Source organism: Chroococcidiopsis sp. [FACHB-1243] (assembly GCF_014696895.1).
Classification (GTDB): Bacteria; Cyanobacteriota; Cyanobacteriia; order Cyanobacteriales; family Chroococcidiopsidaceae; genus Chroococcidiopsis.
This window is the reverse complement of sequence record NZ_JACJQX010000016.1, coordinates 1-57,671: the sequence shown is the minus strand read 5'-3', so window position 1 is coordinate 57,671 and position 57,671 is coordinate 1. Positions and strand designations below refer to the sequence as shown.

Here is a 57,671-nt window from a genome sequence, read left to right as displayed (position 1 = left end):
TCCCGTGTTTGTCGTTGCAACTGCCAACGATATTCATGCTTTACCACCGGAAATGTTGCGTAAAGGCAGATTTGACGAAATCTTTTTTGTTGGTTTACCGATTCAGGAAGAACGCAAAGCAATTTTCACCGTCCATTTATCTCGCCTGCGATCGCATAATCTCAAAAGTTACGATCTCGATCGCCTTGCCTACGAAACTCCTGATTTTTCTGGGGCAGAAATCGAGCAAACAATCGTGGAAGCCATGCACATCGGCTTCAGTCAAAATCGAGACTTTACTACTGACGACATTTTAGAGGCGGCGAGTCAAATCATTCCCCTTGCCCGTACTGCCCAAGAACAAATTCAGTTTTTGCAAGATTGGGCAGCGGCTGGAAAAGCCCGTCTCGCCTCTAAACACAGCAGCCTGAGCAACCGAATTCAGCGGCAATTGCAGTAGAACAGTTATCAGTTATCAGGGAGCAGAGGGGCTTCAGGTGCAGAGGGGCAACTACCAATTACCCATTACCAATTACCAATAATTAAAAAATCTACTACATTCAGACGATTATGCTAGGATTCGTGCTGTAGTAATTATGGGACAATAGTAGGGTATCGCCATGACTTTGGCAGGAGCAGCTAAATTTGTCCTGGGTGTTAGCTTAGCGCTGGCGATCTTGGCTGGTGGTAGCGCCGCAGTTGCTTTATATTTTATGTATAGAGTCACAACTCATCCGCCTAAGCCGACTTTTGCTAACGAACTCAACCAAAAACCAAAAGCTGTGCCTGCTCCGAAACAGCAAGCACAGCCTGAAATATCTAATCCCGATAATACTAATAACGCTGAATCTACGACCGAGAAAGCGAATTCTGACACTAATTCTACTGAGCCTCTAGCGCCAGGAACCTATAGAGCTAGGGTGTCTTGGGAAAAAGGCTTAAGTCTCCGTGCCGAGCCTGGAGCGGGTGCTGAACGCATCGGCGGGTTGGAATACAATCAACAAATCGTAGTTTTAGAAGCAAGTCCAGATAAAAATTGGCAAAGAGTTCGCTTATCGGATAGCGATCGCGAAGGCTGGATCAAAGCAGGTAACATTGAGAAAATCCAGTGAAGAGCAATCTGCGCTCGACAACCGACAACCAATAACACCAAGATTCTAGATCGGCAACAACGCTCTTTGACAAGAAGGACAAACAGCATGAATTGTTAGTTGGCAATCGAGCAAATGATACCCTTCCTTTTCAGCTGTTTTTGAGCCAATTTTTAAGATGGAATCGTTTTTAAACTCGATTGTTTTATTGCACCTAACACAAATTAAATGGTGGTGGTGGTGAGGGTAAGGCTGATTGATCTCGTAATGTTTATGTCCCTCTCCTAACTCCAGCTCACGCAGAATTCCCATCCGCGCCATTAACTTTAGAGTGCGATAAATCGTTGACAGACTGATTCCTGCTGTTTGAGTTTCTAATTGTTGGTAAAGCTCTTCCGCACTTAGATGTTTTCCTCTAGGCAGTTCTTGAAAAACCTGTAGGATCGTTTCGCGCTGCGGTGTGAGTCGCCAACCCCGCTCGTTGAGTTCTGCCTTAAGTGAGGTAGCTGAGTATGCAGTCATAACCACCTTTTTAAGCAAGCTTAATAATTGATAAGTATAGTCAATTATTGGTTGAAGTGTCAACAAGCTATAACTATTGAGAATGATTTTTAAGAAAAGAGAGTCGTAGTTTGCAGATAATAAAAATCTTCTGGCTAAAAAATAGGCAGAAGAGGTGAAGAACGAAGAATGAAAGTGAATCTAACTAGGTTGTAAAAAACACGGTCACGATCCTTCACCCGATCGATGTTGTTAGCTCAAATTGTTAGCTCAAGGACTCTAAGTAATCCCGCACGCGATTGCGTCGTTTGGGTTGTCGTAGCTTTTGTAGTGCTTTAGATTCAATTTGACGCACTCTTTCCCGTGATAAGTCTAAAGCACGTCCAATTTCGGCTAGAGAGTAACAGTGTCCGTCTCCCAGACCAAAGCGCATCAAAATAACATCCCGTTCGCGATCGGTTAAATCTGCTAAAAGTTGCTGTAAATCTCGATGGAGAGCTTCACGCATGAGCAACTCTTCAGGGGAAATACTGTCGTTTTCGAGTAAATCTCCTAACTCAGTATCTTTTTCCTTCCCAACTTTTGTTTCCAAAGATACGGAACGAGGAACTCTCAGTAGCACTTCCCGTACTTGAGGCGCAGTCATCTCCAATTCGAGCGCAATATCTTCGATTGTAGGGGTACGACCTTTTTCTTGCGCCAGTTTTCGCTGAGCTTTCTTAATTTTATTCAGTTTTTCTGTAATGTGAACTGGAAGACGGATGGTACGGCTTTGGGTGGCGATCGCGCGGGTAATACCTTGACGAATCCACCAATAAGCGTAGGTGCTGAAGCGATAACCTTTGGTAGGATCGAACTTTTCTACCGCTCTTTCTAACCCCAGAGTACCTTCTTGAACCAGATCTAGCAGTTCCAAACCGCGATTTTGATACTTTTTCGCAACTGAAACAACTAGGCGTAAATTCGCCTTGATCATGTGTTCTTTGGCATGAATCCCGTCGTTTTGAATTTGCTCTAATTCTTCGACGGTAATTTTGGCAATTTCAGCCCAACGGCGCTTCCCAACTGCCAAAGCGGGTTTGAGTTCCATCACGGATATACCAGCGCTAGCAGCCCATCGTTCTAAAGAGGGGCGGTGTCCTAGCTCGGAGGTCAGGCGCTCTTGGGCTTCAATTAGGGTGATGTATGTTTTGATAATCGAGTCGTCCTTTGCTGCATGACTGACGCACAGCGCTCGCATTCGTAAATAACGCTGCACTTTTTGAGCTTCGGAAACTTCTTCATCTCTTTCTAGCAGGTGGACGCGACCGATCTCTTGCAGGTATAAACGAACTAGGTCTGTAGTCCGACGGGTAACACCAGGTTGTAGGCTCTCCCGCTCGTTAGAGTCAATATCCAAAGTCAGCAGGTCATCCACGCCCAGATCGGTATCATCTTCTGGATAATCTGACCGAAAGCGCTGGGGTGCTGATTGGGGTTCGTAGGCTGCGTCCGCGTAAAAAGATAGTGCTTGCATAGGGGTTATCTCAACTGCTCCAGGTGACAATAGACTTCACTCGGTTGCTTCTTGTTGCTGATGCTATTGTTCCCAGCGATCTTGGCGAACTAACATCTTGCTGCTAGATTTACGAGGAAACTTGACGATCGCGCCCACTAACTTCAGGAATAACTCCAAATTTTCTAGTGAATTCAAGTACGAACTGATACTGCTACGGATGTTAGGATTGCGGATACTTAAAGCAGCAATTTGGTTTCAATATCTTGTTGAAAGGCTGAAAAGTATCGCAAAATTAGCGTTTCAAGAATAAACGCGATTTAAGATAAATGTGTGAGATCGCACCCTAGTGTAAACTACAATTTTTGTCTGAGAAATTTCGGAGAATCAGTTGCGATCGCGTAAAGTTTTATGAAATTTGTGTGGATTTACGTAGGAGCGATTCGGTCGAACCATCGCCTCTACAATAATTCCGATTTGAGGTCGCGCAGCATCAGTGCTTCCAGCGCTTGCTTGGGTGTAATTTCCGCTTGCAGGAGACGATAAACTTCAGCCGTAATCGGCATATAGATGTCTTGCTGGCGAGCGCGTTGCATGAGTACCTGAGTCGTATTCACGCCTTCAGCCGTTCCTTCTAGGTGAGCGAGAATTGCGGACAGGGTTTTACCTTGGGCGAGTTGATATCCAACTTGATAATTACGACTGAGGGGACTGTTACAAGTTGCCAGCAGATCGCCCAAACCAGATAGACCGTAAAAAGTTTCTGTTTTTGCTCCCCAGCTGTTGCCGATGCGGATAATTTCCGTCAGTCCACGGGTAACGAGTGCAGCTTTAGCATTTGTACCCAACTGCAAACCATCGCAAACACCCGCCGCGATCGCCATCACATTTTTCAGCGTCCCGCCCAACTCTACGCCCAAAGGGTCGGAATTGGTATAAACGCGGAACTGCGGCGAGGAAAATACTGCTTGCACTGCTACTGCGGCGTTGTCGTCAGTACTACCAGCAACAGTTGCCGCGGGTAATCCTTGTTGAATTTCCTTGGCTAAATTAGGACCGCACAGTACAACTACCGAGCGATCGGGAAAAGCCGCCTGCCAAATCTGGGCTGGGGTGAGAGTTGTGACAGGATCGAGTCCTTTGGTTGCCGTGACAAAAATTGTTGCGGGTAAAAGAGGTAAAGTCTGAATTTCTCGAACGACTGTTGCTACACCCTGCATTGAGACAGCAGAAACAACTACATCCGCACGTTCGATCTCGCTAGGCGAAATTGCCCCATCGCGCCGCGATCGCACTTGCACGCGATGACCATTAGCTGCTGCGAGAGATGCTAACGTCGTTCCCCAAGCCCCAGCACCTAGAACCACCACCGATCTTGGATTTTGAGTTGAGTGTTGGCGATCGCTAGCGAGAGACTGGGATTTTGGATGAATCACAAACCTAAAATCTCAATTATGACTCAATTTTTAGAGCGGATTTTACCTGAGAGCCTCGCTCTCTAGTCTAGGTTAACTCGATCGATCCGCCCCAGTCTATTGAGGGTAACGAAAGAAAACTGGTAGAGCGACACAATGTCAGTGTCAGTAGCATAGAGACACCATACTCGGTCGAACTCCACAATGGGACGTTCCATGTCGAAAGTTTGGGAGTTGAGTGAGGAGCAACCGCGATCGGCTGGCTATTTTCGCTGAAGTCGCAATAAGTTTTGTATTAAGAATTTTAAACTACCAAGATAAACTTTAAAATTTATTAATGAAGCCCCCCGAACTCGATCGAGATTTTGAAGCGTTATTAGACTACCTCAAACGCAACCAGAGTTGTGACTTTACAGGCTACAAACGCCCTACCTTAATGCGGCGTTTCTCTTGCCGAATGCAGCAGCTCCACATTGAGCGCTATCAGGACTATTTACAGTATTTGCAAAGCCATGCTCAAGAGTGGATTGAGCTTTTAGACTCCATACTGATTAACGTTTCTAGTTTCTTTCGCGATCGCGAAGCTTGGGATTATCTAGCCAGCGAGAGCGTGCCTAAAATTATTGCTAGCAAACAGCCTGACGAACCGATTCGCGTTTGGAGTGCGGGCTGTGCTTCTGGGCAGGAAGTTTACAGTTTACTCATTTTGTTTGCAGAAGCTTTGGGAATTGAGTCGTGTTTGCAGCGAGTTCAACTCTATGCTACCGATGTGGATAAAGTTGCCCTTCAACAAGCACGACAAGCGGTATATCGCGCGAATGAAGTGAAAGGACTTGCTCCAGATTTACTCAAGAAATACTTTGAGCCAACCGAGCAAGGCTATGCTTTCGATCGCAGACTTCGCCGTAGGGTCATCTGTGGTTGTAATAACCTAGCTGAAGATGCACCGATGTCCAAAATCGATTTGCTGGCGTGCCGTAATACCCTGATGTATTTCAATCCAGATATCCAAGCAAGAATTCTGGTTCGCTTTCATTTTGCGCTGAAAAACAACGGCTTTCTCTTTCTAGGTAAGCATGAAACACTGACTGCTCAAAGACCGATTTTCATGCTAGACAATATCAAGCATCGAATTTATATCAAAGGACTACATTTGGAGTTAGGCGATCGCCTCTCAATCACTCCTAAATTTCGCCTAAAGGAAGCTAGCGATTCACTAGTCTCCCAACTATGCTTTTGGCAAGCTGCATTTGAGACAAGTCCTTTTGCTCAGCTATCGGTCGATCTGAATAATCGTTTAGTTGCTGCTAACGAACAGGCAAACTTTTTATTTAGATTAACGCTCTCCGATTGGAGCCTTCCGTTTTCAGAACTTTTACCCGGAAAGTTAGTGAGTTCCCATGTTGCGATCGGCAAATTTTACTGCGATCGTCGTCCAGTCAATTTGAAAAATATTAAGTGGATAACTTCAGAAGGAACAAAGTATCTCGATATTTTTATCGCACCTGTTTTCAGCACAAATAATGATTTGCTGGGAGTTAACTTGACGTTCATCGATGTCAGCGATCGCCAACAAATCATAGAAAAACTAGAATACAAATATTCGGAATTAGCCAGAGTTTCGGAAACATGTCAGGAAACAAAAATGGTACTTGATACAACTCGCATCGAGCTTGAAGAGACTCAAAAAGAATTAGAAGCCTTAGATCAAGAACTACAATTTATCGAAAGAGATATGCAATTTAGAAATTGATGGCAATTGCGATCGCTCTGCCTGACTTCATATCTTAAATTACGGGACTGGTACGTCTCGAACGCGCGACATAGCGCTTTAGGAGGCACTATTTATATAATAAATTCACAGGCATTCTAGCCTAGAAAAACTTACATCTGGTGGCTGCGCCGTACTTCTGTAATCTGATCTGCCACATCGAGTACGGGTTGAGGCATATTCGAGCCAGTCAGAATCACATCGACGTGCTTGGGGCGATTTTGAATAAAATCTAAGACTTCTGCTAGAGGGATTAAGCCAAATTCGACAGCCACGCTTAATTCATCCAATACTAGCAATGAGTACTGCCCTTGGGAAACAACTTGGCGCGTATGCTGCCACAGTTCTTGTAAAGAACGGTTTTCGGCTTCGTCTAATTGTGGCGTGTCAATGCAACGGGGAAGATTGCAGCGAATCCAATCCAAGTTTTGCCCTAACTTAACTGGATGACAATGACCCTGATTTATCCCACCTTTAAGAAATTGGACAATGAGCGCTGGAGTCCCTTGACCGGAAACCCTTAAAGCCTGTGCCATCACGCTTGTCAAAAAGGTACGACGAGAGCAAGTAAAGACTTGTACTAATCCTTCAACTGTGTATGGTGGTTGACAAGGAGAATGAACGGTTGGGGTCTCTAGCTGAGCAATCATAAAGTCACTTTTATCCAGATGCTTGAGTTAAAGCTGAGTTCGGAGAAACTGCAATATGCGATATATAGTGTAGTCTTTCAGAATACTCCTTAGTGAAACACTACATCTATGTTTTAGTCAATAGGAAACTATCCTCTGGGTCGCAATATCGCTACTATAAGTCCCAGTTGGCGGAGATTCTGTTGCAGGATTTTGACTTTTGACTTCCCAGCATAGCGATCGCCCTCCACATATTCCACACCAAAAGTTTACAAAAAATTAAGCCTAGCGAAAGTGTTAACTGTATGCTCGACCCTGTATTCTGATTTAGGTCACTACAGCTAAGAACCATGACCTGGGAGCGTTCGGATAATCGGTTAGCAAATCAACTGCGTCCTATCAGTTTTACACGGGATTTTACTCGTTTTGCCACTGGCTCTGTTTTAGCCCAGTGCGGCAATACTCAGGTGTTGTGTAACGTATCAATTCAGCCTGGAGTTCCTAGATTTTTGGAAGGTTCGGGCAAGGGTTGGCTGACGGCTGAATACAGAATGCTTCCCACTGCTACCCACCAACGCCAAGAACGAGAAACCTACAGGCTGTCTGGACGGACGCAGGAGATTCAAAGGTTAATCGGACGCAGCTTGAGAGCCGGACTCGATTTAGAAGCATTGGGAGAGCTTACAGTCACCGTAGATGCTGACGTATTGCAGGCGGATGCAGGTACGAGAACCACAGCAATTACAGGTGGGTTTGTGGCGCTTGCCGATGCGATCGGCAAGCTTTTAGAACGGGGAGATCTGACGCGATCGCCCATCCGTCACCAAATCGCCGCCGTTTCTGTGGGTTTGCTTGAAGGCGTGCCATTGTTAGATCTCAACTACCAAGAAGATGTCGCCGCCGATATTGATTTCAACGTCGTCATGAATGACCAATTAGAAATTATCGAACTTCAGGGAACCGCCGAAGCAGGTAGTTTCAGCCGCGCTCAATTGGATCGAATTATCGATTTGGCAGAACTGGGAATTAAAGATTTACTAGCAGCACAACGTCAAGCCTTGGGCGATTTCAATCTTTAGGTGCAAGCTATTGTTGATAGGTTAAAAACATAAGGGGGTGGGGTAGAATATGCTTCGCGATTGTGGTATTATCTATTTTATAATGGAAATATTTTTGACTTTTTTAACAAAGCTTGGATTTTCATTATGAAGTAAACCATCTAGGTAATTGATAATATAATATCACGAGCGATCGCATTACTAATTACATATTTGTACAGGAATATTTATCATAAAAATCCAAGCGTAAGGTGGGCAATGCCCACCTTACTAGACAATTATTTCACACCGTCTAAATCGGTAGAAAGCGTCTTCAAGCTAGTTAAAACAGTATCTCGTGGAGGCTGTGCTTCGCTCAGTCCAGAGTTAACATCTTTCACCCCTGCTTCTAGCTTTTGGTAAGTATCGGGAGAATTTTGTTTCACGCTACCACCAAACTTATACCAGGTTTGGCGAGCAGCACCAAAAGCAGTTTTTGCAGTAGCAAAATCTTTTGATTCTACAGCAGTGCTTGCCTTAGCTAGTTCGTCTTTCATGGCTAATAAGTTGCTTTGAATAGCCGTAACATTGCTATTCGCTGTCTCCGTGGTGGTAGTGTTAGTAGCAACTCCAGAAGTGCTATTAGTTACAAAACCATTGAATGCAGTTGAAAGTCCCTACAATTCTGTTGTGAGTTTTGCCACATTTGGCGAACTCGATTTCAAATCTGTGGCAATAGTTGTAATTTTCTCGCCAATCATTTTGGTAGCATCGGGGGATACAGTCTTCAGAGTACTTTCTAATCCTTTCCAGCCATCTTGCAGCTTAGTAAATTCCGTTTGTGCTGCTGTAAAGTTACCAGCTTTTACAGCAGACAAAGTTTGCGCTACGCCGTCAGTCAAAGGACTAATGGTTTCTTTGAGATTCCCCAAATTACCAAGCGCGCTAGTTGTTTTGCTAGCCACATCTTGTGCTTGCTGAGCCATGTTTTGAGCTTGGTTGGCTTTATCTTTAAGTTGTGAAGCTTGTTCTTGTACTCCGGTACAAGATGCGAGGAATAGCGAAATAGCTAGAGTTAAACCTAAATTTGGGCAAATTTTCTTCATAATTCAAGATTTTGTCAGAATTTTCACTCTGAACGAGCATCTTACAAAATGAATTATTTTTTGCACATAGTTGATTGATTAGCTTGATTTATCAGTCATTATTTCATTTAAAAATAAAAATTGCTCAGGCTTAAAATGTCGTAATTTGCAGTACATGTATGACTATTTTGCTAGGATTTGAGCATTATGACTAAGCAATCGATTGGAATTTCTTATAGAATGCTTTTCAGAGAAAGCTGATAAGAAAATCTTCAAGTTTTTTAATTAAAATTTACCCGAACTTTTGAGTCTAAAAACTCGAATCAGAATCTCCCTTTATTTTCCTGGATGCGATCGCCTAGATGCAATAATTTATACATTAACTTTGGGCGATCGCATCTAGACTTAAATCAATAAAAAGTCTTTTAGTCTGACAGCGCCGACTTAGCCGCAGTAAGTTAAATCCCATCAGGCTGCAACTTCAATATAAACAGATGACGTAGATGGCTGAAGAATTTCATAACCTTCCAACTCAAGTTTTTTTATGTGAAACTGAATTGCTTCGCGCATATTTTGCTCCAACTCTTCACGAGTTTCACCAGTGGAGACACACCCAGGTAAATCGGGTGAATATGCTGAATAACCAGTTGTTGTTTCCTCAATAATAATTAGATACCGCATTACTTTAAACCTGCTTGCTTTAAAATACTATCTAATGTTCCTGGTGCAAGCTCGTCACTTAGCTTTTCTGGAACAGTAACTAAGCCAGGTTTTACAGGATGTTTGTATTGACGATGGCTACCTCTAGTTCAAGCTAGATACCAACCATTTTCCTCGATAAGTCTAATTACTTCTCTAACTTTCATTCGCTAAGCGTAGAAATGGATATGAGATCGGACAATAATTTCATATAAATGTTTATCAGACTGGTTTTATCCTACAAATTGTACATATCTAAAAAACGCTCTGCTCTCTTACATAAATTTATAACAACAACTAGCAGAAAACTACAGACTCCAGGCACTGCAAGTTGAAGCGGAGTATTATTGTCAATAAGTAACTCTAATTTTGAGAAATTTGGAGTAGCTATTATTAACAAATTTATATAGTGTAGAGAAACATAACAATAGAATACTAAAAAGTGACAAAGCATTCTATCTAAAAGATAGGATAAAACAAATTTCAGCAATCGCTCGGCAATTATCAAAATCAAAAGCAAACCTAATATCTCAGCTCCCAAAGTAAAAATCCTGTCCAACTCAAGAAAAAAGCTAGCCAATTTTCTTCGAGATAATTTTTAAAAGCTTGAAGATAGCTATGAAATGGAAACACTTTCATGTTGGCTAATACTGTAGCAAGCGTAGAATCAGCAAATATCCAGTCTGGTATTGCGGGTATCTTCTGAACAACATTTATTGTGAATTCCCACGATACGGAAAAAATACTAGACTCGATTTTGATTAAATTAAAGTCACCCATTAGTTTACTCCTCGATCGCTCAAGCCAAAAACATAAATACAATCTTAGATAAAGACCTTCAAAGCAGCATTTTGGATACTACAGAATATAACTAAACATCAAGAATCATTGCAGAAATTAGGCGATCGCTTACCTCCTTAATCCCTCATTGCGTTATGTAATAAGGATTTCAGCCATTCTTTCCCGCGTACAGTTATTCATAAACCCGTGTTTAGTGCGATCGCAATGTTTGCGACAATCGGAAAAAACAGACGTTAAATTCAACGATTCGCGATTCACACGGGGAGAACTGTAGATATGAAATTGGCTTACTGGATGTATGCTGGACCCGCACATATAGGAACCTTGCGTGTCGCTAGCTCGTTCAAAAACGTCCACGCAATTATGCACGCGCCTTTAGGCGACGACTACTTCAACGTCATGCGATCGATGTTGGAGCGTGAAAGAAATTTTACCCCAGTTACAGCCAGCATTGTAGACAGACACGTCCTTGCCCGTGGTTCTCAGGAGAAGGTAGTCGATAATATTACCCGTAAAGATGCGGAAGAACATCCAGACCTGATCGTATTAACTCCTACCTGTACCTCCAGCATTTTACAAGAAGACCTGCAAAACTTCGTCGAAAGAGCATCGTTGGAGGCAAAAGCTGACGTACTACTGGCAGATGTCAACCACTATCGCGTCAACGAACTACAAGCAGCCGATCGCACTTTAGATCAAATTGTCCGCTACTACATCGAGAAAGCACGCAAGAAAGGCGAACTACCTACAGCTAAAACCGAAAAGCCTTCAGTCAATATCATCGGTGTGTCTACTCTAGGTTTCCACAACCAACACGACTGCACCGAGTTGAAGCGGTTAATGGCTGACTTGGGAATCGAGGTAAATGCTGTCATTCCCGAAGGTGCTTCCGTTCACGAGTTAAAAAACTTACCCCGTGCGTGGTTTAATCTTGTCCCATATCGAGAACTCGGCTTGCTGACAGCTAATTACTTAGAGCAAGAATTTGGCATACCCTATGTCAATATTACTCCGATGGGCGTAGTCGAGACTGCTCGTTGCCTACGTAAAATCCAGCAGATTATTAACGCTCAAGGTGCTAATGTTGACTACGAAGAGTATATTAACAACCAAACTCTCTACGTATCTCAAGCTGCTTGGTTCTCCCGTTCAATTGACTGCCAAAACTTGACGGGTAAAAAAGCTGTCGTGTTTGGCGACAACACCCACGCCGCCGCCATAACTAAAATTCTCGCACGGGAAATGGGAATTCACGTTGTTTGGGCTGGAACTTACTGCAAATACGATGCTGACTGGTTCCGCGAACAGGTCAGCGAATATTGCGATGAGGTGATTATTACAGACGATCATGGCGCAATTGGAGACGCGATCGCCCGTGTCGAACCTTCTGCTATATTTGGTACGCAGATGGAACGCCATGTAGGTAAGCGGTTAGATATCCCTTGTGGCGTAATTGCTGCACCAATCCACATTCAAAACTTCCCCATCGGTTACAAGCCTTTTATGGGTTACGAAGGCACGAATCAAATTGCCGATTTGGTGTACAATTCCTTTACTCTGGGCATGGAAGACCACCTGTTAGAAATCTTTGGCGGACACGACACCAAGGAAGTAATCACCAAGGGAATATCTGCCGATACTGACTTGGCTTGGACGAGAGAAGCGCAAGCAGAATTAAATAAAATTCCTGGTTTCGTGCGCGGAAAAGTCAAGCGGAATACAGAAAAATTTGCCCGCGATCGCAATTTTACCGAAATCACTGTCGAAGTGATGTACGCCGCTAAAGAATCTGTAGGTGCGTAAGATGAGTAGGATGCGTTACATAACGCACCCTACTCCGATTATACCCATGACAATTCAAGGCACGGTAAACTGTTGAAACTAGGTCTTTTATAATCAAGCCTCGTTCAGTACAGGGTGCTATGCCTAATTTCCTATTAGAAGTCGGAACCGAAGAACTCCCCGCCAGTTTTGTCGATAGCGCAATCGCGCAATGGCGATCGCGTATTCCCCAAAGTCTTACCAATCATAATCTTACGGCAGAAGCAATCGAAGTTTACGGTACTCCCCGCCGCCTCACTGTACTCATCAAAGGTCTACCATCGCAACAACCAGACCGAGACGAGGAAATTAAAGGACCACCCGCGCAAGCTGCATTTAAAGACGGAAAACCCACCAAAGCCGCTGAAGGCTTTGCCAAAAAGCAAGGGGTAGAATTAGATGCTTTAGCAATTCGTCCTACGGATAAAGGCGAGTTTGTGTTTGTCCGCGTCTCTTATCCAGGTCGTCCTGTCGCAGAAATCTTGACTCAACTCGTCCCTGAGTGGATTTTCGGGTTAGAAGGGAAGCGGTTTATGCGTTGGGGAGACGGCGATTTAAAGTTTTCTCGTCCGATTGTGTGGTTGGTCACTTTATTAGATACAGAAGTCTTACCAATTCAAATTGAAAATAGTTCCGAGATAATTAAAAGCGATCGCATTTCGTGGGGACACCGCGTTTTACATCCAGAATCAATATCCATTCCCCAAGCCACTGATTATGTCTCTTGCTTGCGTTCTGCTTTTGTCGATGTCGAGGTCGAACAACGCAAAGCAAAAATCGAAGCACAAATCAATGCGATCGCGCAGCAACTTAATGGTAGCGTTACGATCTATCCCGAATTATTAGCAGAAGTCACGAATTTAGTCGAATGGTCTACTGCTGTAGTCGGAAAATTCGACTCAGAATTTTTGAACTTACCTCCAGAAGTGATTACTACGGTAATGGTAAGCCACCAACGATATTTTCCCATATTTCAGGTAGGGGCACACGGCTGTGCGCCCCTACTACCCAATTTCATTACTATATCTAATGGCGATCCTGCTAAATCAGATATTATTGCCGCAGGTAACGAACGAGTGATTCGCGCTAGGTTGGCTGACGGACAATTTTTCTATAAAACTGACTTAGCAAAACCGTTAGAAAGCTATTTACTGCAACTAGAAAAAGTTACATTTCAAGAAGACTTAGGCTCAGTTGGTGACAAAGTTGGACGCATTATTAGTATCGCGCAGCAAATTAACAAACAGTTGCAATTAAGCCAGCAAGAACGCCACCAAATCGAACGCGCTGCTAGCTTGTGTAAAGCAGATTTAGTCACCCAAATGGTGTTTGAATTTCCAGAATTGCAAGGCGTGATGGGTCAAAAATATGCTGTAGAAAGTGGTGAATCGGAAACCGTAGCTACAGCTATCTTTGAACATTATCTACCACGTAATGCAGGCGATCGCCTACCTGAAACTTTAGCAGGTCAAGTTGTCGGAGTTGCCGATCGCCTCGATACCATAGTCAGCATTTTCGGTTTGGGAATGTTGCCTACAGGTTCCTCCGATCCTTTTGCGCTGCGCCGTGCGGCAAATGCGATCGTTTCTATTACATGGGCGGCTAATTTATCAATTAATCTTTACCAATTATTAGAGCAAACGGCAAGAGATTTTATTAAAACTTATGCCAAAACCAGTATAGAGACGTTAAACGCATCTCTACAGGAATTTCTCATTCAAAGAATTCGGACATTGCTACAAGAAGAAAGACAAATAGACTACGACTTAGTAAATGCCGTACTGGGAGAAAGCGATGCTGAATACAGACTACGGGCATTACAAGACCTATTAGATGTACGCGATCGCGCTCTTTTCTTACAATCTATTCGTAATAACGGCAGGCTCGATAAAATTTACGAAACCGTCAACCGCTCCACCCGTCTTGCGGCTCAAGGAGATTTAGATTTCACGCAGTTGCAGCCAGAAAACTTAGTCAAACCACAACTTTTTCAAAAATCTTCCGAGCAAGCTTTCTACGATGCTTTATTGCAACTCGTTCCCCAAACTCAAGCCGCTAGAGAATCGCGGAACTATCAACAATTAGTAGATGCTTTGATTCAAATTGCTCCTACTGTGAGCGATTTCTTTGATGGAGAACAAAGCGTTTTAGTTATGGATGCCGATCCAGAAATTAGACGCAATCGCTTGAATCTACTCGGTTTACTTCGCAATCATGCTCGCGTGTTGGCAAATTTTGGCGAAATTGTCAAAAGCTAAAAAAAATCAAGCGATCGCTTCATTCAGTTAGTAGCGATCGCAAATTTAAGAGATTTTACTAAGATTTTTACAGATATAAAACTGAGATTTTCTTATTTTAATAAAGTCAAATATTGTCTTTTATAATTTTAAGATTTCAAGATAGCTATAACTATATTTCCAGCGAGATTGCTCAATAATATGCTCTGCATCCATTGATTTAACGGTATTTCCACTAGTAGTATTTTTACGATAATAGTTAAAGAAAACAAGGCGATCGGGGAAATCTCGGCTAGTAGGTAGATCAGTAAAATTCCTCTTGAATCCACATCTGAGCAAGCCTACTTTAGTTGTAGATTGGTCATGTAAAGCTCTTGTAAAGCATTCTGCTTTTTTCAGAAACTTCATTACCAAGTTCAAGTGTAATGACTTAAAGTCTTTCCATTTCACTACACTGCTCTATTGCATAACCATACTGAAATAGTTCTTTCTTTAACTACTGGAAAAGCTATTTGCATAAAGCGCTGCTTCACTTTCCTTAGCCAGCTAATCCTTCCCTCTAGCTTGCCAATATTGCAGCGCGATCGCCAGCAATAAAGCAGCTTTCTGCACGATTGACTTCTCGTCTACTCAAACCGCATTGAGTAGCAGATGAAGTGCAATCGTCAACTTGTGCTGCATTAATTCTGCATTAATTCCATTTAGAGGTAAACAATGAAATTCTACCAGAAACTACAAAACATAGCTCCAAAAAAGTTATCAGAACGGCAAGCTAAATCGTCTAAGTCAATTGTTTCAGTATTAATTGCTTCAGCTCTCCTCTACACGTTGCCAGCAACAGCCTTGACGAGTTTTTTAGGCATGAATAATGGCACTGGCTACAACATTGACCCAGGATACGTCGATCGCTCCATCCAACACACCAAAAACCTGGGATTAGAAGTCGTCCGTATGGGTATGGATAGCGTTTGGGGTAATACGGAGGGTGCAGGGTTTCATTGGTCGGGCAGGGATATGGTTGTCGATAAATATCGCAATGCTGGACTCAAAATTCACGCCGTGTTATCAGCACGGATGCACGTCAATCGAGACGGTAACTACGAGAAATGGAAAGCAAACTTCCGCTATTTTACTCGTAACGTCATGATGCGCTACAAAGGCAAAATCTTTTACTACATTATTGATAACGAACCCGATCTCGACTACGGCAACGGTAAAATGTCAGCCCAAGAATGCGTTGACATGACTCGGATTGCCTACGAAATAGCCAAATCCATCGATCCCAATATTAAAATTGAGTCGCCACCCGTGATGGGAATTGAATCCGGTCTGCTCAACGAGATGTTAGATCGCGGCATCGATAAGGTCAGCGACTATATCGGCTTGCACGCCTATGGCGGACAGATTTCCGAGAATCGTCTCGGTCATCCTTGGAGAGTTATGGAAGCACGCGGCATCAGAAAGCCCCTTGCGATTAGCGAATCGGGATCGATTAACGAGTATTGCAACGGTTCCCAATTTGAAACAGAAGACTGTCGCCGCCGCTGGTTCCTCATGTTCGGGCTACAACTCAAAAGATTTGGTTACGACCACGCCATCCTATTCGATCTTGACGGTCACGATAGCTGGGCAGTTGCTCCAAACTTTAACCCCACGAAAGCTTATTACCAAATTAAAGATTTACGTCTAAATAAGACTTTCTCGAATGGCGGCTTTGAGTCGGCGAATAACGTTGAAAATGAGTGGACTCCTGCCGATAACAACGATGAATGGATTTATAAAGGGACTTCGCCTCATATCAACTTCGTCCAGAATGATAGCAATCAAGGAGGGCGTAACGGCAGTAAAGGCTACGTCAAGTTAGAGAGCGGTCGGGCTGGATCTGGTACGCCAATTAGAATCCGGCGAATTCTGGGAGATATGCCAAAAAACAGAAAGGTAGCAATTGGTGCTTGGGTCTATGTCAGTGGCGGAGCCTCAGCAACGCTGAAAGCTTTGGGATATGACTTCAGGAATGGTGATGCCGAGATCTCGAAGACTTCAACACAGAAAAACGGTTGGGAGTATTTAGAAATTACCGTTCCTATCTCCAGATATTGGGCAGTAGTCGAACTGGGAACGACGGGAACTGGCAGAGCGGGCGACTCTGTGAAGTGGGATGACGTGAGCGTCCGCGTACTCTAAGTGCGGACGTGCCATAGCTTAACTTAGATTTTCTCAGCTTACCCGTGAAAAGGCGATCGCCTTTTCACGGGTAAGTTATTATTTATGAGGTTATCGTGACAGCAAAAAAACTCTCAAATCGATTACATAATAGCTCGACACTAATTGAAATGTTGAAGAGATCTAAAAAAAATTCGACTAAGTTTAAACAACCTGCTCGTCATCGCTGGGGATTTAAGCTTTTATTGAGTGTCATTGCTGGGTTAATTATTTTTAGTTTAATTTCTATTTATCTCATTCCAAATTTATTCTCTGTCACATCTAATAAACCTCCAGCGCGATCGCCCAGCGCTAGTGTTAGACCTACTCCTAGCGGTGCATATCTGGGAATTAATAACGGTACTGGCTATAACACCGATCCAGCATATGTGGCGCGATCGATTAAACATACGAAGGATCTAGGCTTAGGCTTAGTTCGTATGGGGATGGATGGTGTTGGCGGTAAGACAGAAGGCTCATCCTTTGATTGGTTTGCTAGAGATATCGCCGTGCGGCAGTATCTCGATGCAGGTCTGAAAATTCATACAGTTGTATCTCCTCGATTGGGAGTCGATCGAGATAGCAACTACGAGCAATGGCAAGCGAACTTCAATTATTTCGTTCGCAATGTCATGGCACATTACAAAGGTAAAATTTTCTATTATATTATTGACAACGAACCAGAATTAGACTATGGCAATGGCAAGATGTCAGCTCAAGAGTGCGTAGACATGACTCAGATTGCCTTTAAAGCTGCTAGAGCCATTGACCCGAGAATTAAGATCGAATCACCCCCAATTTCAGGAATTGAATCCCATATCCTAGATGAAATGCTCGATCGCGGCATCGATAAGGTGAGCGATTACATCGGCTTACATGCCTATGGCGGACAAATTGCCGACAATCGTTTCGGGCATCCTTGGCGATCGCTAGAAGCACGCGGCATCAGAAAACCGCTTGCCATCAGCGAAGCCGGAGTTATTTCAAGCTGGTGTCCTGGTTCGGTGGCTGAGAAAGAAAACTGTCGTCGTCGGTGGTTTGCGATCTTCGGGCAACAGCTCAAAAGATTCGGTTATGACAACGCCATACTATTCGATCTTGACGGTCATGATGAGTGGGCGATCGCCCCAAACTTTAAGCCCACCAAGACTTATCAAAAAATCAAAAGTATGCGCCTGAACCAACCGCTTGCTAATAAAGGTTTTGAGTCTGCCAACAATCCTGAGACTGAGTGGGTACATTTTGGTGCTGGCGACATCGGCGATATGGGACCTTTACCTTACGTAACTTTCGTGCGTAACGATGCTCGTGGAGCGCACAAAGGTAGGGGTTACGTCAAATTAGATGGCACCGCAGCGGGTATGCCAGTTCGAGTCCGACGAATTGCTGGTCAGCTGCCACTAGGCAAAAAAGTGGCGATCGGTGCTTGGGCATATGTCAACGGTAATGCTAAGGCAACGCTAAAAATTCTCGGCTATGACGATCGCGACGGAGATGCAGAGATGTCAAAAACTGCCACTAAGAAAAATGGTTGGGAATATTTAGAAATCACCTTACCCATCTCCCGAGACTGGGCAGTCGTAGAGTTAGGAACTACGGGAACTGGAAAAAAAGGAGACTACGTGAAGTGGGATGATGTGACTCTCCGCACGTCCTAAGCTTGCCTATAAAACGCTCAAAAAAATAGACAAATCGCAGCTACTATGGTGAAGGATTTATTTGCTTCTAGTTTATGCATAAATAACCTTCACTATTTCAAGCTTGTTCGTGCATATGGCACGCATTCATAACTTATCTGACATTGTAGGAATTGTAGGGATATAAATGCACGTACTGCATATTTTGAATCACGTGCTAGAAGCTGGTAACGGCATAGTTAACGTAGCGGTAGATTTAGCGTGTCTGCAAGCACAGGCAGGTTGCAAAGTGGGTGTAGCTTCTGCTGGGGGAGGCTATGAAAAGTTACTCATGCAACATGGTGTCAAGCACTTCAAACTAGACCAGACGCGAAAACCAATCGAGTTGATCGAAGCTGCTAGAGGTTATCGAGCCATTGTCAAAGAGTTTGACCCCAACATCGTTCATGCCCATATGATGACGGGAGTTGTCTTAGCAAGTACTTTGAGATTTCAGTCGCAATACGCTCTCGTATCGACGGTGCATAACGAATTTCAGCGTAGTGCTGTTCTGATGGGTTTGGCAGATCGCGTCATTGCGGTCAGCAAGGCTGTGGCAGACTCTATGGTACGGCGTGGTATTCCAGAGCAAAAACTGCGGGTGATATCCAACGGGACGTTAGGTAGCCCTCGTACTTGCCAACTCAAAGAGTGCGTCCCCGTAACTTTAAAACACCCAGCAATCGTGACCGTGGCGGGAATGTATAAACGCAAGGGGATTGCTGAGTTAGTTGCTGCCTTTGCCCAAATTGCTGCTGATTTTCCTACAGCTCATCTTTACTTAGTTGGGGATGGTCCCGATCGCGAACTATTTGAAGCTCAAGCACGGAACACGCCTGTTAGCGATCGCATTCACTTTGAGCGGTTTCAACCACAACCGCAACGCTATTTAATGGCTGCTGACATCTTCGTACTAGCGTCCCACCGCGATCCCTCTCCTTTGGTGATTCCGGAAGCGCGGGAAGCAGGATGTGCTATTATTGCCACTCACGTCGATGGCATTCCTGAAGCTTTGGACGGTGGGAAGGCAGGCATCTTAGTCCCAGCAGCAGACAGTCATGCTTTAGCAGCTGCTCTGACTGAATTACTGAACGAGCCGCCAATTCTCCACGCTTGGAAAGACAAAGCACGACAGAATATAGAACGTCTGACGGCGACTAGAGTTCATAAAGAAACCCTAGCAGTCTATGACGAACTTGCCATGCGTGAAGACAGTTGACAGTTATCAGTTCTCAGCGATCGGTGACCAGTGAAGAAAGGGGTGTGGGGTGTGGTGAGTCAATTCTCTCCCGATCGCTCCCTCAGCTCTCTTTCCCCTGCTCCCTACTCCCTACTCCCTGCTCCCTACCATATTCGTTGACTGCGATCGCTTCTGCTGCTGGTAGTAGTTACGTGCTGCCAAACACATAGCCACAAAGCACCAAAACACCATACCAGCAAGCGAAACTATGGTATTTCCCAGTGGCATCTGAACGAGAACGCCAATACTAATGGCACGGGCAGCACTAGCAAAAGAGTCCAGCCGCAGTTCGGAATTTTGCAGCAGCGTATAGATAATAAGAACAATGCCTCCCAAGTAGGGAATCGCACCAAACCAGCCCAGGGTGAAGAACAAATCGAGAACGCCACTATCGAGAATAACTTGTTCTAACTGACCTTCACTGTTAGTAGCGTACATCCCTCCCAACCCTTTACCCAGAAAATCAGATAGGGCAAGATTGAGTTGTTGCTCGTAGGTGGCAGCGCGATCGTTAGCACTGGTATCTTTTTGAATCTCTGAAAAAGACTGTAAGCGAGTATGAATGACTTCCGAGAAAGGCTCGATCGTTGCCAACGGGATCACACACACAGACATCACTAAGATAGAAATAATTAATCGTCGCTGTAGGCGTGCTTTCATGGAAGTCAGCAAGGTGATAAGTGCCACCAGCCACCCGCCCCATGCCGCTCTTACTGCCGATAGCAGAAAAGCCAAATACCCCCCTACAGAAGCAGGGATACGCAAAGTTCCTTTCGTGTTAAATAACAATACCAGACCCGCCATCATTGCCACGGCAAAAGGAAAGGGCGAATGCATGGTACTAAACACGCGAATGCCAAGTGGTTCTGGTCTGCCATTTGTCACCAATTCTGTTTCAATAATCCAGAACCGATCCCACATTGGTGCAACTAAGTATTGCACGACACCATAGACACCGGAAACTAGCACGCCCCAAAGGAAAGTCTGCTGAATTGTCTTACTAAGTTTGGGATAATCGCGCCAGTTGATAAATAGATGGAAGCCAAACAGGATTGGCGTGAACCAATCCAGACTCGCTCGCGTTGCTGCCATAGGCGAATTCTTCACCAATCCGATTAGAAAACCGTAGAGTACAGCAACAAAAGCCAAGATCAAGGGTAAGCCGCCTTGACGATATGCTTTAGGTAAATAGCGGATGAGAGTAATCCCGCTTAGCAACGAGACAAGAAAAGGCGTGACCAGCATTAAACGCTGTGCATCCCAGCCGCTCTTAAAATCGATGATGCGGGCAAGCAACGGCGTGAGAAACCAAATCCACCAAGTAAAGCTGACGTAAAAGACAGGATAGCGAAAATAAAGGAACGCACCCACAACAAAAGCACTTAGGGGAAAAGCATAGCGTGCGATCCCGCTAGCAGCAACCAGGCATAGTGCTGTAATCAGTGAAAATCCGATAATTGCCATCCAAGCAGGCGCTGGTTGCAATCCGAAAGCAGGAGTTGAAAGTGTTTGCTTAGAGTTCACCTAATAGCATCTCCATGATGACAGCATTTAAACCAAGGCAGATTTCTCAATCGATAATTACGAATTACGAATTACAAATGCTGCGCCCATACCTCTGAGGAGCGATCGCGATTGCTCCAAGTTACCCACGCTTGCCAGCGCCCATGCATGGAGGCAAGCCACTTTTGCCACGCCAATTTTCCTTGGCTCGGTAAGAACCGCAATAACTGTACTAAACCCCAAGCATCTCGCGTTCCTACCAAAACCGCCCAGATCGCGAAGGCTGTTCGCCGTATAGGGCTTAAATGTTCCAGCAAAGACAAGGTTTCATTATATGTCATGTTGCTAAAAGCAATTGCATTAAACTGGTTGCGCCGATCTTCATCAAACCGCTGCCCGAGGTAGTGATCGACGACGATCGCGGGATCGTAAATCAGCTTCCAACCAGCCCGTTTTAGAGTTAGGCACAACATCAATTCATGATGTACCTGCGCTCCCGTACCCCGCATCCGCTCATCAAAGCGAATATGAGCGATCGCCGAACGCCGATAACTGGAGTTTACCCCTTTCAGTATGTCAACTTCACGGGCATTTCCTACGCCCAGATGGTGGTTGCCAATCGCCCGTCCAAACCACTGCAATCGACCGACTACGTGGGATTGACCTTCGACGAGCTGCGTTCCGTAGTGCATTCGATCGCGTCCGCCAACACCACCCACTTTCTCATCTGCTAAATAGTGAGCTTCTATCCGCTCCAGCCAATCGGCGTGAGGTGCGGCATCGTCATCGGTGATGGCAATAATCTCTCCTTTTGCCACATCAACGCCTGCATTCATGGCTGCTACTACCCCCGGGACGCTTACTTTGACAGTGCGTATCGGTAAAGCATGAGGGTCTAATTCTGCTAGTAGTTGCCAAGTTTCCGTATCGCTATCGCGGACGACCACCAGCACCTCATCCGCCGGTCGAGCTTGCTGTTGTAAAGCTACTAAACAGCGTGCCAAGTCTTGCGAACGGCGATAAGTAGGTATCAAAACAGAAATCATCATGACTTGCTAACTCCACGACTCACCCGATTAGACTTTTAATAGCTTGACGATTGACCCAGGCGTAAAGCTCAGGGTTAGTGCAGCTACACTACGCAAGTTTAATTGGTATTGGATTGCTTTCCAGAAATGGGGGCGTGCTGCCGCAATTTGTCCAGACCGCATCAGACCAATTCCCAAAGTCGTGTGAGATTGTGCTAGTTTGGCTCTAAAATACGGGCGAAATTGTTGTAAACGCTTGTCTGATATGAATTGCTCGTAACAAAAGATTCCTGCTTTACCCGTGCGAATCTTCGCCTGTACGTTTTTTTTGCCGCTGATTTGCGTTTCTGATTGGGGGTGAATGCGGTAGCGCGTCAATCTTTCGGGATAGTAGTAAGCACCCTTACCAGATCGGCAAGCAAGATATGCCAAGTAGAGATCCCAAAACAATCCTACTTCCAGCGGGATGCTATCCCAATCGATCGCATCTCGACGGATGACAGTTGCCAAGGCGATGAATACGGACTGATCGACCACACTCAACTCGTAAAAAGGTTGATAAATTCCTTCTTTAAGCCGCGATCGCTGCCAATAGCGCGTATTTTCCTCAGTTCTTAGATAATCGATTTTATCCTCTGAGTCAATCACGTAATGATCGCAAAAAGCGACAACCAAATCTGGATTAGCATCGAGATACGGTACGAGTTTTGCTAAATAATCTTCATTCCACAGATCGTCATCATTTAAACTCGCAACATACTTGCCTTTTGCTTCTCTAAATGCACTCGTGACATTTAATGCAATGCCTAAGTTCTGTGGATTGCGGCGTAACCGAATTCGAGGGTCTTGAAACTCGTCAATAATTGCTTGAGGATTGTCAGGACTGCAATCGTCAGATACGATGATTTCGATATTACGATATGTTTGGCGTACCGCACTCGCGATCGCTTTTTTCAAGTATTCTGGGCGATTGTAGGTAAGAATAATAACACTAACTAACGATTCTGGCGCTGTTATATTGGTAGTTATATTCGTAGACATAGGTGGTTATTTATTATAATTTTTCGCTGACTGTATTCAGAAAGCGTAACGTTGTAGGTACGGGGCTGTAATTTTCTAGCGCCCACTGTCTACCTTCAATAGATATCTTTTCTAAAATTTCTGGTTCGCTGGCTATTCTATCCACGGCTAGTTTGATATTGCTCAGATCGATCCCGATGTAGTGTCGCCAGTTTTCTGGCATGACCGGAATCATAAAACCGTACTTGTCAAAATCCTCGCGCACGCTAACGCATCCTGCTGCAAGAGACTCCCAGTAACGCCAGTTATCCCAATCTGTAATTCGATTTGATTTCCACTCCAATTTGCTGAGAATTTTTTTGAGCAAACGACTTGTTGCCGTAGCAGGATCGCGAGGTACAGGAGTGACAAAAAAGCCACCAAAACAGGCGCAAGCGGCGTAATCTTTTAAACTTTGGAAATAACCTGGCGAATGTCTTCTCCCTGTTTGCGACCAATTCATGTAGTGATAAGGCTCTGTAGAAAAGTTATCTAGACCTTCAACGACATTATTAACTGGTAGAGCTGCATCGATTTGAGGCAGCAGTTCTTTACGAACTATTCGCCTGACAGAGTGCTTAATTTTGTGCGGCTCTCTAAAGTTCACTAATAATTGTCTTTTTCTTGCCTGGATCGGTAGAATGTTTTCTAATTCTCGCAACATCCGGCTAGATATTCCCTGCGCCCAAGGGTGAATATTGTCGGGATATTTAAAGTAGCGGTTACAACTAACTTTAAAAATAAAATCGAACTGACGAAATTCGGGTTTGTAAGCGTGCGTTTTACTACCATCATCGCTGTCTAGATAGACAGTAATATATTTTCGATTGGGATGAAATAAATGTTGTGGAAAAGGCTTATTTGCCACTTGAAACCAATCTTGATTGAGGATAACAATCGAGCAGTCATTTGGTGTAATTTCAGCGTCGTGGCGAAACAAGTACTCTTCCGTGTCTGGAGCTAGCCGCCAATAGTTGATATTGGCATAAGCATCTATTCCTAAAGCTTTTAATCCATCGCCTAAGCAAATCATCGTGTGGGGATAGCCTGTTTTTTCAGGAATATCCGGTGGAATGCAATAAAAATAGACTTTGCCACTAAAATTAGTCGATTGCATTCAGATGCCTCCAGTTATACAACTTATCGCTTGTTGAGGGTTTTTTATTAAGCATAATTTATACCTTATAATAGGTCGCGATCGCGGGAACGATTTGAGCCATCCTCACTGATGGAAAAATACCTGTCGTAAAAAATCTATATCCTTTCTAGTCGCAATCAAACCAGGAGGAGGCACTTTCAAAAGCAGCGGATATCCTACAAGTAAGCAGACTAGGCGAAAGATTGTCGAAATGAATAGCGACCAGCCCGCACCTTCTAATCCGTAGATGGGAATGAGTATGAGCAGAAGGGGTACAGTCACCAATACGCTGATTGCTTCTACAACCGTCAGCGCTCCCGGTCTACCTACAGCCATAAAAGTTTGAGCCAAAACCCAGGCTGCACCTCCAATCGTAATTTCTGCGCTGAGAATGCGAAAAACACCAACAGCCTCAACAAATTTGTCGCCGTAAAGCAATTGAATCAAAAACGGAATTGGGATTGCAACCGCCAGAGCAACGACTGTAGTGACAGCCGTACTGACACGAACTGCTCGTCCGGTTAAAGCCACCACCTCTTCAATCGGACGTGCGGCAATTTTGGGTAGCAAGACGGTAATCGTCGAGCTGTGAAATAAACCCAGCATTCGAGAGACACTCAGAGCTAGCGTATACAAACCCATCGAAGCAGGAGATAGCATAGTCACTACTAATGCTTGATCGATCTTCTCGGCTAGAGTTCCTAGTAAGTTCATGCCATAAGCACGAATGCCGTAACTAACTAACAATTGATAGGCACTGCCTAACCCTTTCCAACGGGGGCGAAAGCGCTGCCATAAATATCTCCACATCCAGAGAAATAAAGGCAACCCAGGTACGCTGTAGGCTAGAGCGGCAGTCAAAGGAGTTAGCTGCTCGGTCAATGCCAACACGCCCAAAATAGCTAGAGTAAATAATGGTTGTAGGGAACGAAGTTGGTTGACAAAGGTAAATTCTTGGTTTGCTTCTAGGATTGAGAAAAAAATTTCTGTCAAAAGGACGATCGGAGCTAAGATCATGTACCATTGGGCAAAGCGAATCACATCTGCCGAGTACTGTGGTAAGAACCGTGGCATGAATGCGACACCGATCGTCATAGCAAATAAACCCAGTACCACGCTCAATCCGAGAGCTGCTGAAAAAAGTTCCGATTTTTTCTCTGGATGACGTTTGAAGTTGTATTGTATGGCAGCTGGTAAACCCAACATTAAGAGGTAAGCTAAAAACTGGGGCCAAAGGGCGATCGCATTATATTCACCTCTTCCTTGCGGCTCCAAAGCTCTAGATGTAATAATTCCAGTCCCCATGTTGGCGGCTAGTATGAGTATCCTTGCCATTACTGTCTGCAAAGTTGCAGCAGTAGAGCTACGTCCGTTCAAAACCCACTGAACTCGACTTCTGATTGCTTTCATTCACCAAACTCCCAACCCATCAGTACTCGATACTCGATCTGGGTTTATGGCTTGCTGTTGAAGCGATCTATATTGCTGCTCAGAATAGGATTTTCCCATCCTAGCTGGTTCAATCCATCCGAATGTATCTATTCTCATATTGCTATTAGAGCTTGGTCGATCGCTGTGCTAGCTGCTAGCTGGTAGCTAACAGATCGAAATTGTAGATGAACTGAAGATTCAGTTATGTATTTTCTGACAACACCTAAATCAAAAACTGCTAAACAAACAATCATTGATGCTTAGTGCTTGTACTCCACTCATACCGAGTGCAGTTTTTCTATGCTGCGTTCGGACTGTGGTTCTTGGTGTCGCGTTTCTAAAAGTTGCTTTTTGTCAAGTGCTTTTTTGTCTAAACTCAGCCTTACCACTTGCTCCAAAGTCAGATAGCGTCGTTCGACAATCCCGATCTCTCCTCGCAAAGCATTGAATAGCTTCGGCAGTCTATCGAAATGATATTTACGCAGCCATCGATCCAAATCTTCGAGTTGAAAGCGCCCGTAACGCTCCAGCAGACTTTTTGACTCGTGCTGTGCGTCGTTTTCTCGTAGTCTAGAATTGGCTGTTGCGATTAATTGAAATTTGTATAGTCTGAATAGCTTACCTTGCTGGCTCACATACCACTGCCGATCGCAGGTGAATGGGTTTGGCGATCGCCAGCAGGATATGCAGAGCAATGCGAGTAGTGCAGGACTGAGCAATAAAATTAACAGAGCCGCGATCGCTCGGTCGAGCAGCTCCTGCAATTTCCCACCCATCAGATTTTGTCGCTTTGCTCTTCTCAGTTGCAGTGGTAAGCGCAGAAATGCTGTTTTGTTTGCTTGAGCGCACGCCTCAGTCCATAGTTCGATCTCTACCTCCCCAAGATTAGGATTGAGGCATACTCCCTTTAATGATGACAGCTTTAAACGGTCTACCAACCATTCCTGAGTGTCAAGCCCAGAGAGATACATTTTTCTTGTTGTTGACGCTAAATTTACAACTAGATATTGTTGTCGCCACCTCAGTTTATAGCGCAAAATTTGATTAGTTTGGCGCTCTCGCTCGATAGTAGAGCTATTAGGCATAATTCCAGCTTTAGATGTTGACATGTAACGGCTATAGTGTTTCAATTCCCCAAGCAGGGATGAGATCCAGAATTAAATGCAAATTGGAATCTCTAATAGAGATATTTATTTGCTTACAGGCGAACTGACTTACAAATCAATCTGTCCAAGTATTTTCAAGAGTATGACCTCAACTTGTGTAAAATGGCGATTAAAAAGTTTTAGATTTGTATGTCTTAAATAAGATGACACGTTGGACTTACGTGATTTCGGAAATGACTGAGCAAATTTATACTTATGTTATGCAAAATCCCCTAAAACCACCACGATATTAGCCAGCTTTCACTGTTTCTTTACAGTCAATACTCGAACTATATAAAACTTTTATAAAAAATATATAAAGCCTACGCAGTACCACTAATCCTTTCGATTAGCAAGTACTAACTTTCCTAGAACAGGACTTAAAAATTTGAGGTTGAATAATTGGCACATTATCTTAACAAGACTTGGCGCACTTGTAATACGATCTTCTGCCAATCAAAATGAGTTGCAGCATACTGCCGACAAGCATCTCTAGAAGGTAACGAGCTTGGGTCGGTCAGTAATTCCGCTAATCTCCGAGCGATCGCAGTTGCCTCGCTTGTATCAGCAATTAATTTTGGTGAAAACGGAGCTAAAATTTCTGGCATTCCACCTATAGGAGTACATAACACGGGAGTACCGCAAGCAAGAGATTCTAAAACTGTTAAACCAAAACCTTCCAATGATTGGCTGGGCATGACACAAAGATCTGCTGCTTGGTAAGCGATCGGTAATTGCTCGTCTGGTAAAAAACCTAGAAATTTTACGTGTTCTTGCAGTTCCATCTCTGCGACTTGTTGTTCTAAAACTGGTTTGAGCGGTCCTTTACCAGCTATAGCCAACCAGACATCAGGAATTTTTGGCTTGATTTGTGCCAGGGCTAGCAGTAACTTGTCTAAACCCATGCGGTGAACCAAGCGACGGGGCGCGAATAGAATCAATCGGTCTGAAGGAAAGTTTAAATGAGTCCGAGCTTGTTGCCGCGATAAGTTGGGCTGGAAGCGTTGTAAGTCAACCCCACCTGGAATGATATTAATTTTGTGCCACGGAACTTGATATGTTTGATGCAAAATATCGCCAAAGGCACGGCTGAGAACGATGAAGCGATCGCAACGACGATAAACCGTTTTTTCTACCAAGTGCTGTTTTAGCAACACGCTCAGTTGACTGCTACCTTCCTGAGCGCTTTCTAATGCCCAAGGACCGTGGAAAGTGAAGGTTATTGGTACACCCTTCGGCAAACTCTGCAACAATGGCAAACTGTATAGAGCAAAATTCAGGTTAATTGCGTCCGGCTTCTGCAATTGCCGCTCGGCAAAGTTACAACGAGTTGACCATAATCGCTGCCAGAGGGGAAGGTCGGGTGCAGCTAAATTGACTAACTCTACTGCTGAGTTATCGAGTATTGGCAAACCCAGACCATATAAGGTAACGCGATCGCCTGCCGCAGCTAGATGATGCGTTAGTTCGTATACGTAGCGGTCTAGTCCTCCTGGCACGTACGGAAACCATCCCATACCAACGCAGTCAATACGTGCAGGTGTAGCTACAGAGTTATCTTGTTTTGGCAAACGATCTGATATCATCTAAGCCCATGACCAAATTAACAATTAATATTACGCTCTAGCGAGAGCCTTTACCTCTGCTGCCGTCACATTTCGGCACTTACAAGCTAGTGTGGCGCAATCCAACCTAGCATGAGAAAAACTTAGCATTGTATCAACCAAAGCTAATGAGTCATTTGCATATCATGTTTCTTGAGAGAGCGAGTTGCTTACGGGCGCACCAAGCTTCGGAATTGGCGATCGCGTCAAGCAAGTCAGCATTCATAGTCAATCTCAGCCTCTCAATCGGTATAAAGTCGGTATAAGCGGATTATACAGATGTGATTGCCCATCTCTTTAGCGCAAAATTCTCAGTTATAATCCCATTCTCCTTCGCAATATAGCAGATGCCTGAAATAAAATCGAAGAATTTCTCTATATTCTCCAAAGTGGCTCTGCTCAAAACAATTGCTCCTGAGAAGAACAAGAATATTTATCACTTACTATGACAGATGCTTTAGAAAGCACCAGCATTAGCTACACAACCATAAATCGATTACGAATCGCTCACCAATTGTAATTGTATGACAATCCGTTTACCTCTTCACAAAGTCGTAGTTTTTCTCGGTGAGATAGGGTGCATCTAGAGTCTAGCTATTTTGCCCTTGAGATTTTTGCGATCGCGATGAGCATGAGTTATGTCAGTTATACAAACTCTATAACTATCCTCACTTCAAAAATCGTACGCTTATGCGGTCTAAAATGACAACCTAGATCGCTGGGAAATTTTCGATTTATTGAGAATCATTTGCTATTCTGTTGCAGCTCGACTTCCTCTATTCAGTTATGCCTATTTCGATTTCAAGAAGCGACACCAAAAATAGTACTAATCGATTGTCTTTTTTTTATAATCTATCCTTTTTGAGACACTTGCCTCAACGAAAAATCTTGGATTGACTGCTAAACTCATGTAAGTTGTCACTCAAGAAATAGCGATAAGCTAATTTTACCCAACCTAATTAAACTATTATTTCACTTACTCAAAAGCTAGTTGAGATAAATTAAATAGCAGTTTCCAATTAATTTAAATCTTTAAATTTTCCAAAAACATCAATAATTTCTGTTATTACCCTACGATATTCTTGAGAATACTTCTCTCGTGTATGATTTGCTCTCACAAATTCCCACGATCGCCGTGCCATTGCCTTTAAGTCTGCTGGAGGTAGGCTAGAGATTTTCTGAATCTCTTTTTTAATCTCTGCTATGGAAGCTTCTTTTAAAATAACTCCATAATCATTTCTGACATCTACACTAGCTTCGTAAGTCACAATTGGGATTAAACCAGCGTGCATACAGGTAATTACACAACCGCCGCCACCTTCAGAACATGAAGGATAAATAATGCCAAGACAAGAATTAGCAATTTTTACAAAGTCAGAACTACTAACATCAATCCACCCATAAGTATGAATGTTAGGAGTATGATAAAGTTCTCTATAAAAGGCTTTTTCAAAATCTAGTTCTTTGCTGATTGGACCGCAGATAGTTAAGTGGTAATCTGGCATTTCTGCAAAAGCTTCTAAAACTAGATCTAACCCTTTATGAACTGCTCCATTACTACCAAACCATAAAAAACGCTGGCAACAAGTAGCAAAATCTTTCTCTTCGGGAAATGGATAAATTTCAGTTGTAGAAATTGGCACGCGATATATCGATTTGCGAGCATATTTAAAGGTATTAATAGTAAATTCATTTCCTAAAACGATCGCGCAGTCTGCGTATTCAACTCCTTTATTCGGTAGCTCAAACCTGTTATTGCGTAAAGTTACACCTCTTCTTTGCTGTAAAGCATATAATCGATTACACTCCGCTGCGTTGTGAAATACAATATGAGCTGTATCAGCGTACAAAACTCTGATACAATCCCGATCGAGCAGTGGAGCTAATCTTTCTAGATTGTGCCGACTATCGATCGCGATAGAATATTTTTTTTTGGGTATGAATAAATTGTTAAATAAGGTAATAACGTCAACGCAATAACCTAAATCTAACAAGATTCTCACCATCTCCACAGTTTCCCAATGATGGGTGTGCTTATTGCAAACTGCTTCAGTAGATTTGGCAAGAAATGGATCGAGGTTATATGAAATTAGCGCGTTTCCTTTGGCAATGCCTTCTGGCTTAAAAGAAGCAACTTTAAGACGATTAATTCGACCTTTAATTTTGCCAACAATAAAATTGAAGTAGTGACCCAGACGATGCAAAAAGTTAGCAATCATAGTTGTTCTATTGCTATCTATATTTAGAATATTCATATATCTGAACTCTGTTTTTACCTAAAAACAGAGTTATTATTTTAGTTTACTGCGAACATTCAGGCTACTATTTTAGTTTACCGCGAACATTATCTGTTCTTAATAACTTGTAACTGTAAAGTCGAAATGACTTTATTGTTTGAAAAATAATTCGTATGGCGAAAAAAATCGTCGTAAGAAACCACGACTGAGACCGGGAATCTGCGATTGATAAGTTTCTATAGCTTGATGTTTTCGATCGCGAACGGAATTAATCGTTAGTCGATAAGCGCCGTCGAGATCTCTCCCTTGAAGTTGAAATGACAGAGGATTTTGCCAGAAGATCCAAATGGGATATTGTAGTAGCTCTACCTGCATTCCAGACTGGGCGATCGCAGTACGGACTAGATCGTAAGTTGCTTCGTGATCGGCGTGAAAATCTTTGCGATGAGGAACGTACACTTCGCCTGGCGTAGTTTTTTGTAACAATTGAACGATCTGCTCGACTAAGTTTTGGCGCAATTCACTGGTCAAGCTAGCCAAAGTACCGTCGATTTGGTCGAGAAAAATAATCTCTGAATCAGCCACACCAAGAGCATCAAGCGCAGTCTGAGCTTCTTTTTTACGCAAGCTGATAACTTCTGCCGTTTCCATCCGATCGAGGAAACCATAGCGCCCGTCAGTCATAAACACGACTTTCACTGGGACTCCCTGCTGCCGTTTGAGGGCGATCGCGCCACCACAGCCTAAAGTTTCATCATCTTGGTGAGGAGCAAAAACGATCGCCGATTTCTGGCTGAGCGCTAGAGGTTTGCTTTTGCCCGCTACAATCCATAAAAATAATAAATAAGAAGTTAGATTTCTTAAATGTAAACCTATAATAACTTTCAGCCTGTTAATAATTTCTTGTACTCTTTTTTTACTCGTCATATTTTTTACTAACCATATTTATCAATCGCTTGTTTCAAACTCAGAATTACAGCTTGCACTCGCTGTAACTAATGAAGACTGAAGCAATTGGCATAAATTTTTCATTGGACAATTTAGTGCAGAAGCATAAAACTACAAGCGCTTTAAGTGCGCTCGGCTTTTGACTGCTGACGAAACCAATCAACTGTAGAAACTAAGCCTGTTTCTAGAGAAATTTTCGGCTGCCAGTCTAATTTATCTGAAGTCAAGGTTATGTTTGCTACTCGCACTTTTTCTACTGGTCGGTCGGGTAAAGCACCAAACAAAGGTTTTATTTGTGGGTTAATTATTTGCGTCAGTTGTTCTACGAGCGAACGAATAGAAACTAAATTGCCCGAACCCAGATCGAAGATAGATCCTTCAACTCCAGCTACTCTTGCTGCCGCTAGCATACCGTCAATCACATCATCAACGTAGATCCAGTCAACTTCTCGCGTACCACTGGCTAGTTTGGGAGCTTCGCCTTGGAGTAGAGATAGGGTCACGGAAGGAATAATTTTATGAATGGGTTGCCTGGGTCCGTAGGTCATAAACGGGCGCACGAGAACTACAGGTGTTTGGTAGAGATGGTGAAACATCCGGCTGTAAGCAACACTAGCCCACTTAGCAGCAGAATAGGGTGAAATTGGGGCAATTTCACCCTGTTTTGGTTCTGGTTCCTCTAATGAACCGAGCGTGACTATGCGATCGCACTGCATTTGAGTCGCAACTGTCAAGATATTGACAGTACTCACTACTAAGCTGTGAAATGTGGGCAACACCAACTCTAAACCAGCAACACCAGTAATCAGCCCAGATAAATGAAAGACTATCTGGGGCTGAATTGTCTGAAATAGGTTTTGCACGACTTCTAAATCTTCCACATTGCCTTGCCACCAATGCAGTAATTCACGATCTGTCGTGCGTTCTGTGCGAGAAATCGCATGAACTTCCGCACCATTTTGACATAGGCGATCGCACAAATGAGAACCCAAAAATCCACTCGCACCCGTGACTAAAATTTTCTTTCCCGATAATTCCGCCAGCGCATCACTCATTTTAACTTCAACTATTTGGGCAATAGATTCATCTTCTTTGTCATAGTCTAGATCGCAGTCAGATTGACTCATCTATATATAGATGTATTTTATGAAAATTCTTTATGCTTTCATACCTGGTTCTGGCTTAGCTTTCAACAGCTCGCAGTCCGCTAGAGCGTCTGCTGCTTGCTTGATGACATCAAAACTGAGTTGCGATCGCTCGGCTATGTCTAATAAACTATATTCGCCATCAGATAAGTTGAGAACCCATAACAAAGCTAGCTCGTTCACTTGCTCTTCTGCATGACCGCCTACAGCTCTGTACAGTCCTCTTTTACCCAGGCGTGGTTCGCATTTAGGATTTTGATTTAAGTAAGTGCGATTATTTTCTAATACGTGCAAAATTGACAAGAATTTGGCGAACGAGTCACCTAAATACTCGGGTTGCACGAAGCTCAAATTATCTGCGGAAGTATGATACTCAGAATACTGACCGTGGGAGGATCGCATGAAACAACCTACTGGCAAATTAAACCCGGGAGAACAATATTGCCGTTCGTCGTAACCGTAGGGAAAAAAGTCAATAACTTGATATTCCGAGCCAGAGTGTTGCATGACGTGGATTGCAGCTCGATCTATCTGGGTGTCACCCCGGCGACTTCTTTTATAAGTATATTTTCCTGCGTCACCTACACCAGTAACAACTAAACCGTGAGCAATTTTATTGACATTTTGCTCGTTTAAAGCTAACCAGGTCACGGAACCAATCGTACCTGGAATAAACAGAAATCTATAGGAGTATCTTCGTTGTTGAATTTGACTGAGGTGTTTGGCTAACAATGTAGCTAACGATATACCGGACAGATTATCGTTACATAATGATGGATGGCAGGTATGGCAGGAAATTAAAATTTCTTCTCGCGTTTCGCCTGGTAAATAATATTCGCCATAGGTCAAATATCCAGGTTCTAGACTCGACTCAATACAAATTTCGTATTCTTCCTCTTCCAGCGATAAAAATTGTGTGTGACTTAAGCAAAAACCCCAAGTTTCTTTATAGTATGAAGTTCGATATGGAATGCGATCGGGATATTCTGGGAGCGTATGTAGATGTCCTTTTAATTTAGATAAGTTGACAGTTTTACGTACGGGAACGCTATAGTTCACGACGTGCAAATTGCATTCCTGAAAATCTACAATCTTCTCACCTCTTGAGTTTTTGATATATGCATCTTTAATATTCCATTCTTTTGGTATCGTCCAGTCAAAGACTTCCGTACCTGTAGGAATTTCTGCTATTTCTAGAGGAATGTGTTCTTGAATATTTTTTAGGGTTTCTCGGACTCCATTGCCTGTAATACTACGACAAATTGGATATAACCGAGAGATCATTTGATAAATTTGCCGCCCTATATCGTTTGAGTTGAGAGATTTCCTTAAAGAAGATAAATTATGAATGCTCGGACTAACTTGAACCATAATTTTACTCCTACAACAAGTTTGTTACTAATTTTATATATGTATTCAAAATTATTTTAACAGGTTCTGCGAATCAGAACTATTTTCGACCAAAATGTAGAAGATTAATCGAAATCGGATGATTCGATCTATTTTAGAGACTTAAGATATTTATATGAGATCTAAGAATCAAATTGAACGAATAATACGTGAGGAGCTTTTCATCAATTTCAAACGCTACATTTCCTCAGATGTTAAGTAGCGTATGGCTCGCTGTAAATCTGCTGGAGTACCGATATCTAAGTACGGTTGGCGATCGCAGATTTCTGCTTCTACTTGCAAACCAGCATCAATTGCTGCTTGAAAAACATCTCCAATCGGAACTTCGCGGGGTGGAGAAGAATTATTCTGTCGCTCTATTTCTAACTTAGCAACAAATTGATGGAGAAACTCTGTAAAACTTGGTTTCCAGACGGCAGCACACCAACTGTATTGCAATTCACTTTGGGCGGGTTTTTCAATAATCTGCCTTACCCGTCCTCGATCGCCGAAGTCAACCATACCACCTTTATGCGGCTGCTCAAGCGGTAGCAAGTTGATTGCTACATCTACATTGCCAGCATAAAGCCTTGTCAGCAAACGCTTGTAGGTATCATCTGGTTGAAAGAGAATATCGGGAAACCCCATCGCGATCGCTGCATCTTTAACAAAAGGATACGCGCGATCGAGGGTATATGGCACGCCAAAGGGTAAACCTACTACCAGATAGCCTAAGTCCAAACCTACAATTTCGCCGTCGCCAAAATAGGCAGGAATATCCCATTTTCCAGGGCGTAGGAGAAAGAAAGCCTTCCGAATCCCTGCCGTTTGCATCTTTTCCAGCAAGTAATGAGATACAACTTTGGGACGCACACTACCATCTGCTTGAGAGCGAAAGCCAATCGGATACAATTCCTTGCTACAAGGCAAGGGAGAAATGCGCGTTGCTTGTCCCCCTGCTGGTAACAGTCCGATGACTTCCTGCTGTGGATTATAGTTATAAGTTGCCATTTACAGTTATCAGGTGCCAGTTATCAGTTGTCAGCGTCCCCTTGCCTCTTAACCAACTACCAAATACCAACTACCAATTGTCAGTACTCACTACTCACGACTCACTTCCAACAGGATGACTATTTAATTAAAACCGTTTCTAGCAAATCCCATTCCAGATCTTTGCGAGAAATTTCGCTGACTGGTAGCTGCCACTGAATATCCAAAATCGGATCGTTGTAGCGCAACCCCCGCTCGTATCCAGGCGTATAAGACTTATTCATCTGGTACGCTATCTCTGTATTATCGTCAAGAGTTTGATAGCCATGAGCGAACATTTCTGGAATATATAGCGCCCTATGATTATCGGCAGTCAACTCCACACAGATATGAGATAAGTATGTGGGAGAATCAGGGCGCAAATCGACAATACAATCGTAGATTGCTCCTTGAGTACAGCGAACTAACTTTGCCTCTGTTGCTGGAGCCGCTTGGTAATGCATTCCTCGCAACGTACCTTTTTTATGATTGAAGGCAATGCTGCACTGGACGTTAGTAATTTCTAAGCCAAGCGCAGCAAATTCGCGATCGCAAAAAGTCCGCGCAAAAAAACCCCGACTATCCTCTTTTGGCTCTATGTCAATGATGTACGCTCCTTGGAGCGCCGTTTCAGTAAAAAGCATAGGCTTGATAGTGGCATTAGCTAGCTATAGTAGACAAAACCTGTTGCTGAAGCGCTGGATAAACTCGTACTTCTGGAATCGGCACGACAAACTGTCCACCCCATTCAGCAATGTATGCCATCTGGGTCATAATCTCTTCTTTCAAATTCCAGGGTAAAATCAACACGTAATCGGGCTGTGTTTCGCGGATTTTATCGGGATGTAGAATTGGAATATGAGTTCCAGGTAGAAATAAACCTTGTTTGTAAGGACTGCGATCTACGGTATAGTCGATGAAGTCTTTGCCCACACCGCAGTAATTTAGTAGGGTATTGCCTTTAGCTGGCGCACCGTAGGCAGCGATTCTCTTTCCTTGAGATTTAGCTTCAATCAGAAATTTTAGCAGCTTACGCTTAGTTGCTTTGACTTGTTCGCCAAATGTCAAGTAAGTTTCAATATCTTCCAACCCAGCAGCCGCTTCTTTTGCTTTCAGTTGCTTGACGCGGTTGCTAACTGCTGGTTCCACTGTATCGCTATGCTTGCCGTAAATTCGTAAAGAACCGCCATGCGTTGAAAGTTCTTCGACATCAAACAACGTTAAACCGTGCGCGGCAAACATCTTCTCTACTGTAATGAAGGAGTAGTAAGAAAAATGTTCGTGATAAATCGTGTCAAACTGATTTTGCTGCATTAGTTGCAGTAAGTGAGGAAATTCCATTGTCAAGATGCCATTTAGCTTCAAGACAATTTTCATGCCACCGATAAAATCATTCACATCGGGAACGTGAGCTAGAACGTTATTTCCCAACAATAGGTCTGCCGATTTTCCTTCTGCTACCATTTCTTTAGCCGTATTTACGCCAAAGAATTTTACCCAAGTTGGAATTCCTTTTTCAGCAGCTGCTTTAGCAGTGTTTGCAGCTGGTTCTACTCCTAGTACTGGAATGCCTTTTTGATGAAAATATTGCAGCAAGTAACCGTCGTTGCTAGCAATTTCAACCACTTGGCTAGCTGCGTTAAATTTGAATCTTTCTACCATCAACTCAGTATAAGCTTTGGCATGTCTGAGCCAGCTTTCGGAGTAAGAAGAAAAATAAGCATAGTCACCGTCACCAAAAATGTGTTCGGGAGATTCAAATTCCTCTAACTGTACCAGAAGACAGCGATCGCAGACGTATGTGTGGAGTGGATAAAATTTCTCAGCACGGTTTAAGTGTTCTAAAGTTAAATTATCATTTGCTATAGGTGACATACCTAAATCTGCAAAAGTATATCGCAGTTCGTTACCACAAAAACGACACTTTTTACTCACTATCCGATCTCTCCTACGATTCAGAGCTAAATTACAAAATAAATTCCACTCAAAGAGTGGAAACTGAAGTTTGAGCAAACAGAATTATTTTGGTTGATTCCAAAAGAAATCTCGATCCAACTGTCCTGTTTCCAATAGATACTCCAATTGCTTCAAGCGAGTAAACCCTCTGGAAGTAAATACATCAGCAGTCATTTGAATTCCACTAAACAACTCAAATAACTGTTTTGCTCCCCGCCGTGCATCCCACTCACACTTAAACCCTGGTAAGGTAGAGTTAATCTTCTCAAAACTGACTCGGTAACTGCGATTATCCGATCCACTGTCCCCGAAACTCACCTGACAGCCAGGAAAAGCTTCAGCTACAATTTCGGCAATTTCTCGTACTTGATAATTGTGCGCCGTATCCCCGACGTTAAAGATTTGATTGTGAACGATGTCCCGTGGCGCTTCTAGGGTACAAATAATTGCTTTGCATATATCTAGTGCGTGTACTAAAGGTCGCCAAGGCGTACCGTCACTCGTCATTTTGATTTCCTTTGTCGTCCATGCCAATCCAGATAAGTTGTTCAGAACGATATCAAAGCGCATCCGTGGCGAAGCACCAAATGCTGTAGCATTTCTCATGAATGTAGGCGAGAAGCTATCATCTGCCATTGCCGTTAAATCCCGCTCTACCAAAGCTTTACACTCGGCATAGGCAGTTTGCGGATTCACAGGAGAAGCCTCTGTCACATCTCCCTCGGTGGCAACACCGTAGACGCTGCAAGAGGACATGTACACGAAACGACGAATACCAGCAGCTTTGGCTAAATTTGCTAACCGTACTGAACCTTTGTGGTTAATGTCATAAGTAATATTGGGGGCGAGTTGTCCGGTAGGATCGTTGGACAATTCTGCCATATGAACGATCGCCTCTACACCCTGCAAATCTTCTGTAGTGATGTGACGAATATCTTTATTTAAGGTTTGAGCCGTCGTCTCAGTCCCGTTGTACAACCAGCCAACTTTGTAGAATCCGGTGTCTACTCCTAGAACTTCATGTCCCCGTTTGATTAATAGTGGTGGTAGTAAACAGCCTAAATATCCTTCTGTACCTGTAACTAATACTTTCATTTATAATTATTCTTCCTATACTTTGACTGTGTTTGCCTGGGAGGGGGATTGGGAAATTGCGGCAACAATTGCCTTACCAATCTCTAGTGAAGAGGTAGCAGCTGGGGAAGGGGCATTACAAACGTGCATGGCATTTTTTCCTGGCACGAGTAAAAAGTCATCCACCAAACTACCATCAGCTTTGAGTGCTTGCGCTCTCACTCCCGCGTGAGTTGGCACGACATCTTGTTCTCGTACCTCTGGAATCAATTGTTGTAGACTCCTGACAAAGGCAGCTTTGCTCCAAGAACGAACGATCTCTTTAATTCCTTCATCGGCGTGTTTGGCAGCTAATTTCCAAAAGGCTGGATAGGTTAGCACTTCTGCCAAATCCTTGAAGTCAAAATCTGTTTTGTGATAGCCTTCGCGCTTGAAACTCAAGACGGCATTAGGTCCAGCGTGAACGCTGCCATCAATCATGCGGGTAAAATGTACGCCCAAGAAGGGGAAAGCCGGATTGGGTACGGGGTAGATCAAGCCTTTGACTAAGTAGCGTTTTTCTGGTATGAGTTCGTAGTACTCGCCCCGAAAAGGTACGATTTTGGCTTGGGGATCGACTCCGCTCTTTTTGGCAATGCGATCGCTCTGCAGCCCGGCACAATTGATCGTAAACTTTGTCTCAAAGCTACCAGAGTTAGTGTCTAGCACTGTCCTGTTGCTCGTATGTCGGATTCGTTCTACCTTAGTACCGAGCTTTAATTCTCCACCCTGAGCTTGAATTATTTCGACATACTTCTGCGCAACCTTTTTGTAGTCCACGATTCCGGTTGTAGGGACGTGGATTCCTGCCAAACAGCTGACATGCGGTTCGTATTCCGCAACTTCTGCCACACTCAACTTTCTCACGCCCAAGCCATTAGCTATACCTCTTTCATAAAGATTATCTAGTAATGGCAGTTGTGCGGTAGTCGTGGCAATAATGACTTTGCCGCAAACTTCATGAGGAATATCGTGCTGCTGACAGAACTTTACCATCGAGCGACTGCCTTCTCGACAGAATCTAGCTTTGAAGCTACCTGGCTTGTAGTAAATGCCCGAGTGGATAACGCCGCTGTTATTCCCAGTTTGATGAGATGCCCAATCGTTTTCTTTTTCTAAGACTAGAATTTTGGCAGCGGGATAGCAATCGCCTAGCGTCATGGCTGTAGCCAACCCTACTATCCCACCACCAACGATCGCGAAATCATACGTAAGATTATTATTCATGCGATTGAAGTGACTAATATTACACTTGTCAAAGCGAGTTTAATGCTCGATGGTCAATCGTTCACCTAAGAGTTGAGACATCAACCCGCCCCTACTTAACTTTTGACGTACCTACCATACCTTCCAAGGAGCGTTGCCACTATTCCAAAGTTCTTCAAGCAGGTGTTTGTCTCGCAGCGTATCCATCGGTTGCCAAAAACCAGGGTGCTTGTAGGCTGATAGCTCGTCCATCTGCGCCAGTTTTTGTAATGGTTCTTGTTCCCAAACTGTATTATCATCTTCAATCAAGTCAATCGTTTCTGGTTCTAGAACAAAGAAACCACTATTGACCCATGCTCCATCGCCATCTGGTTTTTCTCGAAAGCTAGTAATCTTGGTCTGATCTCCTTCCAGATGAATTGCACCAAAGCGTCCCGGTGGTTGGCTGGCGGTTAGAGTTGCTAAAGTATTTTGCTCTTTGTGAAATTTGACTATCTCTTTGATATTTACGCTACTCACGCCGTCGCCGTAGGTGAAGCAGAAAGTTTCATTACCAATATGTTCTCTAACGCGCTTGAGTCTTCCACCAGTCATGGTTTTATCACCCGTATCTACTAGAGTGACTCGCCAAGGCTCGGCATAACCACAGTGAACGTTCATTTGATTAAAACGCATGTCAAACGTTACGTCTGACATATGCAAAAAATAGTTGGCAAAGTATTCCTTGATTAAGTATCCTTTGTAACCGCAACAGATAATAAAATCATTAATACCAGAGGCAGAGTAAATTTTCATAATGTGCCACAAGATCGGTCTGCCACCAATCTCCACCATCGGCTTTGGTCTGACGGTGGTTTCCTCACTCAGACGAGTCCCAAGCCCTCCAGCCAGTATGACTGCTTTCATGCAAGCACCTCAAAACTTTGCAGGTTTCCTCTTGTCTTTCCAATCGATTGCTTTGTCACTGTTTTGCTAATTTTATAAACAAGTATAAATTAACCATCTGCGTAACAATAGTAGTATGCAGATTGCTTATATAGTGTAAAGACACAGTAAATATACTTTATGGTATATAAAAACTTAGTAAAGAAGTTGTCGAACCAAAGCTAAGTTTGTAAACTTTCTGACCTTGTAAATAGCACGATTGGAAGTGTTTAATTCGACGCTCCAGACTTGCGGGTGCGGCTAAATAGCGTCGAACCCTCACTCATGCTGTTTCTCAAGCTTCTGCTGTCATGCGATCGCAGCCACAAAAGCACTCTCCTCATAGCTCTACTCACACCCTACCTGAATAGTTGTTCGATCGCAACTCTGTTGCTGCTCCTTCATTTTTGAGCAGCGGTTTGAGACGCGATCGCCAACTTGCAACTTTAACTGAGACTAGTACGAGTTCGATCGGCAAATTACAAAAAAACTCCTCTTTGCGAGCTTCTATTACTAGATAAATACCTTTTATGCAGCTAAAAAGCCATTGATAACACGTACGTGATGCTATTTCAGCTTGATAAATTCAGTATTCATACGGTTACTTGCTACTTTGAGCTAATGTCATGATCGAGGCTACATTATGACGGGAGTTTAATTAGCTTTATTACCGAGCGTTTTTCTTTTTTGCTTTCACATCTGAGCTTAACAGAAGGTCAAACAACGGAGTAATTTTACTCATTATTTTTTAAATTTGAAAGTTTTTTCATATTATTACTAAATTTTGAATAAACTACGATTTCCTATTGATATTCCGAACTTGGCAACGAACGCAAAATTTTTTGTAAGTCAATAAATTATCTTATGATGACAGAACCGATAGCAAGCCATGATTTTGTCAATCATCTTAATACTTTAAAACAAGAGAGGTTCAGCGGACAATTATTACTAAAAAGCTCTGTAGGACAAGAGTGGATTATTTATCTATTTCTGGGAAGAATTTTATACGCCTCTGGAGGAAATCATACCGTTAGACGTTGGTATAGAGCTTTAAAATCGCATTGTCCGCAAGTCGATATTCAACAGTTAAAACTATCTGCCGTTCCCTCTAACGCTTCAAATAGCTCAGATAATTGCTGGGAATGCCACTTGCTCAATGCAGGAATAGAGAAACAGCAAATTACTAGAGAGCAAGCAGGAAAAACGATCGCGGCGATTGTCTCTGAAGTCATGTTTGATATCACTCAAGCCATGCATGTAACATATCAGAGCAAGACAGATAACATTGCATTACCACAATTAGCACTACTCGATCCAGGGCAATTATTATCAGAAGTACAACAAGTTTGGCAGCTCTGGCAAAAAGCAAAAGTTGCCGATCGCTCGCCAAATAAAGCCGCAGTTATTAACCAACCAGAACAGCTTCAGGAACAAGTATCGCCTGCTGTTTATCAAAATCTAACTAAACTGCTAGACGGACAGCGGACATTGCGAGATCTATCAGTAGTCATGAATCGGGATGCTAAAGATGTCGTTTGTTCTTTGCTACCTTACATTCAAGCAGGTTTAGTCGAACTGATTGATATTCCAGATTTAGCACCGCCAGTCGCTCCAGCAGCGCCAGCCACAACGCCGCCATCCACACCTTCTGGCAAAGGACCGCTCATTGCTTGCGTAGATGATAGCCCGTTAGTCTGTCAAAGCATGGAACAAATTTTGACAGCCAACGGCTACAGATTTTTTGCCGTTCAAGATTCTCTCCGCGCGATCGCTAGTTTGTTGAGCCGCAAACCAGACTTAATTTTTTTAGATTTAGTCATGCCAAATACCAATGGATATGAAATTTGCAGCCAGTTACGTAAAGTTTCTGCTTTCCGTATCACTCCCATTATTATCCTTACTGGTAATGATGGCATTATCGATCGAGTTCGTGCCAAAATTGTCGGGGCTTCAGATTTTCTGAGTAAGCCAGTAGATGCAGAAACAGTTTTGTCGGTAACGTCTAAACATCTTAACAGTAATTCTTTGGTAGAAGATCTTTAAAATGATTCATTATGATGTAGCTGTCCTCGTTTGCACTGCCTTAAATCCGATCGCTTGTAATCGATCTAAATACTAGTTTATTTTCATTTGTTCTAGAGGTTGAAGCCATGAGTACAGTTTTAGTCGTCGATGACTCAATGACAGAAATGCAAGTCATCACTAGTTGCTTACAACGCGGTGGTTTAAGCGTTCAAACAGCAACTAGCGGAGAAGAAGCTTTAGTTAAAATTAGTAGTCAAAAACCAGATGTAATTATTTTGGATGTCGTGCTACCAGGTCGGAGCGGTTTTGAACTTTGTCGCGATCTCAAATCAGAAGCAGGAACGAGCATGATTCCTGTTGTCATGTGTTCCACAAAAGGTAGCGAAATGGACAAATTCTGGGGCATGAAACAAGGTGCAGATGCTTATATTACCAAACCTATCGATCAAGAAAAACTACTGCAAACTGTCAAGCAACTGTTGAAATGATTGGAATTAATATAACGATTGCTTGGCAAAGTTGCTAGCCAAGAACTGTTAGGAGAGCGGTCATGATATCGGAATTTACAACCAGGGGTATAGTAGCAGGAAATCCAAATGCAGAAGAAGCTGCTGGCTCAAAACAGCAGTTTTTGCGATTGCATTTGCCACCAGATACGACTGCCATATTGCCACTAGCTCAAATCGCAGAAGTACTGACCGTACCCACTGCTCAAATCGTCCCTATTCCCCATTTACCCGCTTGGGTCATGGGCGTTTATAACTGGCGAGGCGAGATTCTGTGGATTGTCGATCTCGGTCACAAGATCGGACAGGCTCCCCTATACCAACAAGGAACTAGTCGCTCTAGTTACACAGCAGTGGTAATTCACAGCACTCAGCAGGTTGCTGAAAGACAAAGCGATCGCAAAACAGGTAAAAAAGTGCTGGGATTATTAGTGAATCAGGTGGAAGACATGGAATGGTGCAACCCCGATAACATTCAATCCCCTCCCGCATCTGCTGTCACCCCTGAGTTAGTGCCGTATTTGCGTGGTTATTTTCCCAAACCGAATGGCGAAATCTTGGTGGTGTTAGATGGCGACTCCATCATCGCTGGAATGCCTCAACCAAAGACAGAAACTAGTTGAAATGCTTGAGCTAATTTCATCTTGCCCCATGACTAAACTTGCAAGTGAAAGTTTCCATCTCACTACTGATTTCTAAGTTAACGACTTAAACTATGAATTCTCCTTCCCAACCAAACTCAGCTAAAAATATTCATAAGGGTAACTACAACGAGCCTTTTTATGACGATACGTCATTTAGCGAACAGCCAATATCGGAAACTGAAGATCGGCAAAACTTTAAACAAGATCCTAGCGAACTAGAGCCGAACCAACAACCAAGCCAATCTGGTAAAAAAGGACGCAGTTTGAGGTTCAAAGCCACAGCAGTAGCGGTTGCCCTGAGTACGATTCCTGTAGTGGTAATTGGGGCAACTAATTATTTTTTGACCAATCAACAATTACATAAAGATGTTACGGAAAGCCAACTATTGCGAAATGAAGCTCTGAGTAAAGAGCTATCAAATTTCATGGTTGAGCGGTATGGCGATATTCAAGTGCTAGCAAATTTGCCAATACTAGCAAATCCTAAAGTAGTAGCAATCACAACGCCGCAAGAAAAGCAGAGCTTACTAGATCGATATATCAATGCCTATGGGGTATATAGCAGCATTGCTATGTTCGATCTCAACGGCGATACCGTCGTGCAATCTAAAGGGAAACCAATTGCCAATCACAAGGATGCCGAATATTTTCAGCAAGCGCTGAAAACTGGTCGCCCTTTCATTAGTCAACCAGCAGTCACTAAATCAACAGGAAAATTAAGTCTTCGGATCGCCGCACCAGTCAGAGATTCTCTAACTAACCAAATCATTGGTGTCGTCCGCGCTCAAATTCCAGCCGAAGCAGTAAGCAAGTTGCTAGAAAAATATGGTGCGAGCGAACAAAAATTTCTAGTGATTGATGCTAACGGAAAAGTTTTGGGTTCTCAAGATGCTGCTGACTTAGGAAAAGAGGTTACATCAATCTTTCCTAAATTGCAGCAAATGCAAGCAACGCTCGCGAGTGGAGCAACCACTGATATTCATACAACTCATAAAGAAGAACACATCTTGACGTATGCTCCTTTTCCAAAAGTAGAGGGGGTACCAGATTTAGGTTGGAGTACTGCGATCGCTAAAGAGTCAGCTCAAGCGTTTGCTGCCCAACGAGGACTGTTATTATTTGGTGTTGGTACGGCGATCGCGGCATTTTTAGTCAGCGCGATCGCTGCTTATTTAGTTAACCGCGCCACCCGTCCGCTTCTAGCTGCGGCAGATGCAGTAGAAAAATTGGGTCAGGGAGAGTTAGACACCCGCGTTGCTGTAGAGGGAGAAGACGAACTAGCAACACTGGGAACTAACATCAACCAGATGGCAAGTCAGTTACAACAACTTCTCCAAAATCAAACTACCCAAACTCAACAAGCTAACTTTCTCTCCGAAATTGCCTCTGCCCGCGATGGTGGTTCGGAAGATTTAGAAACTGTCTTCAGCCAAGCAGTGCAAGGAGCCAGAGAACTTTTACAAGCGGATCGAATCGTCGTCTATCGCTTTAATCCCAATGGGAGTGGTTATATTGCGGCTGAATCAGTGTTACCTGGCTTGCCGCGCGCTCTCGATAACAATGTTGACGATGCTTGTATTAGCGAACAACTACTGGAAGAATACAGGCGCGGTCGCGTTGTTCCTACTAGTAACGTCATGGCAGTTGGCTTTCATCCAGAACACCTGCGACTCATGGAACGTTTGCAAATTAAAGCCAATTTAGTTACGCCAATCTTGAAAAACGACCAGTTATTTGGCTTATTAATTGCCCATCACTGCGAACAAACCCACATTTGGCAGCAAGAAGAAATTAACTTCCTCAAACAGCTAGCGTCTCAGCTAGGAATTATCTTAAACCGCTTGTCATTCCTAGAACAGAAACAAGCTGCGGTGGAGCGAGCATCGATGGTGAAAGATATCACCATTAAGTTAACTCAAGGACTTGGCGTGCGGGAAATTATGGACACTGCGGTGCAAGAACTGCGCCAAGCGCTGAATAGCGATCGCGTCATCATTTATAGTTTCAACGAGCAATGGAAAGGTAGAGTAATTGTCGAATCTGTTGGTGAGGGTTTCCCCAAAGCTTTAGGAGCAGATATTGACGACCCTTGTTTTGCCAAAGGCTATGTAGAACGCTATCGTCAAGGGCGGGTACAAGCAACAGAAAATATATATGACGCGGGATTAACTGATTGTCATATTGCTCAGTTACAACAGTTTTCAGTCAAGGCAAACTTAGTTGCTCCCGTGATTCGTAGTGGCGAACTTTTGGGTTTACTGATCGCTCACCAGTGCGATGCTCCCCGCAAATGGCAGCAAGAAGAAATTGCCATGTTCTCCCAGGTCGCTACCCAAGTAGGACTCGCCCTCGATCGCGCCTCTCTGTTGGAACAGCAACAGAATGCTAGAGAATTCTTACAGCGCCGCGCTTTAGAACTGCTGATGGAAGTCGATCCCGTCAGCCGAGGCGACTTGACGATACGCGCCAACGTCACCGAAGACGAAATCGGGACGATCGCCGACTCCTACAACGCTACAATTAACAGCTTGCGGAAAATCGTGACCCAAGTACAAACCACTGCCAAACAAGTAGCTCATACAACGACGAGTAACGAGCGATCTGTCGGCGAACTCTCTCAAGAAGCACTGCGGCAAACTGGAGCAGTAACTGCGGCTTTGGAGCGGATTCAGCAAATGTCAGATTCAATTCTGGCTGTAGCCAATAGTGCCTCTCAAGCAGAAGCAGCAGTGCAGCAAGCAACTCAAACAGTAGCAGAAGGCGATACAGCCATGAACCGGACTGTGGACGGGATGATGGCAATTCGACAAACGGTGGCAGAAACCTCGAAAAAAGTGAAGCGATTGGGTGAGTCGTCGCAAAAGATCTCGAAAGTTGTGAATCTGATCGGTACATTTGCCGATCAAACTAACCTACTAGCACTTAATGCTTCCATTGAGGCAGCTCACGCGGGAGAGCAAGGACGAGGATTTGCGGTGGTAGCTGACGAAGTACGAACCCTAGCACGGCAATCGGCAGAAGCAACAGCAGAAATTGAAAGCTTGGTGAAGGATATTCAGACAGAAACAAATGAAGTGGTAGCAGCAATGGAAGCTGGTACGGAACAAGTGGTGACGGGTACTGTACTCGTGCATGAAACGCGGCAAAATCTGCTCAAGATTACGGAAGTAAGCCAACAGATTAGCGAACTCGTAGCGGCGATCGCTTCTGCTGCGGCGTTGCAATCTCAGACATCGCAAGTCGTGACGGCAACAATGACAGATGTAGCCGCGATCGCCGACCGCACTTCCAACGAAGCAACTGTAGTATCTGCGGCATTTAAGGAACTCTCAACGCTGGCGCAAGAACTACAAACTAGCGCCAGTCAGTTCAAAGTTAGTTAGTGGTGAGTGGTGAGTGGCTAGTAGCTGGTGGCTGGTGGCTGGAATTGCTCCCTCAGCTCCCTCAGCCCCCTCAGCTCCCTCAGCTCTCTTTCCCCTACTCCCTGCTCCCTACTCCCTACTCCCTCGAAAACGTATCTGCTATGCTAAATTCTCGCCTCAAACAAACTCCCCAAGTCTCAAACTCTGAGGTCAAAACATCCTCGCAACCACCGCGATCGCCACATAAATCTGCTGTTGGCAAACAGCGTCGCGGTCAACCGTGGAATAATTTTAGCTTTCGCACCAAGCTAACTCTATTGCTAATGTTGAGTGCGGCACTGCCTATAGTCGTGGTGACGCAGAAAAATGCTGCTGTGACGCGACAGAGAGAAATCCAAAACGCTCAAACATTTTTACAAAAAGCTCAAGCTAGTTTCTTATCTAACTATGCTACGTGGGTTGTTACGGAATCAGCTACAGAAGCGAATACGATCGCCGAAGTCGTGCAAGCAATGAAGGTTGACCTGCGCGATCGGCAGCAGGTAGCAGCTCAACGCCAGTTTCTCAATACTTTTCTGGGCAAATTTAGCGTCACAGATGGTAGTGGTTCTGTAGAAAAAAACCTCCGTGTCATTGTAGGTGCTGACGGAAAAACAATTGCTCAAAGTATTCGTACCTTATCAGAAGAATATTTAAATTTACCTGTAGATAAAGTAGAACTCAATCCTCCCTACCGCCAAGTTTCTCTGCCAACTGGTATCAATTTAGGGGATGTGCCGATCGTCCAACACGCTTTGCAAACAGGAAAAGTTTTAAGTGGTCTAGAACTCATTAATAGTAATGTTCTCAAACGCTTAGGGCAAGATAAGCAAGTGAATATTGGTATTCGTTCTCAACCGACAGCAGGTTTACCACCAGACAAACAACCCTCTCCCAATGGGACTTACAACGTTGATGCGGGGAAAATCGGATTAGTAGGGATGACAGTACAGCCAATTCTAGCAGGTAAAAAAGTTGTAGGTGCTGTCATCGTCGGTTCTGTAATCAACCAAGCACCAGGGCAGGTAGATAGTTTTAAAGACTTTGAAAAAGTTTCCTTATCAACAATCTTTGCTCGAGATTGGCGGGTGACAACGACTGTCCCATATACAGACGGTAAATCTAGAGCAATTGGTACGCGAGCTGCTAGAGAAGTAGCACAGCAAGTCTTAGATCGGGGGCAGGAATTTAACGGTCAGACAAATATCTTGGGGCAAACGTATCTTACAGCATACAGTCCTCTGTACGACCATGAAAAAATTTTGAATCCAGACAAAGCTAAGCCTGTTGGAATGGCTTTTGTCGGTACACCTTTAGATGAAATAGAAGCTCACATTCGCGAACAACAACTCTTCGCCTATGGCGTTTCTGGGGGAATGTTACTATTAATTGGTTTAGTTGCAATTCCAGTAGCAGGCTCTTTTTCTCGACCGCTCAAACGTTTAGCAAGTTTCGCACAACAGATTGGGATTGGAGAGACTGGCACGAGACTGGAAGAAGTCAGCGATCGCCACGATGAAATTGGCATTCTCTCCCAAGAATTGAATCAGATGGCAGCCAATATTGAAGCCAATCTGGAAGCTCGTCGCCAAGAAGCAAAGTACGCTCAATTTTTTGGCGATTTGGCAGCGAAAACACGAGATTTTCAAACAGTTGAAGACGTGTTAGCTCATACAGTCAGAGCTACCCGCGATGCATTACAAGTAGAACGAGTAGTAGTCTATCGCTTCCACCCTGATTGGAGTGGAATAGTTGTTGCCGAGGCAGCAATTCCTGGTTTACCGTCCTGCCTTAACACGACGATTGCCGATACTTGTATGCAGGCAAAAAAAGCTGAAGAATACAAGAAAGGTCGGGTGAGGGCGATCGACGATATTTATCGAGCAGGCTTAACTGATTGCCACATTCAATTACTTGAAAGATTGAAAATTAAAGCAAATTTAGTTGCACCAATTATTAAAAACGACGAGCTTTTTGGTTTAGTATTTGCTCAATATTGCTCAAAAGCGCATCTTTGGGAGCAAGCAGAAATTAATTTTCTAGAGCGCTTAGGATTACAATTAGGGTCATCCTTGCACCGGATCGATCTATTACAAGAACAACAAGATGAAGCTAAGCGCGGCGAGCTACTAAAAGATATCACGCTCAAAATTGCTCAAATCAGCAACCTACAAGATGTACTGAATGTTGCTACTGATAATATCCGGCAAGCGATCGCCACAGACCGAGTGGTGGTTTACGGTTTAGACCCGACTAACTGGAAGGGGACAATTATAGCTGAATCTGTAGCTAATGGTTTTCCAGTAGCAATGGGAGCTGAGATTGAAGATCCCTGCTTGAAGAAAGGTCAGGTAGAACGCTACAAAAAAGGACAAGTAACGAGTATTAGCGATATATACAAGGAGCCGAGAGTGACTGTTTGTTATCGCAAACAACTCGAACAATTTAGCGTCAAAGCAAATTTAGTCGCGCCAATTGTGCAAGGCGATCGGTTATTTGGTTTATTGATTGCTCACCAATGTTCCGGTGCGCGTGTTTGGCAGCAGCAAGAGATGGACTTTTTCCGGCAGTTAGCAACGCAAATTGGCTACGCTCTCGATCGCGCATCTCTGTTAGAGCAGCAAAAGAACGCTAGAGAGTTCATGCAGCAACGTGCTTTAGAACTGTTGATGCAAGTCGATCCAGTTAGTCGCGGCGACTTAACAGTACGCGCTAACGTCACCGAAGATGAAATCGGCACGATCGCCGATTCCTACAATGCCACAATTAACAGCTTGCGAAAAATCGTGACGCAAGTACAAACTGCCGCTCGACAAGTAGCTAGCACAACAACTAGCAGCGAACGATCTGTGGGCGAACTGTCTCAAGAAGCGCTGCGGCAAACCGAGATCATTACTGCCGCACTAGAGCGAATTCAACAGATGTCCGACTCAATTCGTGCTGTAGCAGCAAGTGCTTCCCAAGCAGAAGCAGTCGTGCAACAAGCAACTGAAACGGTAGCAGTAGGAGGTACGACGATGAACCGAACAGTTGAAGGAATGATGGCAATTCGGGACACAGTGACGACAACCTCGAAAAAAGTGAAGCAGTTGGGTGAATCCTCTCAAAAGATTTCTAAAGTCGTGAACTTGATTGGTAGATTTGCCGCTCAAACTAACTTATTAGCATTAAAAGCTTCTATTGAAGCTGCCCGTGCTGGAGAAGAAGGACGAGGATTTGCCGTACTAGCTGATGAAGTGCGCGTCTTGGCGCGGCAATCAGCAGAAGCAACCGCAGAAATTGAAAGTTTGATTGCCAACATTCAAGCAGAGACAAACGAAGTGGTAGCAGCAATGGAAGCTGGTACAGAACAAGTTGTTTCTGGAACAAAGTTAGTCGATGAAACTCGTCAAAGCTTGAACCAAATTGCCACAGCGAGCCAACAGATCGGCGAACTCGTAGCGGCGATCGCTTCTGCTGCGGTGTTGCAGTCCCAAACATCTGAAGTAGTGACTGCCACCATGACAGATGTAGTGGCGATCTCCGACCGCACCTCCCACGAAGCAACCGTAGTTTCCAGCTCCTTTAGAGAACTTTCAGCACTAGCACAAGAACTGCAAGCCAGTGTCAGTCAGTTCAAAGTGAGTTAGCGATCGGTGGCTAGTGGCTAGTGGCTAGTCACTAGTCACCAGCCACTAGCCACTTATCTTCCCCTACTCCCTACTCCCTATTCAGTATGGCGATCGACTCTGATATTCGCGACCAGGCTTATCAATTCTTCATTCAAGAAGCTCCAGAGCTATTGCAGCTCATTGAAGAGGAATTGCTGACGCTCAGAACGGAACGCAGCACCGCCAAAATTCATAACATGATGCGGGCTGCTCACTCAATTAAGGGAGGGGCGGCGAGTGTTGGTCTAGACACAATTAAAACCCTAGCTCATAGTCTAGAAGATATCTTTAAAGGGTTGCACAACCCAGAGTTAGATATTAATGCCGAAGTAGAAGGCTTGTTACTAGAAGCTTATGACTGTCTGCGTCTACCATTAATCGAGCAGATTGAAGACGGCCAGTGCAACAACGAGCAGGCAATGGCAACAGCAGAGCCAGTGTTTGCTCGGATCGAATCTAGTATAGGAAATTTCTTGAAAGGAGCGGCGGAGTTACCTAGCTCTGTCGATCTAGGGGTAGATATTGCACTCTCGATTTTTGAGGTGGATGTTGCTCAGGGAATTGAGCGACTCTCGGCTGTCATAACCGATCCTACAGGTAAAGAAATTGCAGGAGAATTACGAGCGCAAGCAGAAGTATTTGCAGGTATTGCCGAGTTGTTAAACCTGCCAGGATTCGGCGCGATCGCCTCTACCGCAATCGCCGCAATCGACGCTCATCCAGAGCAAGCTTTACAGATCGCTCAACTTGCTCTAACTGACTTTGAGGCAGGTAGACAAGCAGTGATGGCAGGCGATCGCACATCTGGTGGCAATCTCTCTCCAGCTTTAGCAGCACTAGTAGAGGCAGCCGCCCCAGCCGTTTTCAACATGCCTGTAGACGATGTTTTTGGCGCTTTGGCGGAGGTAGACTTAGCATCTATGCCATTGCCAGCAATTCCCGACTCAACAGTTGAAGATATATTTGGCGCATTAGATGCAATCGGGGATTTGACAGCAGTTCCAACTGCACAAACATCTTTAGAGAATGTATTTGGTACATTAGTAGAAACTGATGTCCCCGCAACACCGATTGCTGCCCCTGCTGCAACTACGCCCGAAATTACAGCGCTTCCCAATCTGGACGATATTTTCGGTAGTATCGGTCAAGACAGCGCGATCGCAGATGCCTCGCCAAGCGCCGCATCTCAAGCAGATAGCGCCTCTATTCCATCGCTAGATGATATTTTTGGTGACTTAAAATTAGCAGAAGAGCCAGCTGCGCCTGCTGTCGTTGCTGCTTCTGAGCAAAAAGCCACCGATCGCAGCGCTCAGGAAAATCCGTCAGACGCAATTCAATCAGTCGAGCAGATATTTGGCAATCTACCACCACTAGAAGATCTTGCCCTACCGACTGGGCGATCGGCTTCTATCGTACCAACCACACCCAAGGTACCGACAGTTGCAGAAAAGACTACCGCGATCGCTCCTAGCAATCCAGCTCCGCTTAAAATTTCTGGGGCAGCACGCCAAGCACCAGAAACAAGCAAAGCTGGTAATAAGGCTGCTAATCCTCAACTATCTCAGCTTTCAGTGCGCGTTGACCTAGAGCGACTGGAACGGATGAATAACTTAGTTGGTGAATTGGCAATTAACCGCAACAGTCTGGCACTACAAAACGATCAAATGCAAGCAATTATCGTTGCTTTACTGCGCCGTTTTGCTAAATTCAGACAAATCGCTCATAACTTGCGAGATTTTGCCGACCAGATGTTAGTTGCTCCTCAGAGCTACAGAGCGTTAACCAGTAGTACTGTAGGAAAATCTAATTCCGATCGTGTCACTGCGATCGCACCTACAGGACTTGCCTCATTCGGACAAACAAGCTTTGATTCTTTGGAGATGGATAACTATGGCGAGTTACACTCCCTGGTACAAACCACTCTAGAAGAAATCATGCAATTGGAAGAAACTGTGGGTGACGTGGTGTTACTGGCAGGACAATCTAGTCAAACGCTAGAAAGACAACGCCAAATGCTGAGTCATTTGCGGGATGACTTGATGTGGGCGAGGATGTTGCCTTTGAGTGAAGTTCTCAACCGTTTCCCACGCATGTTGCGCGACTTGTCTAATTCGTACAACAAACCAGTAGAACTCAAGTTAAACGGAACGGGGGTTTTAGTAGACCGAGCCGTGCTAGAAAAACTCAACGATCCGTTAGTACACCTGGTTCGCAACGCTTTCGATCACGGGATTGAAATGCCAGAAGATCGACAACAATGGGGCAAACCAGAGCAAGGGACGATTGAAATTCGTGCCTATCACCAAGGTAGCCAGACGATGATTGAAGTGCGAGACGATGGGCGGGGTGTTAACCTAGACCGGATTCGAGCAAAAGGAATAGACATGGGGTTATTAACTCCAGAACAAGCAGCCGTTGCCGAGCCATCGCGGTTGTTAGAATTGCTATTTGAACCAGGATTTTCTACAGCAAGTCAAGTCAGCCAGCTGTCCGGTCGGGGTGTAGGACTGGATGTGGTGCGCGACCAATTGCGATCGCTTAAAGGTAGCGTGACGCTTAACTCTGAACCAGGGCGCGGCACTGCTTTTACCTTACGCATTCCACTGACATTATCGATCGCCAAACTACTCGTTTGCTTTGTTGGTTCCACTGCTCTGGCGTTACCTTCTGACAGTGTTGCTGAAATTTTAATTCCCCAACCCGATCAGGTGAGAGTCAGTAGCGGCAAGAGATTCTTGCATTGGCAAGGTCATATTGTCCCTGCCTATCACCTATCCCAACTTCTTCAATATTCTTGCCCGTTACCGGAAACTCAACAAAATCAAAGTTTGGCAACTGTGCCTACCCCTGATGACTGGGCAGCACCGATTCTGTTGTTAGAACAAGACGACCAGCTGATTGCTATTGAAGTCGATCGCTTGGTAACCGAGCAAGAACTCGTCATTAAACCTTTCAGTCCCGCGATCGCGCCACCAATATATATTTATGGCTGTACGATTTTGGGTAATGGTTGTTTGATCCCAGTCGTTGACGTATCTGGACTGTTGCAATCCTTCTTTGGCGACGGACGGCGCGTCGGTGATGTTGGCGCTCTACCCAGCTTGCCTGTTGCGGAACTGCCAGATGATAGCAGTTCTACTCCATCAGCTCCTCCAGTTAAAACTGTGACTCCAACTGTGCTGGTGGTAGATGACTCAATTACCGTAAGGCAGACTTTGGCGCTGACTCTGCAAAAAGCTGACTATCGCGTTTTACAAGCTAGAGACGGTCGAGAGGCAATCAACCAACTACAACAAAATCTACACATTATCCAACTTGTAATTTCCGACGTAGAAATGCCAAACATGAATGGCTTCGAGTTCCTCAGCCATCGTAGGCAAGACCCACAACTATCAAAAATTCCTGTGGTGATGCTCACTTCCCGCAGTAGTGAAAAACACCAACAGCTAGCTAAACATTTAGGTGCTAAACACTACTTCACCAAACCTTACATCGAGCAAGAATTCCTAGCAGCCGTTAAAGGACTCCTGGCAGAAGGTGTTGCTCCTTAGTCATTGGTCATTGGTCATTTGTGCGCGATTGGGAGCTAAGTTCTTCTCTGCTCCCTACTCCGCGGCTAAAAGGCGCGAGGACACCTCGCGTCCTCCGCCCGCTTCCCTACTCCCTACTCCCTGATAACTGATAACTGATAACTGATATGGCAAGCGCTCTAGTTAGATCGAAAATTCAAGGTACGGGACAGATTGCTCAAGAGACAGCTACGTCCATAAAAATCGTAATGTTTCAAATGGGCGAATTTAACTTAGCTTTGCATATTAATAGCATTGTCAAAGTACTGCCACAGACAGTAGTTTATGGTAGCGGGCAAAAAGGAGTCGGACTGATTCATTTGAGCGATCGCGAGGTCACGGTGGTCGATCTCCAGCGGCGATTATTTCAGTCTAGCGGCAATCTCGATCCTGCAAAGCGGGGATATTTGATGCTCGTCCAAGACAGACAAAGAGAACTTTACGCCATTCCCGTTGCTCAAGTTCCTACTTTGATGGACATACCCTTGTCTTGCGTGCGCGTTTTACCTGAATCTTATCGCAATGCCGATATATTCGGCTTTGCAACTCACGTAGCCGTAATTCCAGCAACAGAACCACCACTGACAATCTTCATGTTAGACGTGGATCAACTGCTATTAGTCAGGAATGTAGAAATTGTTTAGGTGAGTCATTTGTCATTCGTCATTTGTGGTGTTTTCACTAGTGACTCATAGCCAACGAGCAATGTCAGCTTACGGCATTCAACACTCGGCGGTAGTTGTAGGTGTTAACGATAATGGAGGTAACACTAATACAAAGTAGAACCGCTTATGAGTGCGATCGCTACAGTTGACAATCCTTTATTAAAAGGTCAGGGATTGCCACCATTTGCAGATATTCAGCCAGAGCATGTGGTTCCAGCCATGACACAACTGCTGGCGGAACTAGAATCAGAACTAGCGAATTTAGAAGCAAACGTCACGCCAACCTGGAGTGGGTTGGTAGAACCTATAGATCGCTTGTCAGAGCGCCTGCGCTGGAGTTGGGGTATTGTCGGGCATTTGATGGGTGTAAAGAATAGTCCCGAACTGCGGACAGCTTACGAAACCGTACAGCCGCAAGTTGTAGAGTTTTATAACAAATTTAGTCAAAGTCAGCCGCTTTACGCAGCTTTTAAAGCATTACGAGCTAGCGAAACTTGGAATACCTTAGTAGATGCTCAAAAACGGATTGTGGAAGCAGCAATTCGAGATGCCGAGCTGTCGGGCGTAGGTCTAGCAGGAGAGCAACGCGATCGCTTTAATGCGATTCAATTAGAGTTAGCTGAACTTACCACCAAGTTTTCTAACAACGTTTTAGACGCAACCAAAGCTTTCAGTCTGACATTGACATCACCAGATGAAGTAGAAGGCTTACCTCCTAGTTGGTTAAGTCTAGCAGCTCAAGCCGCCCGTGCCGCAGGGGAAGAAAAGGCAACACCGGAAATTGGTCCTTGGCGCGTGACGCTGGATTTTCCTAGTTACTTGCCTTTCATGCAGCATGGCAAACGTCGGGATTTGCGAGAAAAACTATATAGAGCATTTATTAGTCGCGCTTCCTCTGGGGATTTAGATAATACTCCTTTGATTGAAAAGATTTTACAACTACGACGCGAAAAAGCCAATTTGCTTGGGTTTAATAGCTACGCAGAATTAAGTCTAGCTAGTAAAATGGCTCCCAGCGTAGATGCAGTAGAGACTTTATCAGAGGAATTGCGACGCGCTAGTTACGATGCTGCAAAGCAAGATTTAGAAGACTTGAGAACTTTTGCCGCGTCTAAAGGAGCGCCAGAAGGCAGCAACTTGCAGCATTGGGATATTGCATTTTGGGCAGAACGCCAACGAGAAGAAAAATTTGCTTTTAGTGCAGAGGAACTGCGCCCTTACTTCCCCTTACCCCAAGTCTTGGACGGGCTATTTACCCTAGTTAACAAGTTATTTGGGGTAACTGTCACGCCTGCGGACGGTCAAGCACCAGTGTGGCATGAAGATGTGAGATATTTTCAGATTGCTGACGAAACAGGAGAAGCAATCGCCTATTTTTATCTAGACCCCTACAGCCGTCCAGCGGAAAAGCGAGGCGGTGCGTGGATGGATGATTGTATTGGTCGGGCAAAAATGACAACTCACGAGGGTACAGTTGCCACCCGTAAACCTGTAGCTTATTTGGTATGTAACCAAACCCCTCCAGTCGATGGCAAGCCTAGCTTAATGACTTTCAACGAAGTGGAGACTTTATTCCATGAGTTTGGTCACGGTTTGCAACACATGTTGACTAAAGTAGACGATGCAGGGGCAGCTGGAATTAATAACGTTGAATGGGATGCAGTTGAGCTACCTAGCCAGTTCATGGAAAACTGGTGCTACCATCGAGAAACCTTGATGGAAATGGCGAAGCATTACGAAACTGGCGAGACTTTGCCAGAGCATTACTACCAAAAACTCATTGCTGCCCGCAATTATATGAGTGGTAGTGCAATGCTACGACAGTTACACTTCGGTTTAGTGGATATCGAACTGCACCATCGCTATCAGCTTGGTGGTACGGAGACAGCCAGTGACGTACGCCAGCGCATCGCCAAGACGACAACCGTATTACCACCATTACCAGAAGATGCCTTTTTGTGTTCTTTTGGACATATTTTTGCTGGTGGATACGCTGCGGGATACTACAGCTATAAATGGGCAGAAGTCCTCAGTGCTGATGCCTTCGGGGCATTTGAAGAAGCCGGATTAGATAATCTCCAGGCACTGACTGAGACTGGAAAACGTTTCCGCGATACCGTGCTGGCTTTGGGTGGTAGCCAACATCCAATGGATGTGTTTAAATCCTTCCGAGGTCGAGAGCCGAGTACAGAGCCTTTGTTAAGGCATAGTGGTTTGGCTGCATAGCGTTCTTGTAGTGGTGTGGCAAGGCTAAAATAGTGCAATAAGACAGGCGGAAAATGGGGGTAAGCTGATGGGTAAAGGTCGTAGAGATAAAGTGCTTTTAAATACACAACAAAAGCAAAAACTAGAAGAGATTAGTCGTAATGGATATGCCCCAGCCAAAAAAATACTGCACGCACAAGTATTACTGATGTGTGATGAAGGTGAGGGTGCAACGAAAAAATGGACGGATGAACAAATCAGTTTAGCTCTCAACCTGCATCGCAATACAGTAGGAAGAATCAGAAAAAGATTTTTGACACAAGGAGAGCAACCAGCCCTCAATCGTAGTCAACGTAAAAGTCCACCAGTTCCAGCAAAAATTGATGGTGAGAAAGAAGCACAAATCATCGCACTGTGCTGTTGTGAACCCCCAGCAGGACAAGCACGTTGGAGTTTAAGACTGTTAACAAAA

The 57,671-nt window shown here is 44.2% G+C and carries 45 protein-coding genes and 1 pseudogene (1 of these 46 running past the window's edge); 18 read left to right on the top strand and 28 right to left on the bottom strand.

Annotated features, from left to right (window positions below):
* Positions 1–439: the end of an AAA family ATPase gene (locus H6G17_RS13685; protein WP_192157965.1), read on the top strand. The gene continues 1,076 nt to the left of window position 1, outside the view; the window shows 439 of its 1,515 coding nt (coding positions 1,077–1,515); the start codon falls outside the window, past its left edge; its stop codon occupies positions 437–439.
* 160 nt (positions 440–599) lie between these two features.
* Entirely contained in the window at positions 600–1,091 is a 492-nt protein-coding gene (locus H6G17_RS13680) for an SH3 domain-containing protein (protein ID WP_192157963.1), read from the top strand.
* Positions 1,092–1,136: 45 nt separating this feature from the next.
* Here H6G17_RS13680 and H6G17_RS13675 read toward each other — a convergent pair whose 3' ends face one another.
* The 3 genes from H6G17_RS13675 to H6G17_RS13665 form a co-directional block, all read right to left on the bottom strand.
* Entirely contained in the window at positions 1,137–1,592 is a 456-nt protein-coding gene (locus H6G17_RS13675; protein ID WP_015152359.1) for a transcriptional repressor, read from the bottom strand.
* A 244-nt stretch (positions 1,593–1,836) separates the two neighbouring features.
* Positions 1,837–3,087, bottom strand: a complete 1,251-nt coding sequence (gene sigC / locus H6G17_RS13670; RefSeq protein WP_015152358.1) for an RNA polymerase sigma factor SigC — start codon at positions 3,085–3,087, stop codon at positions 1,837–1,839.
* 440 nt (positions 3,088–3,527) lie between these two features.
* Positions 3,528–4,499 carry an NAD(P)H-dependent glycerol-3-phosphate dehydrogenase gene (locus tag H6G17_RS13665; protein WP_192158121.1) on the bottom strand — a complete coding sequence of 324 codons (972 nt, stop codon included), beginning with the start codon at positions 4,497–4,499 and terminating at the stop codon, positions 3,528–3,530.
* A 319-nt stretch (positions 4,500–4,818) separates the two neighbouring features.
* On the opposite strand from H6G17_RS13665, the gene H6G17_RS13660 reads away from it, so the two are divergent.
* Positions 4,819–6,234 carry a protein-glutamate O-methyltransferase CheR gene (locus H6G17_RS13660; protein WP_192157961.1) on the top strand — a complete coding sequence of 472 codons (1,416 nt, stop codon included), beginning with the start codon at positions 4,819–4,821 and terminating at the stop codon, positions 6,232–6,234.
* 131 nt (positions 6,235–6,365) lie between these two features.
* Here the strand turns inward: H6G17_RS13660 and H6G17_RS13655 are convergent, their stop codons facing one another.
* Positions 6,366–6,902 (bottom strand): P-loop NTPase family protein, encoded by a 537-nt coding sequence (locus H6G17_RS13655; protein WP_106547535.1) that lies wholly within the window; start codon positions 6,900–6,902, stop codon positions 6,366–6,368.
* Between the two features lie 329 nt (positions 6,903–7,231).
* Between H6G17_RS13655 and rph the strand changes: the two genes are divergently transcribed.
* A complete protein-coding gene (gene rph, locus H6G17_RS13650; RefSeq protein ID WP_192157959.1) occupies positions 7,232–7,960 on the top strand; it encodes a ribonuclease PH in 729 nt (242 codons plus the stop codon).
* A 257-nt stretch (positions 7,961–8,217) separates the two neighbouring features.
* On the opposite strand, the gene H6G17_RS13645 is transcribed toward rph, so the two are convergent.
* The 5 genes and pseudogenes from H6G17_RS13645 to H6G17_RS33145 all read right to left on the bottom strand — a co-directional run bounded on the left by H6G17_RS13645 (position 8,218) and on the right by H6G17_RS33145 (position 10,482).
* The gene (locus tag H6G17_RS13645) at positions 8,218–8,475 is read right to left on the bottom strand and encodes a hypothetical protein (RefSeq protein WP_192157957.1); all 258 of its coding nucleotides are present in this window, start codon (positions 8,473–8,475) and stop codon (positions 8,218–8,220) included.
* A gap of 120 nt (positions 8,476–8,595) precedes the next feature.
* Entirely contained in the window at positions 8,596–9,024 is a 429-nt protein-coding gene (locus H6G17_RS13640; protein ID WP_192157955.1) for a hypothetical protein, read from the bottom strand.
* Positions 9,025–9,471: 447 nt separating this feature from the next.
* Positions 9,472–9,684, bottom strand: coding sequence for a type II toxin-antitoxin system HicB family antitoxin (locus tag H6G17_RS13635; protein ID WP_192157953.1), 213 nt, complete (start codon positions 9,682–9,684; stop codon positions 9,472–9,474).
* Positions 9,684–9,869, bottom strand: a pseudogene (locus tag H6G17_RS34640) (type II toxin-antitoxin system HicA family toxin). Before H6G17_RS34640 ends, H6G17_RS13635 begins: the two are co-directional and overlap by 1 nt.
* 355 nt (positions 9,870–10,224) lie before the next feature.
* A complete protein-coding gene (locus H6G17_RS33145) occupies positions 10,225–10,482 on the bottom strand; it encodes a hypothetical protein (RefSeq protein WP_206757159.1) in 258 nt (85 codons plus the stop codon).
* A 297-nt stretch (positions 10,483–10,779) separates the two neighbouring features.
* Here H6G17_RS33145 and bchB point away from each other — a divergent pair, with 297 nt between their 5' ends.
* Positions 10,780–12,306, top strand: coding sequence for a ferredoxin:protochlorophyllide reductase (ATP-dependent) subunit B (gene bchB / locus H6G17_RS13625; RefSeq protein ID WP_015152349.1), 1,527 nt, complete (start codon positions 10,780–10,782; stop codon positions 12,304–12,306).
* Positions 12,307–12,425: 119 nt separating this feature from the next.
* Positions 12,426–14,582, top strand: coding sequence for a glycine--tRNA ligase subunit beta (glyS, locus tag H6G17_RS13620; RefSeq protein ID WP_192157951.1), 2,157 nt, complete (start codon positions 12,426–12,428; stop codon positions 14,580–14,582).
* A 120-nt stretch (positions 14,583–14,702) separates the two neighbouring features.
* Here the strand turns inward: glyS and H6G17_RS13615 are convergent, their stop codons facing one another.
* Positions 14,703–14,969, bottom strand: coding sequence for a hypothetical protein (locus H6G17_RS13615; RefSeq protein ID WP_192157949.1), 267 nt, complete (start codon positions 14,967–14,969; stop codon positions 14,703–14,705).
* Positions 14,970–15,275: 306 nt separating this feature from the next.
* On the opposite strand from H6G17_RS13615, the gene H6G17_RS13610 reads away from it, so the two are divergent.
* The 3 genes from H6G17_RS13610 to H6G17_RS13600 all read left to right on the top strand — a co-directional run bounded on the left by H6G17_RS13610 (position 15,276) and on the right by H6G17_RS13600 (position 19,658).
* Entirely contained in the window at positions 15,276–16,745 is a 1,470-nt protein-coding gene (locus H6G17_RS13610) for a hypothetical protein (RefSeq protein WP_192157947.1), read from the top strand.
* 149 nt (positions 16,746–16,894) lie between these two features.
* On the top strand, positions 16,895–18,421 hold the full coding sequence (locus H6G17_RS13605) for a hypothetical protein (RefSeq protein WP_192157945.1): 1,527 nt from the start codon (positions 16,895–16,897) through the stop codon (positions 18,419–18,421).
* 166 nt (positions 18,422–18,587) lie between these two features.
* Complete coding sequence (locus H6G17_RS13600; RefSeq protein WP_192157942.1) at positions 18,588–19,658, top strand: glycosyltransferase family 4 protein; 1,071 nt, start codon at positions 18,588–18,590, stop codon at positions 19,656–19,658.
* Between the two features lie 111 nt (positions 19,659–19,769).
* On the opposite strand, the gene H6G17_RS13595 is transcribed toward H6G17_RS13600, so the two are convergent.
* The 18 genes from H6G17_RS13595 to H6G17_RS34100 all read right to left on the bottom strand — a co-directional run bounded on the left by H6G17_RS13595 (position 19,770) and on the right by H6G17_RS34100 (position 41,012).
* Positions 19,770–21,203: an O-antigen ligase family protein gene (locus H6G17_RS13595; protein ID WP_192157940.1), complete on the bottom strand. Its 1,434-nt coding sequence runs from the start codon at positions 21,201–21,203 to the stop codon at positions 19,770–19,772.
* 71 nt (positions 21,204–21,274) lie between these two features.
* Entirely contained in the window at positions 21,275–22,231 is a 957-nt protein-coding gene (locus H6G17_RS13590; protein WP_192157938.1) for a glycosyltransferase family 2 protein, read from the bottom strand.
* A gap of 27 nt (positions 22,232–22,258) precedes the next feature.
* Entirely contained in the window at positions 22,259–23,251 is a 993-nt protein-coding gene (locus tag H6G17_RS13585; RefSeq protein WP_192157936.1) for a glycosyltransferase family 2 protein, read from the bottom strand.
* A gap of 13 nt (positions 23,252–23,264) precedes the next feature.
* Positions 23,265–24,386 carry a glycosyltransferase family 1 protein gene (locus H6G17_RS13580; RefSeq protein ID WP_192157934.1) on the bottom strand — a complete coding sequence of 374 codons (1,122 nt, stop codon included), beginning with the start codon at positions 24,384–24,386 and terminating at the stop codon, positions 23,265–23,267.
* Positions 24,387–24,491: 105 nt separating this feature from the next.
* A complete protein-coding gene (locus H6G17_RS13575) occupies positions 24,492–25,817 on the bottom strand; it encodes an oligosaccharide flippase family protein (protein WP_192157932.1) in 1,326 nt (441 codons plus the stop codon).
* 299 nt (positions 25,818–26,116) lie between these two features.
* On the bottom strand, positions 26,117–26,947 hold the full coding sequence (hepC, locus tag H6G17_RS13570) for a heterocyst development glycosyltransferase HepC (protein WP_192157930.1): 831 nt from the start codon (positions 26,945–26,947) through the stop codon (positions 26,117–26,119).
* A gap of 446 nt (positions 26,948–27,393) precedes the next feature.
* Positions 27,394–28,569 carry a glycosyltransferase family 4 protein gene (locus tag H6G17_RS13565; RefSeq protein ID WP_192157928.1) on the bottom strand — a complete coding sequence of 392 codons (1,176 nt, stop codon included), beginning with the start codon at positions 28,567–28,569 and terminating at the stop codon, positions 27,394–27,396.
* A gap of 1,037 nt (positions 28,570–29,606) precedes the next feature.
* The gene (locus tag H6G17_RS13560) at positions 29,607–30,842 is read right to left on the bottom strand and encodes a glycosyltransferase (RefSeq protein WP_199316705.1); all 1,236 of its coding nucleotides are present in this window, start codon (positions 30,840–30,842) and stop codon (positions 29,607–29,609) included.
* A gap of 132 nt (positions 30,843–30,974) precedes the next feature.
* A complete protein-coding gene (locus H6G17_RS13555; protein WP_192157926.1) occupies positions 30,975–31,751 on the bottom strand; it encodes a PIG-L family deacetylase in 777 nt (258 codons plus the stop codon).
* A 143-nt stretch (positions 31,752–31,894) separates the two neighbouring features.
* The gene (locus H6G17_RS13550) at positions 31,895–32,899 is read right to left on the bottom strand and encodes an SDR family NAD(P)-dependent oxidoreductase (RefSeq protein WP_192157924.1); all 1,005 of its coding nucleotides are present in this window, start codon (positions 32,897–32,899) and stop codon (positions 31,895–31,897) included.
* Positions 32,900–32,929: 30 nt separating this feature from the next.
* Complete coding sequence (locus tag H6G17_RS13545) at positions 32,930–34,288, bottom strand: DUF4910 domain-containing protein (protein WP_192157922.1); 1,359 nt, start codon at positions 34,286–34,288, stop codon at positions 32,930–32,932.
* 216 nt (positions 34,289–34,504) lie between these two features.
* Positions 34,505–35,317, bottom strand: coding sequence for a sugar phosphate nucleotidyltransferase (locus H6G17_RS13540; RefSeq protein ID WP_192157920.1), 813 nt, complete (start codon positions 35,315–35,317; stop codon positions 34,505–34,507).
* 119 nt (positions 35,318–35,436) lie between these two features.
* Positions 35,437–35,979, bottom strand: a complete 543-nt coding sequence (gene rfbC / locus H6G17_RS13535; protein ID WP_192157918.1) for a dTDP-4-dehydrorhamnose 3,5-epimerase — start codon at positions 35,977–35,979, stop codon at positions 35,437–35,439.
* A gap of 16 nt (positions 35,980–35,995) precedes the next feature.
* Complete coding sequence (locus tag H6G17_RS13530; protein WP_192157916.1) at positions 35,996–37,270, bottom strand: methyltransferase domain-containing protein; 1,275 nt, start codon at positions 37,268–37,270, stop codon at positions 35,996–35,998.
* A gap of 84 nt (positions 37,271–37,354) precedes the next feature.
* Positions 37,355–38,386 (bottom strand): SDR family oxidoreductase, encoded by a 1,032-nt coding sequence (locus H6G17_RS13525; RefSeq protein ID WP_192157914.1) that lies wholly within the window; start codon positions 38,384–38,386, stop codon positions 37,355–37,357.
* A gap of 15 nt (positions 38,387–38,401) precedes the next feature.
* Complete coding sequence (gene lhgO / locus H6G17_RS13520; protein WP_192157912.1) at positions 38,402–39,631, bottom strand: L-2-hydroxyglutarate oxidase; 1,230 nt, start codon at positions 39,629–39,631, stop codon at positions 38,402–38,404.
* 111 nt (positions 39,632–39,742) lie between these two features.
* A complete protein-coding gene (gene rfbF, locus H6G17_RS13515) occupies positions 39,743–40,516 on the bottom strand; it encodes a glucose-1-phosphate cytidylyltransferase (protein WP_192157910.1) in 774 nt (257 codons plus the stop codon).
* Positions 40,517–40,886: 370 nt separating this feature from the next.
* Positions 40,887–41,012 (bottom strand): hypothetical protein, encoded by a 126-nt coding sequence (locus H6G17_RS34100; protein WP_277875997.1) that lies wholly within the window; start codon positions 41,010–41,012, stop codon positions 40,887–40,889.
* A gap of 386 nt (positions 41,013–41,398) precedes the next feature.
* Here H6G17_RS34100 and H6G17_RS13510 point away from each other — a divergent pair, with 386 nt between their 5' ends.
* From H6G17_RS13510 to H6G17_RS13470, 9 genes are all read left to right on the top strand, one after another.
* Positions 41,399–42,577 carry a response regulator gene (locus H6G17_RS13510; RefSeq protein ID WP_192157907.1) on the top strand — a complete coding sequence of 393 codons (1,179 nt, stop codon included), beginning with the start codon at positions 41,399–41,401 and terminating at the stop codon, positions 42,575–42,577.
* Positions 42,578–42,684: 107 nt separating this feature from the next.
* Positions 42,685–43,047: a response regulator gene (locus H6G17_RS13505; RefSeq protein WP_015152324.1), complete on the top strand. Its 363-nt coding sequence runs from the start codon at positions 42,685–42,687 to the stop codon at positions 43,045–43,047.
* 62 nt (positions 43,048–43,109) lie between these two features.
* Positions 43,110–43,688, top strand: coding sequence for a chemotaxis protein CheW (locus tag H6G17_RS13500; RefSeq protein WP_192157905.1), 579 nt, complete (start codon positions 43,110–43,112; stop codon positions 43,686–43,688).
* Positions 43,689–43,780: 92 nt separating this feature from the next.
* Positions 43,781–47,092: a methyl-accepting chemotaxis protein gene (locus H6G17_RS13495; protein ID WP_192157903.1), complete on the top strand. Its 3,312-nt coding sequence runs from the start codon at positions 43,781–43,783 to the stop codon at positions 47,090–47,092.
* A gap of 140 nt (positions 47,093–47,232) precedes the next feature.
* Positions 47,233–50,739: a methyl-accepting chemotaxis protein gene (locus H6G17_RS13490; RefSeq protein ID WP_192157901.1), complete on the top strand. Its 3,507-nt coding sequence runs from the start codon at positions 47,233–47,235 to the stop codon at positions 50,737–50,739.
* A gap of 86 nt (positions 50,740–50,825) precedes the next feature.
* Positions 50,826–54,311: a hybrid sensor histidine kinase/response regulator gene (locus tag H6G17_RS13485; RefSeq protein ID WP_192157899.1), complete on the top strand. Its 3,486-nt coding sequence runs from the start codon at positions 50,826–50,828 to the stop codon at positions 54,309–54,311.
* Positions 54,312–54,457: 146 nt separating this feature from the next.
* Entirely contained in the window at positions 54,458–54,973 is a 516-nt protein-coding gene (locus H6G17_RS13480; RefSeq protein ID WP_192157897.1) for a chemotaxis protein CheW, read from the top strand.
* A gap of 147 nt (positions 54,974–55,120) precedes the next feature.
* Entirely contained in the window at positions 55,121–57,220 is a 2,100-nt protein-coding gene (locus H6G17_RS13475) for a M3 family metallopeptidase (protein WP_192157895.1), read from the top strand.
* 67 nt (positions 57,221–57,287) lie between these two features.
* Positions 57,288–57,671 (top strand): helix-turn-helix domain-containing protein (locus H6G17_RS13470; protein ID WP_192157893.1); only part of this gene is annotated, 384 nt, incomplete at its 3' end.

Coding starts and splice junctions, on each gene's coding strand:
- H6G17_RS13680 (WP_192157963.1), top strand. CDS start 600: ATGACTTTGGCAGGAGCAGCTAAATTTGTCCTGGGTGTTAGCTTAGCG.
- H6G17_RS13675 (WP_015152359.1), bottom strand. CDS start 1,592: ATGACTGCATACTCAGCTACCTCACTTAAGGCAGAACTCAACGAGCGG.
- sigC (WP_015152358.1), bottom strand. CDS start 3,087: ATGCAAGCACTATCTTTTTACGCGGACGCAGCCTACGAACCCCAATCA.
- H6G17_RS13660 (WP_192157961.1), top strand. CDS start 4,819: ATGAAGCCCCCCGAACTCGATCGAGATTTTGAAGCGTTATTAGACTAC.
- H6G17_RS13655 (WP_106547535.1), bottom strand. CDS start 6,902: ATGATTGCTCAGCTAGAGACCCCAACCGTTCATTCTCCTTGTCAACCA.
- rph (WP_192157959.1), top strand. CDS start 7,232: ATGACCTGGGAGCGTTCGGATAATCGGTTAGCAAATCAACTGCGTCCT.
- H6G17_RS13645 (WP_192157957.1), bottom strand. CDS start 8,475: ATGAAAGACGAACTAGCTAAGGCAAGCACTGCTGTAGAATCAAAAGAT.
- H6G17_RS13640 (WP_192157955.1), bottom strand. CDS start 9,024: ATGAAGAAAATTTGCCCAAATTTAGGTTTAACTCTAGCTATTTCGCTA.
- H6G17_RS13635 (WP_192157953.1), bottom strand. CDS start 9,684: ATGCGGTATCTAATTATTATTGAGGAAACAACAACTGGTTATTCAGCA.
- H6G17_RS33145 (WP_206757159.1), bottom strand. CDS start 10,482: ATGGGTGACTTTAATTTAATCAAAATCGAGTCTAGTATTTTTTCCGTA.
- bchB (WP_015152349.1), top strand. CDS start 10,780: ATGAAATTGGCTTACTGGATGTATGCTGGACCCGCACATATAGGAACC.
- glyS (WP_192157951.1), top strand. CDS start 12,426: ATGCCTAATTTCCTATTAGAAGTCGGAACCGAAGAACTCCCCGCCAGT.
- H6G17_RS13615 (WP_192157949.1), bottom strand. CDS start 14,969: ATGAAGTTTCTGAAAAAAGCAGAATGCTTTACAAGAGCTTTACATGAC.
- H6G17_RS13610 (WP_192157947.1), top strand. CDS start 15,276: ATGAAATTCTACCAGAAACTACAAAACATAGCTCCAAAAAAGTTATCA.
- H6G17_RS13605 (WP_192157945.1), top strand. CDS start 16,895: ATGTTGAAGAGATCTAAAAAAAATTCGACTAAGTTTAAACAACCTGCT.
- H6G17_RS13600 (WP_192157942.1), top strand. CDS start 18,588: ATGCACGTACTGCATATTTTGAATCACGTGCTAGAAGCTGGTAACGGC.
- H6G17_RS13590 (WP_192157938.1), bottom strand. CDS start 22,231: ATGATGATTTCTGTTTTGATACCTACTTATCGCCGTTCGCAAGACTTG.
- H6G17_RS13585 (WP_192157936.1), bottom strand. CDS start 23,251: ATGTCTACGAATATAACTACCAATATAACAGCGCCAGAATCGTTAGTT.
- H6G17_RS13580 (WP_192157934.1), bottom strand. CDS start 24,386: ATGCAATCGACTAATTTTAGTGGCAAAGTCTATTTTTATTGCATTCCA.
- H6G17_RS13575 (WP_192157932.1), bottom strand. CDS start 25,817: ATGAAAGCAATCAGAAGTCGAGTTCAGTGGGTTTTGAACGGACGTAGC.
- hepC (WP_192157930.1), bottom strand. CDS start 26,947: ATGTCAACATCTAAAGCTGGAATTATGCCTAATAGCTCTACTATCGAG.
- H6G17_RS13565 (WP_192157928.1), bottom strand. CDS start 28,569: ATGATATCAGATCGTTTGCCAAAACAAGATAACTCTGTAGCTACACCT.
- H6G17_RS13560 (WP_199316705.1), bottom strand. CDS start 30,842: ATGAATATTCTAAATATAGATAGCAATAGAACAACTATGATTGCTAAC.
- H6G17_RS13555 (WP_192157926.1), bottom strand. CDS start 31,751: ATGACGAGTAAAAAAAGAGTACAAGAAATTATTAACAGGCTGAAAGTT.
- H6G17_RS13550 (WP_192157924.1), bottom strand. CDS start 32,899: ATGAGTCAATCTGACTGCGATCTAGACTATGACAAAGAAGATGAATCT.
- H6G17_RS13545 (WP_192157922.1), bottom strand. CDS start 34,288: ATGGTTCAAGTTAGTCCGAGCATTCATAATTTATCTTCTTTAAGGAAA.
- H6G17_RS13540 (WP_192157920.1), bottom strand. CDS start 35,317: ATGGCAACTTATAACTATAATCCACAGCAGGAAGTCATCGGACTGTTA.
- rfbC (WP_192157918.1), bottom strand. CDS start 35,979: ATGCTTTTTACTGAAACGGCGCTCCAAGGAGCGTACATCATTGACATA.
- H6G17_RS13525 (WP_192157914.1), bottom strand. CDS start 38,386: ATGAAAGTATTAGTTACAGGTACAGAAGGATATTTAGGCTGTTTACTA.
- lhgO (WP_192157912.1), bottom strand. CDS start 39,631: ATGAATAATAATCTTACGTATGATTTCGCGATCGTTGGTGGTGGGATA.
- rfbF (WP_192157910.1), bottom strand. CDS start 40,516: ATGAAAGCAGTCATACTGGCTGGAGGGCTTGGGACTCGTCTGAGTGAG.
- H6G17_RS13510 (WP_192157907.1), top strand. CDS start 41,399: ATGATGACAGAACCGATAGCAAGCCATGATTTTGTCAATCATCTTAAT.
- H6G17_RS13505 (WP_015152324.1), top strand. CDS start 42,685: ATGAGTACAGTTTTAGTCGTCGATGACTCAATGACAGAAATGCAAGTC.
- H6G17_RS13500 (WP_192157905.1), top strand. CDS start 43,110: ATGATATCGGAATTTACAACCAGGGGTATAGTAGCAGGAAATCCAAAT.
- H6G17_RS13495 (WP_192157903.1), top strand. CDS start 43,781: ATGAATTCTCCTTCCCAACCAAACTCAGCTAAAAATATTCATAAGGGT.
- H6G17_RS13490 (WP_192157901.1), top strand. CDS start 47,233: ATGCTAAATTCTCGCCTCAAACAAACTCCCCAAGTCTCAAACTCTGAG.
- H6G17_RS13485 (WP_192157899.1), top strand. CDS start 50,826: ATGGCGATCGACTCTGATATTCGCGACCAGGCTTATCAATTCTTCATT.
- H6G17_RS13480 (WP_192157897.1), top strand. CDS start 54,458: ATGGCAAGCGCTCTAGTTAGATCGAAAATTCAAGGTACGGGACAGATT.
- H6G17_RS13475 (WP_192157895.1), top strand. CDS start 55,121: ATGAGTGCGATCGCTACAGTTGACAATCCTTTATTAAAAGGTCAGGGA.